General features: G+C 63.7%; 52 protein-coding genes, 7 tRNA genes and 1 other RNA gene (3 of these 60 only partly in view). 47 read left to right on the top strand and 13 right to left on the bottom strand.

Features of this window, described 5'->3' with window-relative positions; all coding sequences use genetic code 11:
* The 6 genes in view from VGG89_03695 to hppD are tightly spaced (at most 45 nt apart) and all read right to left on the bottom strand, a layout consistent with a single transcriptional unit that may run on beyond the window.
* A protein-coding gene (locus VGG89_03695) for an NADP-dependent isocitrate dehydrogenase (protein ID HEY1975625.1) crosses the window boundary here: on the bottom strand, positions 1 to 254 show its 5' end (the start). Its footprint begins 1,219 nt before the window's first position; the window shows 254 of its 1,473 coding nt (coding positions 1-254); its start codon is at positions 252 to 254; its stop codon lies beyond the left edge, outside the window.
* Between the two features lie 26 nt (positions 255 to 280).
* Positions 281 to 1,891: a peptide ABC transporter substrate-binding protein gene (locus VGG89_03690; GenBank protein HEY1975624.1), complete on the bottom strand. Its 1,611-nt coding sequence runs from the start codon at positions 1,889 to 1,891 to the stop codon at positions 281 to 283.
* A gap of 32 nt (positions 1,892 to 1,923) precedes the next feature.
* Positions 1,924 to 3,276, bottom strand: a complete 1,353-nt coding sequence (locus VGG89_03685; protein HEY1975623.1) for an alkaline phosphatase family protein — start codon at positions 3,274 to 3,276, stop codon at positions 1,924 to 1,926.
* A 45-nt stretch (positions 3,277 to 3,321) separates the two neighbouring features.
* Complete coding sequence (locus VGG89_03680; GenBank protein HEY1975622.1) at positions 3,322 to 4,578, bottom strand: SUMF1/EgtB/PvdO family nonheme iron enzyme; 1,257 nt, start codon at positions 4,576 to 4,578, stop codon at positions 3,322 to 3,324.
* Positions 4,575 to 7,061 (bottom strand): EAL domain-containing protein, encoded by a 2,487-nt coding sequence (locus VGG89_03675; GenBank protein ID HEY1975621.1) that lies wholly within the window; start codon positions 7,059 to 7,061, stop codon positions 4,575 to 4,577. Before VGG89_03675 ends, VGG89_03680 begins: the two co-directional genes overlap by 4 nt.
* A 5-nt stretch (positions 7,062 to 7,066) precedes the next feature.
* A complete protein-coding gene (gene hppD, locus VGG89_03670) occupies positions 7,067 to 8,182 on the bottom strand; it encodes a 4-hydroxyphenylpyruvate dioxygenase (protein ID HEY1975620.1) in 1,116 nt (371 codons plus the stop codon).
* 58 nt (positions 8,183 to 8,240) lie between these two features.
* Between hppD and VGG89_03665 the strand changes: the two genes are divergently transcribed.
* Both VGG89_03665 and fahA read left to right on the top strand, forming a co-directional pair.
* Entirely contained in the window at positions 8,241 to 9,167 is a 927-nt protein-coding gene (locus tag VGG89_03665) for a hypothetical protein (GenBank protein ID HEY1975619.1), read from the top strand.
* Positions 9,164 to 10,462, top strand: a complete 1,299-nt coding sequence (gene fahA / locus VGG89_03660; GenBank protein HEY1975618.1) for a fumarylacetoacetase — start codon at positions 9,164 to 9,166, stop codon at positions 10,460 to 10,462. The genes VGG89_03665 and fahA overlap by 4 nt, the downstream gene beginning before the upstream one ends.
* On the opposite strand, the gene VGG89_03655 is transcribed toward fahA, so the two are convergent.
* Genes VGG89_03655 through VGG89_03645 form a run of 3 tightly spaced genes read right to left on the bottom strand, consistent with a single transcriptional unit; the run spans position 10,459 to position 13,101 of the window.
* A complete protein-coding gene (locus VGG89_03655; protein HEY1975617.1) occupies positions 10,459 to 11,664 on the bottom strand; it encodes a flagellin in 1,206 nt (401 codons plus the stop codon). The two genes, fahA and VGG89_03655, sit on opposite strands and share 4 nt — an antisense overlap.
* Before the next feature lie 35 nt (positions 11,665 to 11,699).
* Positions 11,700 to 12,869 carry a homogentisate 1,2-dioxygenase gene (locus VGG89_03650; protein HEY1975616.1) on the bottom strand — a complete coding sequence of 390 codons (1,170 nt, stop codon included), beginning with the start codon at positions 12,867 to 12,869 and terminating at the stop codon, positions 11,700 to 11,702.
* Position 12,870: 1 nt separating this feature from the next.
* Positions 12,871 to 13,101, bottom strand: coding sequence for a CDGSH iron-sulfur domain-containing protein (locus VGG89_03645; protein HEY1975615.1), 231 nt, complete (start codon positions 13,099 to 13,101; stop codon positions 12,871 to 12,873).
* 74 nt (positions 13,102 to 13,175) lie between these two features.
* Here VGG89_03645 and VGG89_03640 point away from each other — a divergent pair, with 74 nt between their 5' ends.
* Entirely contained in the window at positions 13,176 to 14,114 is a 939-nt protein-coding gene (locus VGG89_03640) for a hypothetical protein (protein HEY1975614.1), read from the top strand.
* A 4-nt stretch (positions 14,115 to 14,118) separates the two neighbouring features.
* Here VGG89_03640 and VGG89_03635 read toward each other — a convergent pair whose 3' ends face one another.
* Complete coding sequence (locus VGG89_03635; GenBank protein ID HEY1975613.1) at positions 14,119 to 14,607, bottom strand: YbhB/YbcL family Raf kinase inhibitor-like protein; 489 nt, start codon at positions 14,605 to 14,607, stop codon at positions 14,119 to 14,121.
* Positions 14,607 to 16,274: a M3 family metallopeptidase gene (locus tag VGG89_03630; GenBank protein HEY1975612.1), complete on the bottom strand. Its 1,668-nt coding sequence runs from the start codon at positions 16,272 to 16,274 to the stop codon at positions 14,607 to 14,609. The genes VGG89_03635 and VGG89_03630 overlap by 1 nt, the downstream gene beginning before the upstream one ends.
* A gap of 88 nt (positions 16,275 to 16,362) precedes the next feature.
* On the opposite strand from VGG89_03630, the gene ffs reads away from it, so the two are divergent.
* From ffs to VGG89_03415, 43 genes are all read left to right on the top strand, one after another.
* Positions 16,363 to 16,461: signal recognition particle sRNA small type (ffs, locus tag VGG89_03625), an RNA gene on the top strand.
* Between the two features lie 19 nt (positions 16,462 to 16,480).
* A complete protein-coding gene (locus VGG89_03620; GenBank protein HEY1975611.1) occupies positions 16,481 to 16,984 on the top strand; it encodes a DUF4446 family protein in 504 nt (167 codons plus the stop codon).
* Positions 16,981 to 17,910 carry a M23 family metallopeptidase gene (locus VGG89_03615; GenBank protein ID HEY1975610.1) on the top strand — a complete coding sequence of 310 codons (930 nt, stop codon included), beginning with the start codon at positions 16,981 to 16,983 and terminating at the stop codon, positions 17,908 to 17,910. The genes VGG89_03620 and VGG89_03615 overlap by 4 nt, the downstream gene beginning before the upstream one ends.
* Before the next feature lie 13 nt (positions 17,911 to 17,923).
* Positions 17,924 to 18,211 (top strand): YggT family protein, encoded by a 288-nt coding sequence (locus VGG89_03610; protein ID HEY1975609.1) that lies wholly within the window; start codon positions 17,924 to 17,926, stop codon positions 18,209 to 18,211.
* A 10-nt stretch (positions 18,212 to 18,221) separates the two neighbouring features.
* Positions 18,222 to 20,045: a translation elongation factor 4 gene (lepA, locus tag VGG89_03605; protein ID HEY1975608.1), complete on the top strand. Its 1,824-nt coding sequence runs from the start codon at positions 18,222 to 18,224 to the stop codon at positions 20,043 to 20,045.
* A gap of 17 nt (positions 20,046 to 20,062) precedes the next feature.
* Entirely contained in the window at positions 20,063 to 20,647 is a 585-nt protein-coding gene (rdgB, locus tag VGG89_03600; GenBank protein ID HEY1975607.1) for an RdgB/HAM1 family non-canonical purine NTP pyrophosphatase, read from the top strand.
* Entirely contained in the window at positions 20,640 to 21,488 is an 849-nt protein-coding gene (locus tag VGG89_03595) for a GNAT family N-acetyltransferase (GenBank protein HEY1975606.1), read from the top strand. Before rdgB ends, VGG89_03595 begins: the two co-directional genes overlap by 8 nt.
* Before the next feature lie 493 nt (positions 21,489 to 21,981).
* Positions 21,982 to 22,060, top strand: a tRNA-Pro gene (locus VGG89_03590).
* A 49-nt stretch (positions 22,061 to 22,109) separates the two neighbouring features.
* A tRNA-Arg gene (locus tag VGG89_03585) sits at positions 22,110 to 22,183 on the top strand.
* Between the two features lie 26 nt (positions 22,184 to 22,209).
* A tRNA-His gene (locus VGG89_03580) sits at positions 22,210 to 22,286 on the top strand.
* 64 nt (positions 22,287 to 22,350) lie between these two features.
* Entirely contained in the window at positions 22,351 to 25,149 is a 2,799-nt protein-coding gene (locus VGG89_03575) for an EAL domain-containing protein (protein ID HEY1975605.1), read from the top strand.
* Between the two features lie 36 nt (positions 25,150 to 25,185).
* Positions 25,186 to 25,258 (top strand) — tRNA-Lys (locus VGG89_03570).
* A 7-nt stretch (positions 25,259 to 25,265) separates the two neighbouring features.
* A tRNA-Lys gene (locus tag VGG89_03565) sits at positions 25,266 to 25,337 on the top strand.
* Between the two features lie 96 nt (positions 25,338 to 25,433).
* Positions 25,434 to 25,515 (top strand) — tRNA-Leu (locus VGG89_03560).
* Positions 25,516 to 25,544: 29 nt separating this feature from the next.
* A tRNA-Gly gene (locus VGG89_03555) sits at positions 25,545 to 25,616 on the top strand.
* A 1-nt stretch (position 25,617) separates the two neighbouring features.
* Positions 25,618 to 26,958 carry a trigger factor gene (gene tig, locus VGG89_03550; protein ID HEY1975604.1) on the top strand — a complete coding sequence of 447 codons (1,341 nt, stop codon included), beginning with the start codon at positions 25,618 to 25,620 and terminating at the stop codon, positions 26,956 to 26,958.
* A gap of 151 nt (positions 26,959 to 27,109) precedes the next feature.
* A complete protein-coding gene (locus VGG89_03545; protein ID HEY1975603.1) occupies positions 27,110 to 27,718 on the top strand; it encodes an ATP-dependent Clp protease proteolytic subunit in 609 nt (202 codons plus the stop codon).
* A 27-nt stretch (positions 27,719 to 27,745) separates the two neighbouring features.
* Positions 27,746 to 29,005, top strand: a complete 1,260-nt coding sequence (gene clpX, locus VGG89_03540) for an ATP-dependent Clp protease ATP-binding subunit ClpX (protein HEY1975602.1) — start codon at positions 27,746 to 27,748, stop codon at positions 29,003 to 29,005.
* Between the two features lie 246 nt (positions 29,006 to 29,251).
* A complete protein-coding gene (locus tag VGG89_03535; GenBank protein ID HEY1975601.1) occupies positions 29,252 to 29,797 on the top strand; it encodes a hypothetical protein in 546 nt (181 codons plus the stop codon).
* The gene (locus tag VGG89_03530) at positions 29,794 to 30,147 is read left to right on the top strand and encodes an STAS domain-containing protein (protein ID HEY1975600.1); all 354 of its coding nucleotides are present in this window, start codon (positions 29,794 to 29,796) and stop codon (positions 30,145 to 30,147) included. The genes VGG89_03535 and VGG89_03530 overlap by 4 nt, the downstream gene beginning before the upstream one ends.
* A 32-nt stretch (positions 30,148 to 30,179) precedes the next feature.
* The gene (locus VGG89_03525) at positions 30,180 to 32,804 is read left to right on the top strand and encodes a valine--tRNA ligase (GenBank protein ID HEY1975599.1); all 2,625 of its coding nucleotides are present in this window, start codon (positions 30,180 to 30,182) and stop codon (positions 32,802 to 32,804) included.
* A complete protein-coding gene (gene pyrR / locus VGG89_03520) occupies positions 32,804 to 33,346 on the top strand; it encodes a bifunctional pyr operon transcriptional regulator/uracil phosphoribosyltransferase PyrR (GenBank protein ID HEY1975598.1) in 543 nt (180 codons plus the stop codon). The genes VGG89_03525 and pyrR overlap by 1 nt, the downstream gene beginning before the upstream one ends.
* A gap of 8 nt (positions 33,347 to 33,354) precedes the next feature.
* Positions 33,355 to 34,260, top strand: coding sequence for an aspartate carbamoyltransferase catalytic subunit (locus tag VGG89_03515; protein ID HEY1975597.1), 906 nt, complete (start codon positions 33,355 to 33,357; stop codon positions 34,258 to 34,260).
* The gene (locus tag VGG89_03510; GenBank protein ID HEY1975596.1) at positions 34,257 to 35,540 is read left to right on the top strand and encodes a dihydroorotase; all 1,284 of its coding nucleotides are present in this window, start codon (positions 34,257 to 34,259) and stop codon (positions 35,538 to 35,540) included. Before VGG89_03515 ends, VGG89_03510 begins: the two co-directional genes overlap by 4 nt.
* Positions 35,533 to 36,624 carry a glutamine-hydrolyzing carbamoyl-phosphate synthase small subunit gene (gene carA / locus VGG89_03505; GenBank protein HEY1975595.1) on the top strand — a complete coding sequence of 364 codons (1,092 nt, stop codon included), beginning with the start codon at positions 35,533 to 35,535 and terminating at the stop codon, positions 36,622 to 36,624. The genes VGG89_03510 and carA overlap by 8 nt, the downstream gene beginning before the upstream one ends.
* Positions 36,625 to 36,638: 14 nt before the next feature.
* Complete coding sequence (locus tag VGG89_03500; GenBank protein ID HEY1975594.1) at positions 36,639 to 37,526, top strand: hypothetical protein; 888 nt, start codon at positions 36,639 to 36,641, stop codon at positions 37,524 to 37,526.
* Positions 37,523 to 38,494 carry an AAA family ATPase gene (locus VGG89_03495; protein HEY1975593.1) on the top strand — a complete coding sequence of 324 codons (972 nt, stop codon included), beginning with the start codon at positions 37,523 to 37,525 and terminating at the stop codon, positions 38,492 to 38,494. The genes VGG89_03500 and VGG89_03495 overlap by 4 nt, the downstream gene beginning before the upstream one ends.
* Before the next feature lie 6 nt (positions 38,495 to 38,500).
* Positions 38,501 to 39,319, top strand: coding sequence for a DUF58 domain-containing protein (locus tag VGG89_03490; protein ID HEY1975592.1), 819 nt, complete (start codon positions 38,501 to 38,503; stop codon positions 39,317 to 39,319).
* Entirely contained in the window at positions 39,316 to 40,236 is a 921-nt protein-coding gene (locus tag VGG89_03485) for a VWA domain-containing protein (GenBank protein ID HEY1975591.1), read from the top strand. The genes VGG89_03490 and VGG89_03485 overlap by 4 nt, the downstream gene beginning before the upstream one ends.
* On the top strand, positions 40,236 to 40,754 hold the full coding sequence (locus VGG89_03480) for a hypothetical protein (GenBank protein ID HEY1975590.1): 519 nt from the start codon (positions 40,236 to 40,238) through the stop codon (positions 40,752 to 40,754). The genes VGG89_03485 and VGG89_03480 overlap by 1 nt, the downstream gene beginning before the upstream one ends.
* Complete coding sequence (gene pdxH, locus VGG89_03475) at positions 40,751 to 41,356, top strand: pyridoxamine 5'-phosphate oxidase (protein ID HEY1975589.1); 606 nt, start codon at positions 40,751 to 40,753, stop codon at positions 41,354 to 41,356. Before VGG89_03480 ends, pdxH begins: the two co-directional genes overlap by 4 nt.
* Before the next feature lie 56 nt (positions 41,357 to 41,412).
* Entirely contained in the window at positions 41,413 to 44,580 is a 3,168-nt protein-coding gene (gene carB / locus VGG89_03470) for a carbamoyl-phosphate synthase large subunit (GenBank protein HEY1975588.1), read from the top strand.
* Positions 44,466 to 45,320, top strand: a complete 855-nt coding sequence (locus tag VGG89_03465; protein ID HEY1975587.1) for a hypothetical protein — start codon at positions 44,466 to 44,468, stop codon at positions 45,318 to 45,320. The genes carB and VGG89_03465 overlap by 115 nt, the downstream gene beginning before the upstream one ends.
* Positions 45,317 to 46,729: a penicillin-binding protein 2 gene (locus tag VGG89_03460; GenBank protein HEY1975586.1), complete on the top strand. Its 1,413-nt coding sequence runs from the start codon at positions 45,317 to 45,319 to the stop codon at positions 46,727 to 46,729. The genes VGG89_03465 and VGG89_03460 overlap by 4 nt, the downstream gene beginning before the upstream one ends.
* Positions 46,726 to 48,816 (top strand): Stk1 family PASTA domain-containing Ser/Thr kinase, encoded by a 2,091-nt coding sequence (gene pknB, locus VGG89_03455; GenBank protein HEY1975585.1) that lies wholly within the window; start codon positions 46,726 to 46,728, stop codon positions 48,814 to 48,816. The genes VGG89_03460 and pknB overlap by 4 nt, the downstream gene beginning before the upstream one ends.
* Before the next feature lies 1 nt (position 48,817).
* Positions 48,818 to 49,297: a crossover junction endodeoxyribonuclease RuvC gene (gene ruvC, locus VGG89_03450; GenBank protein HEY1975584.1), complete on the top strand. Its 480-nt coding sequence runs from the start codon at positions 48,818 to 48,820 to the stop codon at positions 49,295 to 49,297.
* Positions 49,282 to 49,911 carry a Holliday junction branch migration protein RuvA gene (gene ruvA / locus VGG89_03445; GenBank protein HEY1975583.1) on the top strand — a complete coding sequence of 210 codons (630 nt, stop codon included), beginning with the start codon at positions 49,282 to 49,284 and terminating at the stop codon, positions 49,909 to 49,911. Before ruvC ends, ruvA begins: the two co-directional genes overlap by 16 nt.
* Complete coding sequence (ruvB, locus tag VGG89_03440; protein ID HEY1975582.1) at positions 49,908 to 50,978, top strand: Holliday junction branch migration DNA helicase RuvB; 1,071 nt, start codon at positions 49,908 to 49,910, stop codon at positions 50,976 to 50,978. Before ruvA ends, ruvB begins: the two co-directional genes overlap by 4 nt.
* A 2-nt stretch (positions 50,979 to 50,980) precedes the next feature.
* Complete coding sequence (locus VGG89_03435; GenBank protein ID HEY1975581.1) at positions 50,981 to 51,964, top strand: SpoIID/LytB domain-containing protein; 984 nt, start codon at positions 50,981 to 50,983, stop codon at positions 51,962 to 51,964.
* Positions 51,964 to 52,347, top strand: coding sequence for a PilZ domain-containing protein (locus tag VGG89_03430; GenBank protein HEY1975580.1), 384 nt, complete (start codon positions 51,964 to 51,966; stop codon positions 52,345 to 52,347). Before VGG89_03435 ends, VGG89_03430 begins: the two co-directional genes overlap by 1 nt.
* Positions 52,299 to 53,402: a tRNA preQ1(34) S-adenosylmethionine ribosyltransferase-isomerase QueA gene (gene queA / locus VGG89_03425; GenBank protein ID HEY1975579.1), complete on the top strand. Its 1,104-nt coding sequence runs from the start codon at positions 52,299 to 52,301 to the stop codon at positions 53,400 to 53,402. Before VGG89_03430 ends, queA begins: the two co-directional genes overlap by 49 nt.
* Positions 53,399 to 55,177 (top strand): adenylate/guanylate cyclase domain-containing protein, encoded by a 1,779-nt coding sequence (locus tag VGG89_03420; protein HEY1975578.1) that lies wholly within the window; start codon positions 53,399 to 53,401, stop codon positions 55,175 to 55,177. Before queA ends, VGG89_03420 begins: the two co-directional genes overlap by 4 nt.
* Complete coding sequence (locus tag VGG89_03415) at positions 55,174 to 56,154, top strand: NAD(P)H-quinone oxidoreductase (protein ID HEY1975577.1); 981 nt, start codon at positions 55,174 to 55,176, stop codon at positions 56,152 to 56,154. The genes VGG89_03420 and VGG89_03415 overlap by 4 nt, the downstream gene beginning before the upstream one ends.
* A gap of 153 nt (positions 56,155 to 56,307) precedes the next feature.
* Here VGG89_03415 and VGG89_03410 read toward each other — a convergent pair whose 3' ends face one another.
* A complete protein-coding gene (locus tag VGG89_03410) occupies positions 56,308 to 56,841 on the bottom strand; it encodes a urate hydroxylase PuuD (protein ID HEY1975576.1) in 534 nt (177 codons plus the stop codon).
* A gap of 248 nt (positions 56,842 to 57,089) precedes the next feature.
* Between VGG89_03410 and VGG89_03405 the strand changes: the two genes are divergently transcribed.
* Positions 57,090 to 57,671, top strand: the 5' portion of a protein-coding gene (locus tag VGG89_03405; protein HEY1975575.1) for a Fe-Mn family superoxide dismutase. It continues 27 nt past the right edge of the window; the window shows 582 of its 609 coding nt (coding positions 1-582); the start codon lies at positions 57,090 to 57,092; its stop codon lies beyond the right edge, outside the window.
* A protein-coding gene (locus VGG89_03400; protein ID HEY1975574.1) for an NFACT RNA binding domain-containing protein crosses the window boundary here: on the bottom strand, positions 57,655 to 57,671 show its end. The gene runs 1,387 nt beyond the window's last position; only the last 17 of its 1,404 coding nucleotides appear in the window; its start codon lies off the right edge, out of view — the gene reads right to left on this strand; its stop codon occupies positions 57,655 to 57,657. The genes VGG89_03405 and VGG89_03400 overlap by 44 nt on opposite strands.

The raw sequence follows: 57,671 nt of genomic DNA, 5'->3' as shown, positions 1-57,671 counted from the left end.
GTGGTGATCGGCGCCTTTAAGAAGACGCGCGTACGGCGTAACGAGTCCCACGACGAGGGTTCGATACCGTTGGAGATGCCCTTGTTGTAGATCGACTCGCCGATTTCGATCGGCTCGAGTTCGACCCGGGCGCCGCCCTCGGTGATCATGCGCAGGGTCGCCTCCATGATCTCGGGGCCGATGCCGTCGCCGTAGGCGACCGTAACTGGGACCTTCCTTGCGGTAGTAGCGGGGGTCGCGGCCGTGCTAGTCACTGAGGGTTTCTCCTTTGGATGGGGATCTAACGGTTCCACTCTTGGGCGTTCCAGCCTTCGGTAATTCCGTTGGGTGAGAAGTTTTGAAGCTCTGGGACGTGCGCGTAGGGCGTACGCCGGTAATAGATAAACGCGGCCGGCGCGTCGCGCAGGAGCAGCGATTCAATCGTTGCGTACGCTTTCGCACGCGTCGCTCGGTCGAAGGTCGAGAGCGCCAAGCGTTGGGCTGCGTCCATTTCGGGCGAACAGTAACGCGACACGTTGTTACCGGCGGGAGGAATCGCGGCGCACGTCCACTGCGAAGAATTGTCCGGATCGGCACCGGAAATCCAAGGATACAAAGCCAAGTCGAACTTTCCGCTATTGAGGATTCCGCCGGTTTCGGCCGTCGCGTAGAGCGTGGCGTAGTCGTACGTTTTGATCGATACGTCGACCCCGATTGTCTTGTACATCTGCTGCAGTTGCGTCCCGACGACGCGCGAGAGCGAGTTTCCCTGGCCGTAGACGAGCTGCAGGGAGAGCCGCCGTCCGTCCCGGGTCCGGATTCCATCGGTTCCGGTGCGCCATCCCGAGGTGTCGAGCAGCGCCTTTGCTGCAGCCGGGTCGTACGGCGTCGGGCGCAGCGCTTTGTCAAACGCCCAGTAGAAGGGTGCAAGGTCTGCCGTTGCCACGATCGCGGTGCCGTACGAGTCGTCGCGAGTGATTCCGAACCGGTCTAAGCCCATCACCAGCGCGCGCCGTACGCGCACGTCGTCGAGCGGCGGCCGACTCGTATTGAACTCAATCGCGGCAAAGTATGGCGCGTCGGCAAGCTGTCGTACGATGCCGGAATCACTCTGCAAGTCACGATACGCGGTAGACGGAATCTCGATGGTGACGTCCACTTCGTGGGAGCGAAGCTGGGCGACCTCCGTGTTGTCGTCGAGGATGATCGGCAAGATCAGCTGCTTGATCCTCGGAGCGCCTTTAAAGTAGTTGGGATTGGCGGTCAAAACAATGCGATCGCCGCGTTCCCAGCGCGCGAACTTATAGGGACCAGTCCCGACCGGTGCCGAGTTGAACGGAATCTGATTGAGATTGGAATACTTCGCCAGCAAGTGCGCCGGAAGGATGTAGTACGGCGTGTCACTCTCGCCAAAGATCGTATCGATTGCGGGCGCGAAGATTTTCTTCATGTGAAACACGACGGTGTAGTCGTCGGGCGTGTCGACCGACGCCACCTCGTCGTATCCGCGGCGCGACAGGACGTTGTTCGCGGGGTTCATGACGGCTTGCCACGTAAACTTCACGTCCTTGCTGGTGAACGGGGTACCATCGTGCCACTTGACGCCGTGACGAAGACGATACGTCAGCGTGAGACCGTCTTTGCTAATCCCGCCGTTGGCCGTCGTGGGCACGACAGCAGCCAAATCCGGGATTTGATGGTGCTGCGCGTCTTGTGAGACCAACATGTTGAACATCAGCCCATCGACAAACTCTTCGATCGTGTTTTGCTCGAGAATGGGATTGAGCTGGGTGGGATTGATGTTAAGTACGACGCGAAGCGTATCGCTCGGCGCGGACGTCACGCCGGCCTTCGAACACGCGAACAATGCGAACGCAGCCGCCGTAGCGACGGCAAGGCGCAAAAGATTCATGGTGGGGCGCTTCGACCTGCTTGCGAACGTCCCTAGAGATCGGTGTCCGGCGGCCGCCCGGAGGGCTTTTGTAGCAGGAAGGTACTGGGTGGGTATTTTGCCGGGATCGTCGTGAACGGGCGCGGCGCCTGCGTGAAGTCGAAAGCGTTGTCGAGGCTCCTCGCTCGCGCGTCCGTGTATCCCGCGGACTCCGGCCCGATCGTCGGCAGACCGAACGCCTCTTCGGCAAAGCGCAAAATGCTGCCGAACTCGTACTGCGTGTGGTCGACGTAGTGCGGTTTCGCGTACGGCGAAATGATGATGCAGCCGACGCGGATACCGGGCCCACGGAAATCGTGAAGCTTCGGCGGCGGCACGTTATCGTACCAGCCGCCCCAATCGTCCCACACGATGACGATCGCGGTCGACTTCCACTCCGGCCCGTTGCCGATCGCGTTGACGACTGCGGCCACCCACGACGGTCCCAAATCGCTGCCCGACGACGGATGATCCGACCAGGTCCAGTCGGGGATCACCCAGCCGACGTTGGGCAGTTTTCCGTTCTTAGCGTCCGCGAGCACGTTGGTTTGCGGGGAACTCATGTCTGCGCTCCAGTCGGCGCCGTAGCGCACCGCGTGAATCGTGTCGAACGAGGACCACAACACGCCGCCTTTATCCGCGTCAATCGCGGGCGCGTAGTATTTCCACGCGAGCCTCCCGGCATCGAGAACGTCGGCCATCGTGTGAAACTGCGTAAAGCACGGAAACGGGCCGGTTTTGATGACGCGTGCGAGATTGACGGTGAACGTAATCGTTCCCGGTGCCGCGTCGCACCCCCACGGGCCGCCTATTGGATTGTCCGCCAGCGCTTTGGTAGGACTCAAGCTCGTGGTTCCGGCGATCAAAGACAAGTGCCCGGTAAAGCTCGGACCGAACTCGGTCGGAAACATGTGATCGGCAAGCACGTAGTGCTGCGCCAGATCCCAATACGGTAAGATCTCGCTGCGTCGCAGATGCGCGTACGGGTAGTCGTTGGGAAGCCCCGATACGGTGCCGTTAAAGCCGTTCATCTTTCCGTGGTTCCAGGCGCGCACCGCCGGTTGGAAGTCGTGATCGAGGTTAACCAGCGGTATGAAGTCGACGGTTTGCAGCGGTATTCTGCGATGCTTGAGGTCGTAACCGAACATCGGGGCATCGGCTCCGGGAAAGCCTGCGAACAGATTATCGAAACTGCGGTTCTCTTGGACGATGATGATGACGTGCTTGATGTAGTTCCCGACCACGGGTGACGAAGCCGGGTTGGTCGCGGGCGCGGGTACCAGCCGCAGCGACGGCTGCGATCCGCCCGTGCAGCTAGCCAAAGCAAGCGTAGCGACGATGCTCAAAAATAAAAAAACGCGCGGCACCGCGATAGCATTCGCTGCGGTGGCGTGCGAACTCATGCCCTGCGCTTAAAAGTTAACGCAGCGGAACTTTGCATACATGTACGGATAATCGTCGTAGAACCAGTTCCGAAAGCTTCTGCGCACGAGCTCGCGGGCAGTGACCGGCGAGGCGCCCTTCATGACGTAATGCTTTGCGTCGAAGAAGTCGGCGGAATACTGCGGATACGACGCCATCGCTTCGAAACCGTCGAACGGCGCGAACGGCGTCGACGTCCATTCCCACCCGTTTCCAATGAGATCGCGGACTCCCCAGGCGCTCGCTCCGGCCGGGTGAGCGTCGACGGGTTCGGGGTCGAATCGCTGGAAATCGAAGTTGCCGTGCTGCGGCTCCGGCCGCTCTTCGCCCCAGGGAAACGCTCGTTCGCCACCGCCCGGTAGGGCGTATGCGGCACGGTGGAACTCCGCCTCGGTAGGAAGCCGCGTGCCGGTCCACGTCGCGTACGCTCGCGCTTGCCGGTGCGTGACGTACACCGGCCACGAGCGCGGCAGCGGAATCTCCTCGTAGAAGGTTCTGAGATACCATTGACCGCTGCGTTCGACCCAGAAATGCGGGCGCGAGCCGCCCTGCTCGACAAAACGCAGCCAATCGGCGTTGGTCACCGGATACCGTGCGATCGTAAACGCGGCAACGTCGACGGTGTGTTCGGGAAGCTCGTTATCCCACGCAAACGCAACGTCGTCCAGGGTCGTTCCGAGCGTGGCCGTGCCGGCTTCGACGTCGCAAAATGCGGGCGCCGGCGCGGCGCGATCGACGTGATGCTGTTCGATGCTGCGGCGGCGCGACGGGTCGAGCTGGTGAATGATATACGTTAGCGTCTCGTGATGCATCTGTTCGTGTTCGAGAATGGTGTACGCCGCTTGTGCGCGTACGAGCATCGGACGATCGTTCCGGTCGATGTCGGCCGTGGCGAGCGCACGCTCGACGCGCGCGTCGCACTCCGCCGCGAAACGGTGAACCTCGTCGACCGCCGGCCAATCCACGCGCTCGTGACGCCTGGCGTCGGTCGCGCTCCCGGGATCGATACCGCGCTCGAACAGGCGCTGAAGCTCGGGATCGACCGGCGGTTCCTGCAGCCCGCGTCCGCATAAGGTATTGAAGCTGAACGCCGGCAAGTGTCCGTCGTAAAACACGAACGGATGCCGCAGCGGAATCGGCCGGTCGTGATATGCCTCCTCGCGCACCAAATCAAAGAGCTGAGCCGAGCGCCGGCGATTGCGGCGGTACCAGCTCACGAGCCTCTCGCGATCCAGCGTGGCGATCATGCCGAGCTCTGCTGCTGGCGGCGTGCGGTGATGAAGTTCTCGAACTCGGTTGCGGGCAACGCCGGAGCGATCACGTAGCCTTGTACGGCATCGCAGCCGCGCGCCACGAGAAACGCCAGCTGCTCGCGCGTTTCGACGCCCTCTGCAATAACCTCCAGATCGAGACTGTGGGCCATGCCGATGACCGTGTTGACGATCGTCTCGTCGCCGGTGGAGCGTCCGATGCCCCGAACGAACGAGCCGTCGACCTTCAGTACGTCGATATCGAAGCTGCGCAGATACGACAGCGACGAATAGCCCGTCCCGAAGTCGTCGAGCGCGACGCGGATACCGCTCTCGGAAAGGTCGCGAACGATGTCGGCCGTCTGCGCCGCATCCGCCATGGCGACGCTCTCGGTGATCTCGACCTCGAAGAGTTCGCCGGGCAGATCCGCCTCGGCAAGAATCTCGGTGATATGCCGGCGGAGGTCGCGATCGTGGAACTGGCGCGCCGACAGATTCGCCGCAAGCCTGATGGGGCCGAGTTTCGGCTGCCATGCACGCACCTGTCGTGCCGCCGTCGCCAGGACCCAGTTGCCGAGCTGCACGATGAGTCCGGAGATCTCGGCGCTGGGAATGAAGTGCGACGGCGCGATCAAGCCGGTTTTGGGATGGTTCCACCGGACCAGCGCCTCGACGCTCACAATCCGGTCGTTACGCAGATCCAGCTGCGGCTGATAGAAGACCACGAACTCTTGTAAGTCCAGCGCGCGGCGAAGCAGCTTCTCTTGCGAGAGCCGCATGTGAATCGGCGCTTCGAGCGTTGGGTTATAGAAGAAGAGTCCGTTTCGACCTCGATCCTTGGCCCGCGACATCGCGATATCGGCGTTCTTGATGAGCGCTTGGTCGTCGCGGGCGTCGTCTGGGTAGAGCGCGATCCCGACGCTGGCCGAGATGAAGTGTTCGTACTCGTCCAAACCGAACGGCTCGCCGACGCTCGCGATGATCTGCTCGGCCAGATCGCGCACTTCGTCGGACGAGTCGCATTCGGGCAGAAGCACGACGAATTCGTCGCCGCCCATGCGTGCCGTCACGCCGCGATCGGCGACGATGCTCGATATTCGCTGCGCGACCAGCTGCAGCAAACGATCTCCGCGCGCGTGTCCGAGCGTGTCGTTGACGTCTTTGAAGCCGTCGAGGTCGAGATAAAGAAGTGCCGCTCGCGAGAGCCGCGTCTGCGATACTTCGATGGCGTCGCGCACCTTCTCCGTGAGGAAGGCGCGGTTGGGCAACCCAGTGAGCGTGTCGAAGTACGCCAGCGAACGCAGCTGCGCGCGCGAGCGATCGCTTTCAATCGAGCCGCCGATAAGCGTCGAGATTAATCCAAGAAGATCGGCGTCGGTCTCGGAGAACTCGGTCGGCGCGCCGCTTGGCGATGCAAACACCAGAACGCCGTAACGCTCCCCGGCGACGTTGACGAGCGTTGCGACGCCGTGCAAGGTGACGACGGGCGTGCCGGGCAGCGCGGTTTGCTCCGCGTTGATCGCTGCGGCCAAGAGACGATCGTCGCTGACGGCCGCCGCGCCCGGCGAGCGATAGACCTCGGCGATCTCCGGCGGTCCCAACGTCGTGCACACGACGGCGCCCGCGGGTAGGCCGAACGCGCGCACGCCCATTTCCAGCGACGCGCGTATGCGCGATTCCGGATTGCCGCCGCTAGCCGCGATATAATAGAGATTGCGCATGCGATCTTGCTGCATCTGCGCTTGATGCTCGGCCGCGCGGCGCTCCGTCTTGTCCTGAAAGACCGCGTAGATTCCGACCACCTGACCCGCAGAATACTGCGGTATGATCGTTCCCTGCACGTCGAGGTTGCGGCCCTCGGCGCCGACGATGCCCAAGGCAAGCGAGGCGGGCGTACCCGCGGCGGCTTGAGCGAAGGCTTTTTCCACTTTGCCGCGCCCGGCCCGCGGAAGGAACGTCGTGTAGTGCCGCCCCAGAAGCTCTTTGCGCGCGGTTCCCGAAACGCGCGTCGCCGCATCGTTGCAATCCGAGATGGTGCCGTCGAGCGCGAGCGCCAAGACCGGATCGGGATTGTAGGAAAATAGCGATCGCAGCCGCGCCTCGTTCTGGAGCTGTTCGGTGATGTCTTCACCCAGCGAGACCAGCCAGTACGACGGATCTTCTTGAACCGCGACGGTCGTCCATCGAAACGTTCGCAGTTCGCCGTCCTTACGAGTGGCGCGGCTGACCAGACCCAGCGTCGACAAACGCTCGCTGCGCACGCGTCCCGGAAAATCCAGGACCGAACTCAAATCCTCGGGATAGATCCACTGCATCTCGCTGGGGTGCTTTCCGAGGACCTCTTCTTTGGAGTATCCGAACAGCTCCCCGGCCCGATCGGACCAATAGCTCAAGCGAAAGTCGCGGCTCATCGCGACCAACGCGAGTGGCGAATGAGAGAGCACCTCGTCGAGCTGCTTGAGCGCCCGTTCGCCGATCATCGCAGTTACAACGTTCCGCGCTTCTCTTGCTCGCGCTCGATCGAGACGAAGAGCGCTTTGAAATTCCCTTTTCCAAACGAAAGGCTGCCCTTGCGTTGGATGATCTCGAAGAAGACCGTCGGGCGATCCTGCAGCGGCTTCGTGAAGATCTGGAGCATATATCCCTGATCGTCGCGGTCGACGAGAATCCGCAGCGCGCGCAGCATCTCGATGGCCTCGTCGATATGGCCTACCCGCTCTTCGAGCATATCGTAGTAACTATCGGGCGTGTCCAAGAACTCGACGCCGTTGGCGCGCAGCGCGCGAATCGTCTCGGCGATGTCGTCGGTGCGAATAGCAATGTGCTGCACGCCCGATCCGTGGTAGAAGTCGAGGTACTCCTCGATCTGCGATTTCTTCTTGCCTTGAGCCGGCTCGTTGATGGGAAACTTCACGCGATGGCGTGGATCGGTCATCACCTTCGAGCGCAGCGCGGTGTACTCGGTCGAAATGTCCTTGTCGTCGAACGACACCAGCTGCGAGAAGCCAAAAACGCGCGCGTAGAAGTCGCCCCAGAGGTCCATCTCACCCCACCCGACGTTGCCGACGCAGTGATCGATGAACAGCAGTTCGGGACGCCTTGCCGCTGGTATGCTGCGGCGTGCTTCGACGAATCCCGGCATGAACGCACCTCGATACGCGTCGCGCTGAACGAACGAATGGACGGTATCGCCGTACGTCGCGATCGCCGCCTTGACGATGCGGCCGCTGTCGTCTTCGGAGACTGCCGGTTCGAGCACCGTCTTTGCGCCGCCTCGCACCGCCGCGCCGTACGCCGCGCGAACATCGTCGACGAGAATCGCGACGTCTTTGACGCCGTCGCCGTGTTGAGCGACGTGACGAGCTATCTCGTCATCGGGGAGTAGGCTCGCCGTGAGCAAAAAGCGCACCTTGTTCTGTTCGAGCAGGTAGCTCACGCGATCGCGAACTCCGGTTTCGGGCCCCGCGTACGCGATTTGCTCGAACCCGAAAGCGGACATGTAATAGTGGGCCGCCTGCTTGGCGTTGCCGACGTAGAACTCGACGTAATCCCAATCGATTTGGGCGAGAGGGTTGGCGCTGGCTTCGGTGGAGGTACTCATTACCGCACCTTTGCGACCTCCCCGAGGTGCCCCTGTGCCCTGCGAGAACAGAGCGCAGGTGAGTACTTCGCTTGCGCTGCGCCGCTCCGCACATGCCGCGTTCAAGAGCCTTGTCGACTATGCCGGCCTTTTTCCGCCGGCGGCGCTCGGCATGAACGAGGCCCTCGCGGAGTACGCCGCCGCTCGCGAAGGCGCGCACGCCTGGATGCTCGGACGGTTCATCGTTCCGATTTCGCGCATCGAGGAAATGGGCGACGCGTGCCGCGAGTTTCCGCTCTCCGTCCTCGTCAACGTCGCGCTGCCTCCCGACGCCGATACCGGCCGTTGGCTCGAGGTCGCGGGCGAAAGTCTTACGGCGATCGCGCGGCAGCGCGCGGCGGGTGCGCGCGTCGAAGCCATCGAGGTGTCGATTCCGCCGCCGCGCTGGCAACGCGAAACGGTCGACGCGCCGCTGGGACAGCTCGGTGCGCTGCTCGAGCGCGAAGCGCTGCGCGATCTACCGGCATACGCGGAGCTCCCGCGCGCAGCGCTGCCCAGCGCGGCCGCGAAACGCGCGCGGCTAGGCGTGAAATTGCGCTGCGGCGGTCTCGACACCGCGGCATTTCCGAGCGTCGAAACGGTGGCTGCGTTTATTGCGGCAGCCGAAGAAGAGGAACTGCCGTTTAAGGCAACCGCAGGGCTGCACCACCCCGTGCGCCACCTCGACGCCGCGACCGGTTTCACGATGCACGGATTTTTGAATCTCTTAGCGGCCGCCGCATTCGCGTCGCGATGCGATGAATCGACGTTGCGCGCGATCGTCGCGGAAGAAGATCCTTCGACGTTTGCTTTCGAGGACGACGCGTTTGCCTGGCGGGACCTTCGCTGTGATATCGATCGTCTGCGCGCCGTGCGGAAGTCGTCGTTCGTCGGCTACGGGAGCTGCAGCTTCAAAGAGCCGGTCGACGATCTTACCGCGCTCGCCCTCATTCCCCCGCTCGCATGACCTATGCCGGCGACACTAACGATCCGGCGCTGACGTCGTGGCTGCCGGTCGACGACGCGAGCGACTTTCCGATTCAAAACCTTCCGCTCGGCGTCTTCGCGCGGGCGAACGGTACGCCGCGCATCGGCGCGGCCATCGGCGATAGCGTTCTCGACGTTCGCGGGCTCGCCGAAGCGGGGCTGCTCGACGACGCGGGCGATCGCGCGGCGTTTTGCGCGACCGAACTGAACGCACTTTTTGCGGCCGGCCGCGCCGCCGCCGGATCGCTGCGCCGCCGGCTGTCGTCGCTATTGCGAACCGGCGGCGACCCCGCATTGCGGGAAAGCAACACCGGCGAGTTTGTGAGCAACGTGCGCGACGTGCGCATGTTGCTGCCCGCATCGATCGGCGATTACGTGGACTTTTATTCTTCGATCGAACACGCGACGAATCTCGGCAAGCTGTTTCGTCCCGACGCCGAGCCGCTATTGCCGAACTGGCGCTGGATTCCCATAGGCTATCACGGACGGTCGGCGACTATCGTCGTGAGCGGTACGCAGGTCGTGCGGCCGAACGGTCAGCGCAAGCCGCCGTCGGAGCCGCATCCCGCGTTCGGTGCCACCCGGATGCTCGACGTGGAGCTGGAGCTTGGATTTTTTACCGGTGCGGGCAATGCGCTCGGCGTGCCGATTCCCGTCGACGGCGCGCTCGAACACGTTGCCGGTTTCGTCTTAGTCAACGACTGGAGCGCGCGCGACATTCAAGCGTGGGAGTATCAGCCCCTCGGACCATTTTTGGGCAAGTCGTTTACAACCACGGTCTCGCCGTGGGTCGTATCGCTCGACGCGCTGGAGCCCTTTGTCGTGCCGCCGGCACACCAGGATCCGCCGCCGCTGCCGTATCTGGCAGCGAAAAACGCCGCGGCCTACGATATCCGCCTTTCCGTCGAACTGGAAACCGAATCGATGCGCCGCCGGAACGTCGCGCCGCACGTCATCTCGCGGACGTCGTCGGCCAGTCTGTATTGGAACGTCGCGCAGCAGCTGGCGCACGCCACCTCAAACGGCGCCCTCACGCGCCCCGGCGACCTCTTTGCATCCGGAACGATCTCGGGCACGACGCCCGACAGTTACGGCAGCCTGATCGAGCTGACGTGGCGCGGGGAGCGTCCGATCGCGCTTCCGGACGGAGAGACGCGTACGTTCTTGCAGGACGGCGATGCCGTCGTCATGCGCGGGTGGTGCGAACGCCCCGGGGCGCGGCGTATCGGGTTCGGCAGCGCGCGCGGCGAGATCGTCGCGGCGGCGAAAGCTTAACGGCCGAAGAGCGTCAGCACTGCGGCGGACTGCGTGTTACGCTGCGCCAACACGGCGAGCGTCAATTGCTGCTGCAGTGAAGAGAGCGTCGCGTTCGTGTTCTCGACACCGATATTTGCGTCGGCGAGATTCGATTCGGCGGTCTGCAGGTTGTTGGCCGTGGCGTCGTTGGCCTGGACCTGATACTGCAGTGCCGCTTGCTGCGAGCCCAACGCCGTTTGCGTCTGTCCGAGCTGCGCGATTGCGTGATCGAGCTGTCCGATCGCATTGGTCGCGTTGGCGCTCGTCGACAAATTAACGTCGGCAATTTGCAGCGCCGCAGCCGACGCGTTGCCGTAGGTGACGTTCGTGACGTTGCCTTCGCTCGCGCCCGATTGCACTTGAAGCGCCGAGTTCTGCGTGTTCGCCGGAACCGCTTGCTGAACTTGAATCGTCGCGACTTGACCGATATCGCCGCTCGTGAAATCGCCGAGCTTGATGTTGACGTTCTCGAGTCCGCTGACCGTTGCGCCCGGATTGAACTGTCCCGGGAGCGTGATTTGCTGGCCGGTCGCGCTGTCGACGGCGGTAACCGTTGCAACGGCTTGGCCGTTGGGACCGGCGACGATCTGAATCTGGATCGTCGAGTTCTGCGTTGAGACGCCGCCGAAGCCTTGCGCGGGACCGTTGGGATTTTGGAAGTTCGCGTTGGCCGCGGATATCTGCGCGACGAGCTGTCCGCCTTGCCCCAGCGGCGCGTTCGTCACCGCGTTCGCTTGCGCGGCCGATCCGGCATTGGGTCCGGCGAACTGCCCGCTGAGCAGCGGCGCACCGTTGAAGTTGGTCGTCTGTGCGATGGTATTGGCTTGCGCGACCAGCTGATTGGCTTGCGTCTGCAGCGCGGCGCGATCCGTCGGCGAGAGAAAGTCGTTGACGCCGGCGACGGCGAGGGTACGTAACTGCGACAGAATCGACGTCGTCTGATCGAGCGCTTGCGTCGCGACGTCGGTGGCGTTGAACGCGGTCTGGACGTTCTGGCTGGCAGCGTTAAACGCTGCGACCTGGGTCTGCAGCGACGTGGCGATAGCGTACTGGGACGGTCCATCGATGGCCGAGTTCAGGCGCTTGCCCGTCGACTCGCGCGTGAGGGCGGTCTGGAGGGCTTGCTGCGACTGGGTCAGCGCCGTCAGGGCATGATCGGGCGTGACCTTCGAGATGGCCATAACCCGGTTAGTATACCAGGGTTACTTGCCCAGGACTACGCTTTGGCGGGCGCTTCTATCCAACTACGGTAGTACTCGGGATCCTCGCAAGCCAGGGCGGCCTCGCCCAGGAGCAGCGGCTTGAAGGTATCGACCATCACGGCGATCTCGTCGGTCGAGGTCTTGCCCAAGCTGGACTCGACGGCGCCGGGCTGTGGCCCGTGGGGCGCCCCGGCGGCGTGCAGCGTGATCGAGCCTTCCTCGACCCCGCGCCGGCTCATGAAGTTTCCACTGACGTAGTACAGCACTTCGTCGCAATCGACGCTTGAGTGATTGTACGGCACCGGAATCGCCAGCGGGTGATAGTCGAACAAACGCGGGACGAACGCGCAGAATGCCGCCCCGGGTGCCTCGAACGTCGCGTGCGCGGGCGGCGGCTGGTGAAGCTTACCCGTGATCGGCGCGAACTCTTCGAGGTTGAACGCGTACGGATAGCAGTATCCGTCCCAACCGATGACGTCGCAGGGATGATTCTGCACGGTGTAGAGCGCGTGGCGTCCGCGATTGGTCACGCGCACTTCGTATTCGCCTTGGCCTTCGACCGGCGCACCGAGCACGGGCGCGCGGAAGTCGCGCTCGTAGTAGGGCGCGTGTTCTTCGAGTTGCCCGAACTCGTTGCGATAGCGGCGTGGGATTTTGACGTTACCGGACGATTCGTGCACGAGCATTCGTGTCGGCGACGACGGAAGCACGCGATACGTCGTTCCGGTCGGCAGGATCACGTAATCGTGCGGCCGGTACGCAAGCTCGCCGAATTGCGTCTGAATCGTTCCGCTGCCCTCGTGAATGAAGAGCAGCTCGTCGCCGCCGGTGTTGCGGTAAAAGTACTCCATCGGCCGTTGGGCGAGCGCGATCGAAACGAGGATGTCGTCGTTGCCCAAAAGGAGCGAGCGCGACTCAATCGCGTCGGTTGCGGGCGCGGTCAGATGATGTGTTTTAAAGTGCCGGTTGCGGAGCGGCTCGTTGGCGAGCAGACGCACTTCGGGCCGTTGCCACGGACGTACGTCGAGCGTCGCCGTGGGCGGGCGAAGATGATAGAGCAGCGAGTAGACGCTCTCGAACCCCTTCGTCGAGAAGAGCTCCTCAGCGTAAAGTCCGCCGTCCGGCTTTCGAAATTGGATGTGGCGCTTGTGCGGGACCGCGCCGCAGCGAACGTATGACGGCATGCTAGGCGTCCTCCGAAACGGTTGCCGCGCCGGCCGCGCGTTCAGTGGCGCAGAATCCGTTCTCGCGGTGCGAGCCGTCGCAGAACGGTTTCGTGCTCGACCCGCCGCAGCGGCAAAGGGCGACGTTCTCGCCCGAAAGTTCGTACGTCGTTCCGTCGGCGTCGATCAACGTGAACGGACCGGTAATACGATAGGGGCCGCTCTCGCGAACCTTGATAACGACTTCTGACATGTCGCGCAAGGCGTTCGACGCCCCTGCGGCGCACTCCGGTAGTGCTTTCACGGAGCTACTTGGAGGACGCTAGAATGAAGCGAGCAGTCTCGGTCGTCGCGGCTCTGGTTTTCGCCGCGTTCGTCACGCCCATCGGCCGCACGCACGGTGCCGTCGCCGCCGCCGCAACGCCGACGCCGGCAGCGCTGCAATACGACGAGATCAATCGGATGGCACTTCCACCTGCAACCGCACCGCCGCCGGGAAGCTTCCCGGTCGACTATCAGGCGGTTTTATCTGCCGGCAGCGGTGGTGGAGACGACGAGGCCGGGATACCCGATGCGGCCCGCAAGATGATGCAGCGTATGAAGGTCGGACAGTTGAGCCGCTATGCCTATTATAAAGGTTGGATTCGCACCGACGATCCGGTAGCGCAAACCGCGGTCATAGAAAAGTGTCAGGAGCATCAGTACATCAATCTCGACCTCGCGAAGAAAACGTATACCGTAACGACGACCCAGCCGCCCTGTCCGTCGGCGATGCCCGCGATGAACGCAAACATGATGGGCGCCCCGGCGGAACAGCCCGGAACGGTTGACATGACGATGAGCGGCACCTCGAAGAATCTCGGCCCGCTGTCCATCGACGGTATCGCGACGATCGGCGCCGACAACAACATGACGATGACGATGGCCAACGCTACCGGATCGTGCCAGAACGGCAATATGAACATGGCGATGACGAAGTACGTCTCTCAAATCCACGTGCCTCGCCCGTTCTGCCCGCTGCCGCGAACGATGACCGCGGGCGGCATGGCGCAGCGCAGCGGCGGCTGCCAGCCGCACATGCACTTCACGGGCACGGGCAACGCGATGTCCGACGGCGATCGCCTGGTCATGTACTCGCTGATGAACACGAACATGGGCGCGCGCGGCTCGGCGGCCATCGTGATCGAACGCGGCAACGTCAAGTGGTTCAGCGGCGCGGATGCCGATGCGCTGTTTTCGATCCCGCCGGATTTTACGAAACAGTAACGCTTTAGTGTGAGGCGATGCCGTGGAGCGTCGCTTCCGCCAACGCGTGATTGCCGATACGCTGCACGAGCTGGGCTGCCGTTAGCGGCGTATCGGCCGTTATGCCCGCAACGTCGAGCGCGTAGAGCGTGAAGACGTAGTGATGCGCCGGTCCCGGCGGGGGACACGGGCCGTAATACGCCGCTTTTCCGGTCGAGGCCATTCCCGTTTTCGTGCCCGCGGGCAGCGCGTTGGGATCGAGCTGTCGCGTCTTGGCCGCAATGTCGTAGAGCACCCAGTGATCGAAGCCGCCCGGCACCCGGGCGTCCGGATCGCGAACGATTAACGCAAACGATTTCGTCTCAGGGGGCACGCCGCTCCACTGCAGTTCCGGAGTAAAGTTTCCGCCGCCGCAGTCGGTGGACATGTCGGTACGTGGAATCGTCCCGCCGGGAGTGAAGTCGCCGCTTTGGAGGGTCATCGTGACGGCGGCGAGGACGATGCCGGCAATCATCACGGCATCACCGCGTGCGCGTCGCGTCCTAAGAAGTCACGCATTTCGTCCTCGAATCTCCGGCTCGCGGCCGGCGCTAAAACGGTGCGGCGAAAACGCTCGGCTGCACTAGAATCAACGCGTCCGCCGGGAGCAAGAACGGCGTATAGGTCCGCGGCATACGTTTGGCTCCACGGCCGCAGCGCGAGTACCCCGGCGTCGCCGGCGACGAACTCGTCGCAGGCTGCTTGCGGATACGTTCCCGCATCGTAGAGCGGCGCAAACGTCGCCATAGCAATGCGCTGCCAAACGGCGCTCGTGTCGACGTGCGAACCGCTCGAGCTATACGCCAGATCGATCTGCGCGATCGCCGTCTGCTCGAGCATAACGCGCGCCGGCGGCCCGTCGGGCCGTGCGAAGCGCTCGAAGACGGCGGCGACGGTGTCCTGGCTTTCGGGCGAAACGCGTGCGAGCGATTCGTACGGCACCGCCGGCAACGCAAGCGCGATGGCGCGACCCATCAGGCGGTAGAAATCGACGAGCCGGTCCCCCGTAACGGTTCCGGGTTTGCCCGGCCAGCTTGCGACGATCGCGACGACACCCGGACGCGCGCCGCGCGGAGAAAGAATCGCATACGCGCCTTGCGCGGTTTGCTTGCCGGGCCGGCGCACGAGATCCACGTAGATCGTTCCGAGCAACCGCTGCGTCGACTCGTCATTGACGTCGTAACGTGCGACTCCGGCTGCCCAGACGTTTTCGGCGTTGCGCGTAAAGCGCAGACCGAACGCCGTGCCGACCGGATCGAGCGCGTCGTCGATCGTTCGCGCGGGCGGCACCGGCGCGTCGTCGTCGTGCGCGAGATCCCACGGCAAAACCCCGTCGGGCGGCCGTCCCGATGCGTATGCCGTTGCGGCCGAGGCAAGGAACTGCTGGGCTTGCGCGTAGCCGCCGAGCGCCGTCGACCTTAAGCGGTATTCCGCCCAACTCTCCACGCCCAGCGCGTGCGCCATTCGATCGCGCAGCGAGATCGCGCGCTCGAGTAACGGAACGTTCGCGTCGGCCGCGCGCCGGTAGTACGCCTTATAAAACGCTTCGCGCGCGTCGGCGTCGCGCTCGGTGCGCAGAAACTCGTAGGTGCCGTTATCGACTTCGATCGTGCGGCGCCCGGCGCGGATCGTCGTTCGATCGTGCGCGAGATTGCGCCAAAAGCTGTCCTGGACGCGTGCCAGGTCGTGAGCGTAGCCCGCGTACCGGTCATGGCGCGCCGCATCGGCGGCCGCACCACCGCGTTTGAGACGATCCACCCACATCAACGTCAACGCGCGATCGAACGCATCGTGCGGCGGATGGGCGGCGACGCGCGTCAACGCCGCGTAGAGCCGGCGGTTATCCCAGACGTCGATCATCGTCTGCCCGAACAGCAATCTGCAGTCGCGCGACGCACCGGCGAGAACGCCGTCTTGCGCGACGGCCCACATGAATCGCTCCGCCGACACGCGATCGCGAGCGTCGGCAACCGCATTCTCCAACGGGAGCACCGTATTGGAAAACGTGTAACCGCGATTTCGCGCAGCGACCGTATCGACGCTCGTCTTGAGCTGCGTGGCGGCGTTCGCGCAGGCGCCGGAAACCGATGCCGGGTCGCGGGGCCAGATCAGGGCGATGAGGAGTGCAAGGACGGGCGTCACGGGGCTCTCTCATTGGCGAGCGGAGTGGGTGTGACTTCCCAAGTTGCCCCATGGGAGCCATGTGGTATCATGGCGGGGCCATGATGGGGGTTGGGCTTCACGCGGCGTAACCCCGTGAACCCCGCCAGGTCCGGAAGGAAGCAACGGTAAGCGGGCCCTTACGGGTGCCGTGAACCACCTGGCCCTCGTCCTGGCTTCCAGCCTTTATGATGCCGAACACGACCATCTATGCGGCCCTAGCCGCTTTTTTGGGCGCCTTGGCGGCGCTCTTCATCTACCATATGGCGGCGGTCAGGCCGAGTTTGACCGCGCTTTCGCGCATGGCGGCGGAACACGAGGACCTCATCGGCGGGAGCGGCGGGGCGGCCTCGGAGCGGCTGAAAGGCCTTGAGAGCAGCCTAGCAGCGGGTCAAACGGCTATGGAGAGGGTGAGCGGCCGGCTCGACGAACTCGAAGGCCTGGCCGCGAGCGATGTCTCGTGCGTCGGGTTCGTTCGCTATAACGCGTTCGAAGACACGGGTTCGGATCTTTCGTACGCCTTAGCCCTACTCAATCGCGCCGGCGACGGCGTCGTCATCAGCAGTATCTATTCGCGGACCGACACTCGTACGTACGGGCAGTCCGTGAAATCGTTTAAACCCGCAGCCAACGCGTCGGAAGAAGAACTGCGAGCGATCGAGCTCGCTAGAACTTCCTCATCGAAGGCATGAAGATAAACGATCGCTTTTACGTGAAGATCGTCCCGCAGCGGGGCGACACGATTCACCGGTTCTGGGTGCGGCGGCGTCATATCGCAGCCGTCTGTTGTGCTTTGGCAATCGTCGTCCTGGGCTCGCTGGCGTTTGCGGGAGCCCAAGTGATACGCGCCCGGGCCCAGGTCGCCAACCTGCGCGGGCAGACCGATGCGCAGCAGAAGGCGCTGAGCGCGATCGACCAGCAGACCGATGCGCTTCGTAAAGAGCTGCAGCACGTTCAGCATCAGAATCAGGAGATTCGGCAGCTCATCGGCGCGCCGGCACCCACGCACTCGCCCTCGTCCGGCCTGCAGCGCACCTCGTGGGTCCGCCCCGGACCCGCGCTCGAGGACGTCGCCGCCAGCGTGAACGCGCTGCGCACCGCATCGTCGCAAACGGCGAGCGAATCGGATCGCATCAAGACGCTGGCGCTGCGCGTGCTCAACCTCGAACACATTCACGCGCTCCAGCGCGCGGCGATGATCGCCGCTATTCCCTCGATCGATCCGGTCGACGGCGCGGACGTGATCGGCTGCTTCTGCTACCGTTCCTATCCCGACTCGGAGTTTCACGAAGGCGTCGACTTGGGCGCCGATTATGGCGATAACGTTCGTGCGGCCGCCGCCGGGACCGTGGTTGCCAATGGCTACGACGGCGCCTACGGCATCAAGGTCGACATCGACCACGGCAACGGCTATCACACCTGGTACGCGCATTTGTCGCGCGCCGACGTCTCGGTCGGAGCGCATGTCTATAAAGGGCAGTCCATCGGCGCCGTCGGCGCGACCGGCTTTGCGACCGGCCCGCATTTGCACTACCAGCTGATGTACCAAGGGCAGCCGATCGACCCCACGCCGTTCCTGCACGGCGTGCCTTCGAATGTCTTAGCATCGCTGCCATAGAACGCGACTCGGCGTGAACGGATTGTTTTGCACCGGGGCGCAGGTCCTAATGTGGATCGTCAACCTCTACACGCTATTGCTGTTCGCGTATGCGATCCTATCGTGGATCCCGGACCTGCGCGGCCGCTGGACGTACTATCTTGCGGCGGTCATCGAACCCGTGCTCGTACCGATTCGCAGAATCATTCCGCCCATCGGCGGATTCGATATCGCCTTTCTCGTGCTGTTCGCGGTCTTGCAGTTCCTGATCCGGCCCGCGCTGGCGCACGCCGCGTTTAGTGCCTGCTATCCCGTTTTCTAGCAGCGACGACGTGACCGTGCGGCAAGACCCTCACAAGCTCGAGATCGCGAGCGGCGTTCGAAACTTCTGTATTATCGCCCACATCGATCACGGCAAGACGACCCTTTCGGACCGTCTGCTGGAGATTACGCGCACCATCGAGTCGCGCAACCTCGAGGAGCAGGCGCTCGACGCCATGGACCTCGAGCGCGAGCGCGGGATCACGATCCGCATGCACCCGGTAACGCTCAGCTATCGCGCGCGCGACGGCGAACGGTACCGGCTCAATCTGATCGACACGCCCGGTCACGTCGACTTTTCGTACGAGGTATCGCGCTCGCTGGCAGCCTGCGAAGGCGCGATTTTGATCATCGACGCCGCGCAAGGCATCGAAGCGCAGACGCTGGCCAACTATCATCTCGCGGTCGAGCACGGCCTCACGATTATTCCGGTCATCAATAAGATCGATCTGCCGGCCGCCGATCCCGAGCGCGTGATGGGTGAAGTCGAGGAGCTGCTCATCATGGAGAAGAGCGAATGCATCCTCGCGAGCGCCAAAAACGGCGTCGGGATCGAGGACATCCTCGAAGCGATCGTCACGCGCATTCCGCCGCCCAAGGGGCATCGCGATCATCTGCGTGCGCTCGTCTTCAACGCACAGTTCGATCCGTATCGCGGCGTCGTCAGCTACCTGCGCGTCGTCGACGGCGAGCTTACAGCCGGAACGCGCTTCATGTCGATGGCCCACCAGCGCATCTTCGAGTGCACCGAGGTGGGCGTGTTCGGACCGGAGATGCGCCCGACGGACAAGCTCGATCTCGGGAACGTCGGCTACGTGATTGGGAACATCAAGTCGCTCGGCGAGATCGACGTTGGCGACACCGTGACGTCGGCGAACAATCCGGCACACGTGCCGCTTGTGGGCTACCGCAAGGCCGTGCCCATGGTGTACTGCGGTCTCTACCCGAACGAAGGCGTGGAGTACGACGAGCTGCGCGACGCGCTCGAGAAACTCAAGCTCAACGACGCCGCGCTCGTGTACGAGCCTGAAACGTCGGTCGCGCTGGGCTTTGGATTCCGCTGCGGCTTCTTGGGCTTGCTGCACATGGAGATCGTTCAGGAGCGCCTCGAGCGAGATTATAACCTCGACCTCATCGCGACGTCGCCCTCGGTCGTCTTCCGGGTCACCAAGACCGACGGGAACGTCGAGATGATCGACAACCCTTCGAAACTGCCGGTCATGAACCTGATCCGTTCGATCGAAGAACCCTACGTCAAATCGACGATCATCGCGCCGCCGGATTACGTCGGCACGATCATGGACATCGCGCAGAGCCGCCGCGGAACACTCGCCAATATGGAATACCTCCACGACGGCCGCGTGATCATGACCTACGAGATGCCGCTCATCGAGGTCATCGTGGATTTTTTCGACATGCTGAAATCGCGCACGAAGGGCTACGCGTCGCTCGATTACGACGTCATCGGGTACCGCGAGGGTGACTTGGTCAAGCTCGAGATCGTGCTCAACGGCGAGCCGGTCGACGCGCTCTCGTTCATCGTGGCTCGCGACCGCGCCGCGACGCGCGGGCGGGCACTAGCGGAGAAGCTCAAGGAACTGATCCCGCGCCAAATGTTCGACGTTCCGATTCAGGCGGCAATCGGCGGAAAAATCGTCGCGCGCGAAACCGTCAACGCAATGCGCAAGAACGTGCTCGCCAAATGCTACGGCGGCGACATCACGCGCAAGCGAAAGCTGCTGGAGAAGCAGAAGGCCGGCAAGGAGCGCATGAAACGCGTCGGCAAAGTGGAGCTCCCGCAAGAAGCCTTTATGGCCGTCTTACGGTTGGAGTAGTTGCCCTGAAGACGTATGTGGCGTCGAAGAATGCCGGCAAGCTTCGCGAGCTGCGCGAGCTTTTTGCCGGGTCCCGATTGGATCTCGATACGTATGCCGACTACGCGGACGTTTCCGAAGACGCCACCAGCTACGTCGGCAACGCGATGCTTAAGGCACGCGCGCTCGACCGGCAAATCCGCAATGCCGGGATCGAAGCGGCCGTGCTCGCCGATGACAGCGGGCTCGAGGTCGACGCGCTCGAGGGACGGCCTGGCGTATTTTCCGCGCGGTACGCGGGCGTAGAAAGTCCGTGGACGCAGCGGCGCGGAGCACTGCTGGAGGAGATGCGTGACGTTCCCGAAGCCGGGCGAACCGCGCGGTTCGTGTGCGTCATGGCGCTGATCGCTCCCAACGGCAAGCCGAACGTTGCGCTCGGTACGGTCGAGGGCACGATAACGACGCGCGAAATCGGCGAAGGCGGCTTCGGTTACGACCCGATCTTTTTCTATCCGCCCCACAATCGCACGTTCGCCGAACTGACCCCCGAAGACAAGAACGCGGTGAGCCATCGGCGCCACGCGGCGGACGCGCTTTTGAGGTCGCTGCAATCGGATGACTGAGATACGCGTCGAGCTCGCCTCGGTCGACGACGTGCGCGCGATTCAAGCGCGCCGGCACGTCGACGAGCTGACGATGCGCCTTTCGCTCGTCTCCGCCGACGGCGGCACCGCATGGGTCGCTCGCGACGACGGCGAGGTCGTTGGTCTCGCGGCCTGCGACTCGATGGAAGAAGAGCGCTACTTGGGCGATGTCTACGTGACGCCGAGTTTCCGCGGGCACGGCATCGGCACGCGTTTGGTCGAGGCGGCGTTCGAGGACAGCGGGGAAGCGACGCGCGCAGTCGCGATCAACCTCGCCGATCCGTCGGGCGTCGCGCTCGCGCTGCAGTTCGGCTTACCCCATCACGACGTCATCCTCTCACTGTCGGGCGCTATTCCTAAGGAAGACGCGCTCGCCTCGATGGCGGCCGGCGATTACCGCTTCGAAGTGAGCGCGCTCGATCCGCTGGGACACTCGTTTGCACTCAACACGCTCGATCGCGAAACGCGCGGCGCCGTGCGTCCGGAGGCTCATCGCATCTGGAACTCCGCCGCGACGGGACAGTCGTTCTTCAATCAGGGGGAGCTCGTCGGTTACGCGTACGTCTGGCCCGACGGCCGCATCGGTCCGTGCGCCGTTGCGTCGGGTGCGTACGCGCGCCAGATCTTCGCGTTCTGCATGCTGACCCTACAGCGCGCCTACGGCGCCTCGTGGTGCACGCTGGTGGTACCGGCTTCGAACCTTCGCGTCACGCGGGCGGCGTTACGCGCCGGAATGCGAATTGACGAAACGTTCGCCGTCGCGCGCGACGCGCGCTCGGAACTCGATCGGTACGTCGGCTTTCACAAACTCGCGTTCTAAACTATTTTCTGCGACAGGGATTTTCAAAGTGCAATACTGGTGGCACACCGGTCTGCGACGATTGCTTAATGAAACAATGTCGCAGATGCAAGATGGAGCTACCCTTAGAATCTTTTCCTCCCCGCCGCGGTCATCCGCATGCGGGAAGTTACTGCCACGCCTGCGGCCGACTCTACTGTCGCGAGTATTATGACCGAAATGTGGCGACTATTCTTGGGAGGACAAAACGAAACTTCGCGTATTACCGCCGAAGGAACCGCGCCGTCGTAGCTCGCTATCTCATGAGCCACCCGTGCGTCGATTGCGGTGAAAATGATCCCCGCGTCTTGGAGTTCGACCACGTTCGTGGCAAGAAGGTAAACAACATCAGTGACCTCGTTAGAGGAGCGGGGTCGCTACGAAGGTTAGAAGCGGAGATCGCGAAATGCGACGTCCGTTGCGCGAACTGCCATAGAAGGCGTACGATAGCGCAGTTCGGCTGGTTTAGGTCGATCGGGGCGTAGCTCAGCTTGGTTAGAGCGCCCGCTTTGGGAGCGGGAGGTCCGCACGTTCGAATCGTGTCGCCCCGACCACTTGCGGGGGCATGGTATCCTAGCGGGGGTACCTCGCCCCCGAAATCTTGCGCCCGTGGTCTAACAGGATAAGGCACGAGTCTTCTAAACTCGAAGATGGGGGTTCGAGTCCCTCCGGGCGCGAAAATCCGGCGCCCAAAAGCAGCGCGGTGACTGTAGCTCAGTTGGTTAGAGCGTTCGGCTGTGACCCGAAAGGCCGCGGGTTCAAGTCCCGTCAGTCACCCCACTCAACCTCATTCCTTACCTAGTCCTAAAGATGTAGTGCCTGAGAGAGGCGCGAAGATTGGTCGATGGTCCGCCGGGCTGCCACGCTTCGGGCTTTGACGCAGTGGTCGGGTATTATCGTCACTGTCGTTTCGGCTGTGCTTCTCGGCGTCGTCTTCTGGCAGATTTCGCGGCTCGACGCGCTTGGCGGCCTAAGCCCCACCGCGCTCGATAAGGACCGTCTCGCACTGCGATCGGCTGCAGACCTTACGGCAACGTGGGACGCGATCTCCGACTTTCGCTATTCGTTGGTACTCGGCGATACGCCGATGCGCACGAACGCGCTGCGCAGCGTCATCGACGCGCGGATGCGCGCGATCGACGTGCTTTTCGGAAAGACCGGCCCAGCGGCCGAGTTCGATCCCAACGGTGACTGGGCGGCTTCACAGCGCGCTTGGGACGACCTTCGCAAGGCGCCGCCGGGAGCGAGCGCGGTACAACTCTTTAGCCGATTGTCGCGCCACATCGACGCGCTGATTTACGATCTCGACAACGGCAGCGGACTCAACTACGACAATCAGCAGACGCAGAACGTCGCGCAAATCGTCTTTAGCCTTGCCCCCGAAGGTGCCGACTTTCTGCGGAGTTCGGTCGTTCGGGCCATCCTCGCCGTACGCAACGGCGGGATGACCTTGCGCGAGCGTTTGGCTTTTTCGAACGCCATTGGAACGGTTCAGGGCGACTACGATCTGTCCGGAAACGATATCCCTGGTGTCGTGAAGATGTTCAAGACGCTCGTGCCGGCGCAGGCGAAGCAGTTCGACGCGATCCCGCCGCTCGTCAAGCGATACGAAGCGGCCGGAAGAGACGTCTACAAGCTCCTTTCGAGCCAGGTGCTCTACAAGGATCGCCCCACCGTCGATCCAAACGGCATCGAGGCCGCAGCCGCGCCCGCACTAGCGGCGTCGCGCGAACTCCTGTACCAGCTCTCACGCGGCATGGACGCGATGGTGAGCGAACGCGCCCGCATCTATAACGAGAAGCGCACCTACTTTTACATCGCGCTGCTCCTTGGCGCGCTGCTCGTCGTCGGGCTCATGCTGCTCATCGCGCAAGTCGTCGCGTTCCGCAGCAGCCAGGCTCTGGCGCGCGCACAGCAAGAATCCGAACGGCTCGCCGTCGAGCTCGCTCGCCAGAAGGCCGAGGAAGCGTTACGCTTGACCGAAGCGCAGTTCCGCGCGGTCTTCGAGGGCGCCGCGCTCGGTATCGCGGTGCTCGACCGCGGCGGGCACGTCGTCGACGCGAACGGAGTCTTTCGCGCGCTGTTCGGCGACAGCGTGGCCGCGGCGCTCGACGGACACGAACAGGAACTCGCCGAGCTGCTCGCCGGCGAGCGCGAGACGTTCGAATACGAGCAGCATCTCCGAACGGCCCTCGGACAAGAGGTTTGGACCGACGCGACGATCTCGGTCGTACACGAACACGACGGCAAACCGCTCTTTGCGATTTGCATGTTTCGCGACAAGACGGCGCTCAAACACAGCGAGCGCCGCATTCTGCACGACAAGACGCACGACTCGCTCACCGGATTGCCCAACCGCTGGCTTTTCGAGGAACAGCTCCGGCGGCGGTTCGAGGAAGCCACCGCGCTGCTCGACTCGTTCTTTGCCGTCCTGTTCATCGATCTCGAGCACTTCCGCGACATTAACGAAAGCCTCGGGCACGGTGCCGGCGACAGCGTCCTCACGCAAGTGGCGCAGCGCCTCCGCTCGTCGGTCGACGCGCGCGACGTGGTCGCGCGGCTCGGAAGCGACGAGTTCGCGATTCTGCTGCAGTCGCTCGGCGACATCTTGCACGTCGAATCGGTGGCGCGCCGGATCCTCAACAATCTTTCTAAGATGATCAACATCAACGGCAGGTCGATCTACCTCGGCGGAAGCGTCGGCATCGCCATCGGCTCGGCGAGTTACGAACACGCCGAAGACGTGATGCGCGACGCCGAGATCGCCATGCAGCACGCGAAGATCGGCGGCGGGACGCGCTACGCGCTGTTCGACTCCAAGATGCACGACCGGGCGCAGAAGCGGCTGCAGCTCACCAGCGATATCCGCCAGGCGCTGGAACGCAGCGAATTCCGTCTGCTGTATCAGCCGATCGTCAGCATCGTCGACGGCACGCCGGTCGGCTGCGAAGCGTTGCTGCGCTGGGATCACCCCAGCGAAGGCGTCATGGGCCCGATGGAGTTCATGCCCATTGCCGAGACGACGGGCCTGGCTACTCCGATCGGACGGTTCGTCGTCAACACCGCCTGCGAGCAGCTCTCGCAATGGCGGCGCAATCGTAACGGCCGCATGGACTTCACCATGCACGTCAACGTGTCGGCCGCCGAGTTGGTCGATACGGATTTCGAGCGCGCGCTCGTGCAAGCCATCGAGCATCACGGCCTGTCGCCCGAAGATCTCACGGTCGAGATCACCGAAAGCGTCGTACTCGACAGCGGAACCCGCGCCAACGTGATGCTCGAGCGCATTCGCGATCGCGGCTTCAAGATATGCATCGACGATTTCGGCACGGGCTACTCGTCGCTGCGCTATCTGCAGCAGTTCAAAGTCGATGCGATCAAGATCGACCGCGGATTCGTCTCGGGCAACGATGGCGAGCTCGCGAGCGAACCGATCGTACGCACGCTGATGACTTTAGCGGAGGCGTTCGACGTAAAAGTCGTCGCCGAAGGCGTCGAAACGGTGCGTCAGCGCGAGATCTTGCGCAATGCCGGCTGCCGCCTCGCGCAAGGTTTCTTGTACGCGCGTCCGATCTCGGCCGCCGAGATGGTTACGCTGTATCCCGAAGTCCTGGGTCGCGCACCGCGGACTGCATCGGCTTGACGAACCGCGCTATACTTTCTTGGGCAGGAAAAGCGAGCGCCTTTAGCTCAGTCGGTAGAGCAGCGGACTTTTAATCCGTTGGTCCCGGGTTCGAGTCCCGGAGGGCGCACGTCCATGCACCGCTAGCTCAATGGTAGAGCAGTTGACTCTTAATCAATTGGTTCGGGGTTCGAGTCCCTGGCGGTGCAAAAACCTTTCGGCCCCTGCAGGCGTCGCCGCAGGGGCCGCTTCGTTCCCGCACGGCAGGAGAAGGCCCCAAGGCGTTCTATTTATCCGGGTCGCCCGGGCAAGTGGCGGAACTGGCAGACGCGCTGGATTTAGGTTCCAGTGGGGCAACCCGTCAGAGTTCGAGTCTCTGCTTGCCCAAATTGCCCGGCGCCAAGCCGTACCAACGCGCGGAAGTAGCTCAGTGGTAGAGCATCGCCTTGCCAAGGCGAGGGTCGCGAGTTCGAATCTCGTCTTCCGCTAATTTTTCTTCAGTTCGCAGCAGAGAAGCACATCCTGAGCACGTCAACACTGAACCGGCTCGCACCGACGCAGGTCGAGCTCGAGATTCCCATCACCAGCGACCAGCTCGCGGCAGCCGAAGAGCGCGCGTTCAAGCGCCTCGTGAAGAAGGCGCGCCTTCCCGGATTCCGCCCGGGGAAGATCCCGCGCAAGGTCTTCGAGCAAGCCTACGGCGCCGACGCGATCACGAGTCAGGCGATGGAGGAAGTGCTTCCCGACGCTTACGCCGCCGCCGTCCGCGAGCACGACCTCGACCCGGTCGACCGGCCTCGCATGGAAGTCGTCGAGGAGACGGAGGGCCGCCCCACGCGCCTCAAGGCGACGGTCGAAGTAAGGCCGCAGATCGAGCTCAAGGATTACAAGGGTCTAGCCGTGTCCCGGCCGGCCGTGACGGTCACCGACGACGACGTCGAGCGCAGCCTCCAGGCCCTGGCCAAGGATCGCGCCACCCTGGTGCCGGTGGAGCGTCCCGCCCAGTTGGGCGACGTCGTTACGATCGACTACGAGGGCCGAATCGACGGCGAGCTCTTCGACGGCGGTACCGCGCAGAACCAAGTCACCGAGCTCAGCGGCGACCGCTTCATTCCCGGTTTCGTCGACGGAATCGCGGGCATGTCCACCGGGCAAGCCAAGGACGTCGAGGCGCAATTCCCCGACGACTACTCCGTCGAACGCCTAGCCGGTAAAACCGCTACGTTCGGTATCACGCTGCACGACGTGAAGCAGCTGGAAATTCCGGCGATCGACGACGAGTTCGCTAAGAGCGTCTCCAAGAACGAAACGCTCGAAGAGCTGCGCGACGACGTGCGTAAGCGCCTCGGAGCGATTGCCGAATCGCGCGGCCGCCGCATCGTCGGTAACGCAATCGTCGAAAAGCTGTCGGCATCGCACGATTTTCCGCTTCCGCCCAGCCTCGTCGACGCGGAAGTCGATCACTTGATGAGCGACGTGGCCGGTAACGCGTCGCGCTCCGGGAAGACGCTCGAAGAGTATCTCACCGAGAGCGGAAAGACCGAAGAACAGTTGCGCGCCGAGCTGCGCACGGAAGCCGAAAGCCGCGTAAAAACGACGCTTCTCATCGAGCAGATCGCAAAGATCGAGCATATCGCCGCAACCCCGGCCGACGTGACGCAAGAATTAGAAGCCCTTTCCCGGCAATACGGCCAACCCGTCGCGCGGATTCGGAAGGCGCTGGGGAATAGCTTGCTCTCCTTGATGGACGGAATCGTGCGTAACAAGACGCTCGACTTCCTTATCGACAACGCCGCCGTCACCGAAGAAACCCAAAGCCCCGCGTCGTAGTTAGAGATACAAGAAGATATAAAGTAAGCTAAAGAAGTTGGGGGCCCCGCGGGCTCTGCCCGAGGGGGGCGCGCAGGCGCGTAGCGCCGGAGTGCCTGTAAAGAGATTCGGGGTCCCCAAAATGTGTTTGCAAATTTTGGGGAGGTATGTCTTGGGACATCTGGTTCCGATGGTTGTGGAGCAGTCGGCGCGCGGGGAGCGCGCGTACGACATCTACTCGCGTCTGCTCAAAGACCGCATCGTGTTCGTCGGGGGACCAATCGACGATCACCTGGCAAACCTGGTGATCGCGCAGCTGCTCTTTCTCGAGAAAGAAGACCCCGATAAGGACATCGACATGTACCTCAACTCGCCGGGCGGCAGCGTCACGGCCGGGTTGGCGATGTTCGATGCCATGCGGTTCATCAAGCCGGACGTCGCCACCATTTGCATGGGCATGGCCGCGTCCATGGGGTCGATTCTCCTAACCGGCGGCGCACAAGGCAAGCGCTACGCGCTCCCGCACGCCAAAATCCTGATTCACCAGCCCTGGGTCTCCCAGATCGGCGGTCAAGCAACCGACGTCGAGATCGCGGCCCGCGACCTGATCGCTACCCGCCAAACGGTCGCGAGAATCTATGAAGAAACGACCAAGAAACCCATCGACCAGGTTCTCCGGGACATCGATAGGGACTATTATATGACTGCCGAGGAGGCGAAGGACTACGGGATAATCGATACCATCATCGAAGATCGCACGAGCCTGCCGCTACCGGCTTAAGTCGAGAGAGGACGACCGGGAACCACGATGTTCCGCTTTGGAGACGAGAAGGGTCAACTCAAGTGCAGCTTCTGCGGAAAGTCGCAGGAGCAGGTGCGCAAGTTGATCGCTGGTCCCGGCGTCTACATCTGCGACGAGTGTATCGAGCTCTGCAACGAGATCATCGAAGAAGAGCTCTACAAGAACGTCGACGAGAATTTGCGGCTGCGGAACATTCCCAAGCCCAAAGAGATCAATCACATCCTCAACCAGTACGTGATCGGTCAGGAGCGCGCGAAGAAGTCGCTCGCCGTCGCCGTCTACAATCACTACAAGCGCATCAACGCCGGCGGCACCGCCGACGACGTCGAGCTGCAGAAGTCCAACATCTTGCTGGTCGGACCGACGGGTTCCGGGAAGACGTATCTCGCGCAGACGCTCGCCAAAATTCTCGACGTGCCGCTGGCCATGGCCGACGCCACCTCGCTGACCGAGGCCGGATACGTCGGCGAAGACGTCGAGAACATTTTGCTCAAACTCATTCAAGCGGCCGACTACGACGTCAAGCGCGCAGAGAAGGGCATCGTCTACATCGACGAGATCGACAAGATCGCGCGCAAGAGCGAGAACCCGTCGATCACGCGAGACGTCTCCGGTGAGGGCGTTCAGCAGGCGCTTCTGAAGATTCTCGAAGGGACCACTGCCAACGTGCCGCCGCAGGGCGGCCGCAAGCACCCGCACCAAGAGTTCATCCAGATCGACACGACCAACGTGTTGTTCATCTGCGGCGGTGCTTTCGACGGTCTCGAGCGGATCATCGAGTCGCGCGTCGCCGCGAACAACATGGGATTCCGCGCGCAGCCCGAGGGCAAAAAAGAACTTCGCGTCGGCAAGCTGCTGCAGCAACTGATGCCCGAAGATCTCCTGAAGTTTGGCCTGATTCCCGAGTTCATCGGGCGTCTGCCGATAGTGGTCACCCTCGACGCGCTCGACGAGCTTGCCCTGCGCCGGATCCTCACCGAACCGCGCAACGCGCTGGTTCGTCAGTTCCAAAAGATCATGAACATGGACGGCGTCGACTTGCAGTTCACCAAAGACGCGCTCGTCGCGATTGCGACCAGAGCGCAGAGCCGTAAGACGGGCGCTCGCGGACTGCGGTCGATCCTCGAAGAGACGATGCTCGAAGTAATGTACGATCTGCCGTCGCTCCAAGGCGTCAAGAAGTGCATCATCAATAAAGACGTCATCGAGAAGAAAGAACAGCCGACCCTCATCTACCAAGAACAAAAGAAAGACATGCCGGCTTAGGGCGGATATTCGCCCTCCGGCGTCGTCGCCAAAGGGCTTATGTACCTTAGTACATTACGCCCGTTTGGCTCCTAATCAGAGAACGAATCTCCACCGTAATCCACATTCTTGAGCGCTGACGAGCGCTTTTTTGCTTTTTGGTCCCAGTTTGGCGCCTGCCGCGCGGCGGTAAAGTCCTGGCTCCGATTTTCTGGAGCAACTGGGCATAGGCCGGAACGAGGCATCTTCATAATGACCGCACGAGCAGTGAACGAATCTGGTGATCGCGAGGAGTGTCATCCGCTCGCGCCCATTCCGGCGTGGTGGTCCGCGTTTCTCTTTCAAATCCTCAATCCGCGTCAAGTCTGCATGTACGCGTATCTGGCAATGCTGTGCAGCCGGAACGAGAAGTGCCACCCGACGACGGATCAGATTCGCGGTGACCTAGGTCTTTATAGCACCTCGATGGTGTTCGAAGCCCTAGCGGTGCTCGAGGAGCTCTGCTTCATCGAGCGCGAGCGCCAGACGTTCCCCGGAACGCGCCCGCGGCGCAACGTCTATCGCTTGCAGCCGTGCGAAGCTACGCTGCTGCGGCTGCTGGATGCCGATTTGATCGACGGCCTTCTTCGTCCGGTCACGCGCGACGGCAGCAACGGCGGACCGTCGCCCGAATCCGAACGCCTCATCAAGGACGGTTTGGAAGCGATGCTCGGCGAGGAGTTCCCCCTCTACGCCGCCGCGCCGGCCGAGCAGAAGCGTCAGATTCTCCTCGATAGCCTAACGAAAACGCTCGCCGAGAAGGGGACCAATTGACCGAGGACGTTTTCGGTGAGTTCACGCTGAGAACGATCGACGATACCCCTGTGCTCACGCTCAGCGGGGAGGTTGACATCTCCAATGTCACCGACTTCCAACGCGCTCTTGCAGCGATGCCTTCGGCAGACATGATCGTCATCGACATGAGCGCCGTTGAGTTTTTGGATTCGACGGCGTTGTCCGCGCTAGTGCGATACCGTAACGTCACGGCCGCTCGCGGCGGCTCCGTCACGCTCGTGATCGCCAGCACGCTCGTGCAGCGAATCTTCGACATCACGAACTTCGACCGCGAGTTCAAGATCGTCAAGCGCCTCGAGGACGTCCCCGGACTCTTCCCCAAGGCCTAGCCCACCCGTGGCGCCAAAAGAGGCGCGAATCCATGGAGCTTCCCAAGCAATATGATCCCCGCGCGGTCGAGCCCAGGCTCTACCGCCGCTGGGAAGAGCACGGCTATTTCCACGAGGAGCCCGACCCGGCTCGGCCCGCGTTCATTATCTGCATGCCGCCGCCCAACGTTACGGGCCGGGCTCACCTCGGCCACGGCTCGACCTACACGCCGATGGACGTACTCACACGCTTCCATCGTATGCTCGGCAACAACGCGGACTGGCTGCCCGGGCTCGATCATGCGGCGATCGCCACCGAAGCCGTCATCGTCCGCGAGATGGCCAAGGAAGGGCTGACGCGCGAAGACCTCGGCCGTGAGGCGTTCGTCGAGCGCGCGTGGGAGTGGTCGCGCACGTACGGCGGCGAGATCGACGCACAGTTTCGCGTTCTGGGTTTTGGTCCCGACTGGAAACGGTCGCGGTTTACGATGGACGACGGCTTATCGGCCGCCGTGCGCAAGGTGTTCGTGCAGCTCTACCGCGAGGGATTGATCTACCGCGGTAAGCGGCTGATCAACTGGGACCCTAAGGGAAAGACGACCGTCTCGGATGCCGAGGTCGACCACGTCGAACGCGACGCCACCTTATGGTACGTGCGCTATCCGCTCGACGGTGACGCCGCCCAAGGCATTACGGTGGCTACCACGCGTCCCGAGACGATGCTCGGCGACGTTGCGATTGCCGTGCATCCCGAGGACGAACGGTACCGCGCGCTCGTCGGGAAGTTCGTGCTGTTGCCGCCGATGCTCGAACGCGCGATTCCCGTCGTTGCCGACGCAAACGTCGATCCGGAGTTCGGCACCGGTGCCGTCAAGGTCACGCCGGCGCACGACCCGACCGACTATGAGATCGGATTGCGCCACGATCTGCCGATGCCGTCGATCATGGATTTGCGCGCGCGGATTACCGGTCGCGACGTGCCGGTCGGCGACTACGACGGACTCGACCGGTTCGAAGCGCGCGCGCGCATCGTCGCCGCGCTGCGCGACAAAGGACTGCTCGTCAAAGAAGAAGCGTACCGCCACGCGATCTCGATTAGCGAGCGGACCGGCGACGTCATCGAGCCGCTTCTATCGCTGCAGTGGTTCGTAAAGATGGAAACGCTCGCGGCGCCGGCGTTGCAAGCTTATCGCGACGGCCGTTTGCGGTTTTTTCCTGAAGCCCGCGGCCGCATATACGAACAGTGGCTGGAGAACATTCGCGATTGGAACATCTCACGGCAGATTTGGTGGGGCCACAGACTGCCCGTCTGGTACACGCCCGATGAGGCTCCCATCGTTGCAGAGACAAAAGAAGAAGCCGAAGAGATCGCACGGCGCGATCATCATACGCCGCCGGAACTGCTCGTACAGGACCCGGACACGCTCGATACGTGGTTTTCCAGTGGGTTGTGGCCGTTCTCGATCTTGGGATGGCCGGAGAAAACGAACGAACTTCAGTGCTGGTATCCCTCACAAGTGCTGGTCACGGCGCAGGAAATTATTTTTCTGTGGGTCGCGCGCATGGTTATGCTGGGCATTCACTTCATGGGCGATGTGCCGTTCCGCGACGTGATGATTACTCCGCTGGTGTTCGACGCTCAAGGCCGCAAGATGTCCAAATCGTTGGGTAACGCGATCGACCCGATGGACCTCGCAGCTCAGTACGGCGCCGACGCATTCCGCCTTTCTATCCTACGCCAGATGCGTTTGGAATCGCAGGACATGCGATACTCCGAGTCCCGCGCGGAAGAAGCTCGCAACTTCAACAACAAGATTTGGAACGCGACGCGCTACATGCTCGCACTGCCCGAGCCGATGCCCGGCGCGCTCACCTTACCCAAGCACGCGACGCTAACGCTCGCCGACCGTTGGATCCTCGCGCGCCTGCACGACACGATCGAGCGCGTAACCCAGGCGTTCACGGGTTACGACTTCGGCAGCGCGGCGGAGACGCTTTGGCGATTCGTGTGGTACGAGTTCTGCGACTGGTACCTCGAAGCGACGAAGCTTCCGGAAAACGCCGCGACGCGGGCCGGGGTGCTCTCCTTCGTTTGGAATAACGCCATGCGGCTGCTGCATCCGATCGAGCCCTTCATTACCGAGGAAGTGTGGCTGTCGCTTCCACACGACGGGGAGACGATCATGACGGCCACGTGGCCCGATGCCCTCGAGGTCCCGGTCGACCGCGACGCGGCAACGCTCTTCGAGCTCGTGCGCGAGGCGACGGAACGCATTCGCAACCTGCGCGCCGACATCGGCTTGCAGCCGAAGGAGCGCGTCGTACTCGACGTCCCCGCGAACGTTGATGCCGGCGTCGCGGCACTCCTGGCGCACCTCTGCGCCGGCACCGTGCGTCAAAGCCCGCCGGCCGGGGATACGCTCGCTCAAGCGCTGGCCGGCGTGCGGCCCGAGGCGCCCAAAGCCTTGCTCGAAGATCGCTATCGCAAGGACATCGCGCGTCTTCACGGCGAGGTCGAACGGTTGGAACGAAAGCTCGGCAACGGGCAGTTCGTCGCCAAGGCCGCCCCAGACGTGGTTGCGAAGGAGCGCTCGAAGCTGGAAGGATATCGTCAGGAGCTCGTTCACGCGGAATCCGCCCTGACCGAGTTGACGAGCGAGGGAGATTCGAAACCGTGATGACGCCTACCGAAAAGCGCCGCCTGCTGGTTCGCGCCGACGAAATCGCTCGCATCGTCGCGCGTCTCGCGCACCAGATTCTCGAGCCGGAGGAAGCTCAGAAGGGCGTCGTCCTGCTCGGCATTCGCCGCGGCGGCGAAGCCCTCGCGACGCGTTTGGCAAACGAGATCGCGCGCGTCTCGGGACACGCACCGGCGCTCGGATTTCTCAACATCAATCTCTATCGCGACGACCGCGTAACCCACGAGATGCCCGAGTCGGAAATTCCGGCTGACGTCTCCGGGCAAACCGTCGTCGTGGTCGACGACGTCCTCTACACCGGGCGGACGATTCGCGCAGCGCTCGACGCCGTGACGGATCTGGGACGCCCGGCCGCAATCCGTCTATGCGTGCTCGTCGACCGCGGCCTGCGCGAGTTGCCCATCCAGCCGGATTACGTCGGCCGCTTCGTGCCGACGAGCCGCCGCGAACGCATCAGCGTTACGCTTTCCTCCGAGCCCTCGCCGACCGATGAGGTCGAGGTCCTCGAGGGCGCCGACTAGGCAACTCGATGCGAATTCGCAGAAGCCTCATCGATCTCGACGACCTCAACGCCGACGAACTGACCTACATCTTCGAGCGCACGGCGCATTTCGAACAGAGCAAGGCCGAACAAACGCTGACCGGTCACGCTTGCGCGAACATGTTCTTCGAGCAGAGCACGCGCACGTTTGCGTCGTTCAACTTGGCCGAACTTCGCCTCGGAGGCGACGTCGTCAACCTTTCACCTAAAGATCTCAGCCTGGCGACCAAAGGCGAAACGCTCGAGGATACCGCGATCACCCTCGGCGCCATGGGATTTTCGGTTCTGGTCGTGCGGCATTCCGAAGCCGGGTTTCCTCAGCGCGTCGCGATGTCGTTCGACGGGCACGTCGTCAATGCGGGTGACGGCGCGCACGCCCATCCGACGCAGGCGCTGCTCGACATCTACACCTTGCGCGAGGAGTTCGGCGAGCTCGAGGGACGCACCGTCGCGATCGTCGGTGACGTCCTGCACAGCCGCGTCGCGCACTCGACGATTCGCGGTTTGCGCCGCCTCAAAGCCAAGGTGATGCTGGTCGGACCGGACGCGTTTCTGCCCGCGACGTACGGTCGAGACGGTATCAGTATCGAGCGCGATTTCGACGCCATTCTGCCCGAAGTCGACGCCGTGATGCTGTTGCGCATTCAGCGCGAACGTTTCGACTCGATGCCCATCACCGACGAGGAATACGTCGCCGCTTACCGCCTCGATCGCAAGCGGCTCGAGAAGGTTCGGGAGAACGCCGTCATCATGCATCCGGGACCGTACAACCGCGGGATGGAGCTCGACGAGTCGGTCCTCGAGTTCGCCGGCTGGCGCTACGCCAAGCAGGTGCTTCACGGCGTCGGCGTGCGGATGGCCGTGCTCGACTTTCTCGTTAACGGCACCTCGTGAAGCGCGCACTGCTGATTCGCGGCGGACGGGTCGTCGATCCGTCGATTCCACTCGACGCCATACGCGACGTGCGCGTCTCCGACGGAATCGTTGCCGAGATCGGCGTCGATTTGCCGCTCGCCGGTGACGAAGACGTTTTCGACGCGAACAATGCGATCGTCGCTCCCGGGTTCATCGACATGCACGTGCACCTGCGCGAGCCGGGCTATTCCGAAAAGGAGACCGTTTCCACGGGAACCGACGCGGCATTGCACGGCGGTTTTACCGCCGTGGCGTGTATGCCCAACACCAATCCCGCGCTCGACGCGCCCGACGTGCTCGAACGTTTGGCGGCCGAAATCGCGCGCTCGGCCCGCTGTCGAGTCTATCCCATAGCCGCGATCACACGCGCGCGCCAAGGACGCGAACTTTGCGACTTTGCGGCGTTGTCGCGCGCCGGCGCGGTCGCGTTCTCCGACGACGGCAACACGATCGGCAACGCTCGCGTCCTACGCGACGCCGCGCGGGTAGCCAGCGGCGTGCGAGGGCCTTTCATCTCGCATTGCGAGGACGAGGCGATCAAAGGCAACGCCGTGATGAACGACGGCATCGTCTCGCACGCGCTCGGCGTTGCCGGAGCGCCGGCGGTCGCCGAAGACGTCATCGTCGCGCGCGATCTCTTGATCGCGGCCGATACTCGCAAGGCGTGGCACATCGCGCATCTCACCACTCGCGGCGGCTTGGAGCTGATTCGGTACACGCGCGTCCACGGCTCGCAAGCCACGTGCGAAGTCACGCCGCACCACCTGACGTTCACCGACGACGCGGTTCGCCAGCTCGGACCGGCGGCAAAGGTCAACCCGCCGCTGCGCACCAGCTACGACGTGCGCGCGCTGCGCGACGCCGTGCGAGACGGAACGATTGACGTCTTCGCAACCGATCACGCGCCGCACACGGCCGCCGAAAAAAGCGGCGATCTGACGCATGCGGCGGTTGGTTTCTCCGGATTAGAAGTCGCGATCGGCGCGTATGCGGCCGCGCTTCCGGACCTTCCGCTGCTGCGCTTCGTCGAACTGCTCTCTACGAACCCGTCGCGGATCTTACGGATTGCCGGCGGCACGCTCGCTCCGGGAAGCGTTGCCGACGTAACGATCTTCGCGGACCGGCCGTGGCGCGTGCAACCCGAGCGGTTCGTCTCCAAAGGAAAGAGCACGCCGTTCGCGGGGCACATCTTGCCGCGCCGCTGCATCGGCACGATCGTCGGCGGCGAGGTTTTCTATCGAGCCCCCGACAATGGCTAGTCCCGACATGCCCGCACCCCGCGCCGCGCTCTTTCTCGCCGACGGAAGCCGATTCGACGGACGCGGTCTTGGATTCGAAGGCACCGCGTTGGGCGAAGCCGTGTTCTATACCGGAATGACGGGCTACGAAGAAGCGTTGACCGATCCGTCGTACGCCGGGCAGATTCTCACGTTTACCTATCCGATGATCGGCAACTACGGCGTGTCGGGGACGGCGGCGCAATACTCGCGCGCGTGCGTCGCCGGCGCAGTGATCAAGCAAATCGCCTATCATCCCTCGCACCATCTCGCCAAGCGCGATCTGCCGTCGTGGCTCGACGAACAAAAGGTCCCGACGCTGGTGGGAGCCGACACGCGTGCAATCACCATCGCGCTGCGCGAGCACGGAACGATCTGGGCGGCGTTAGCGGTGGGCGAAGCCGCGCTCGAACGGGCCGAGCGGACGCTGGCGGATTTCGTTCGCACGGCCAGCACTAAGGAGCTCGTTCCGAGCGTTGCTACGCAGCGCCCGTTTTGCGAAGGTTCGAGCAGCGGCGCACGCATCGCACTCGTGGACTGCGGCGTCAAGCGCGCGATCCTCCGCGAGCTCGAAGCACTCGGCGCGCAAGTCACCGTGCTGCCGTACAATGCCACCGAAGAAGAGATCCTCGCGTTGGAACCCGACGCCGTGTTCATCTCGCCCGGTCCCGGCGATCCGACCGACCTTCCGCAGACCATCGGTACCTTGCGCGGTCTCATCGGACGCAAGCCGCTCTACGGCATCTGTCTGGGTCACCAACTGCTGGCACTGGCGTGCGGCGCGCAGACGTACAAGCTGCCGTACGGACATCGCGGTGGTAACCAGCCGGTGAAAGATCTCGTCGCCGGCGACGTCATCATCACCGCGCACAACCACGGCTATGCCGTTGACGCCCGATCGCTCCCGTCCGAGCTCGAACCGACGATGACCAACTTGAACGACGGAACGAACGAAGGCTTTCGCCATCGCTCGCTGCCGATCGCAGCCGTCCAGTTCCATCCCGAAGCGTCGCCCGGACCGTACGATGCCCGCCGCCTCTTCGCGCAATGGCTAGGGGATCTGTAATTAGCGGGGGACGAATGTCACGAGCGCTCCTGGCGGCGCTCGCACTCTCGAGCGTCGCGGCCTTTTCCGGGAACGTTGCGGCGCAAGCGTTGCAAAAACTCACGGTGCAGTCGTTCGAGCTTTCCAGCGATACCAGCAATCCCAAACTCGAAGTACCGTTCAACCTCATCGTGCGCGTGCACGTGCGCGAACGCGTCGCCTCGATCGATAATCTCGTCCTGCCGATCCTCGCGGAACTCGAGCTGGGCGGCGACGTACGGCGGCTGCAAACGTCGCCCTCGGGCACCGACTACACGGAAACCATCTCCGTCATCGCGCATCACACGGGCAAGATTGAAATCTCGCCGGCAACTTTGCAAGCCGTCGACGCGCGCGACGGGCGCCCGAAGCAGTATTCGAGCAACTCCTTGACGATCGACGTCGGGGGCGGTTCGCTCGACCCGTTGGCCGGAATGAAGCGTTTTGTGAAGGCCGCGCTGCACTGGCTCGTCACTGCCGCGCTATGGGCCGGCGGTATCGTCTGCGTTATCGCGCTCGCCGTTCTCTTGTTCGCGCACCGGCCCGCCAAGATGCCGGCGCCCACGCCTGCTACCGTCGTCCCGGCACCGCCCGCGCCGCCGATGCCGCCGCGCAGCCGCCGCGATCAGTTCTCCGACGCGCTGACCGTTTTACGCGCCGAACGAAATCGGGGCGCCGCGGTTCGCGTACGCGCTGCGGTGTGGCGGATGATCGGTGCGTCGGACGGCGAAACGCTCGGCGACGTGCTCCAACGTCCCGATGCAGCCGACGCACGAACTCGCGCCTTGCTGCGTTCACTAGAACGTGCCGCCTTTACCTACGACGCCGATCTCGCCCCGGCCGTCGACGATGCCTGTGCCAACCTGGAAGCGATGCTCGCATGAGTGAACGCAAACCGTCGGAGCTCGTCGACGCGCTCGCGCAGACCATCGTCGGCCAACGCGAAGTCCTCGACGCGCTGCTGCTGGCACTGCTCTGCAACGGACACGTGTTGCTGGAGGGCCCCCCGGGGCTCGCCAAGACGCTGGCGTGCCGGTCGCTCGCCGCTGCCCTCGAGGGCGAGTTCAAGCGCATTCAGTTCACCCCGGATCTGCTGCCCAGCGACATCGTCGGCACGCGAGTCTTCAATCAAAACGAAGCCGCTTTTACAACCGTAATCGGGCCGATCTTCGCCAACGTCGTTCTGGCCGACGAAATCAACCGCGCCCCCGCGAAAGTCCAGTCGGCGCTGCTCGAAGCGATGCAAGAGCGCCAAGTGACGATCGGACCGCAGACGCATCCCCTACCGGATCCGTTCGTCGTCATGGCGACGATGAACCCGCTCGACTCCGAAGGGACCTACGCGCTGCCGGTCGCGCAGATGGACCGCTTTCTGATGAAAGTGAACGTCGGCTATCCATCGACGACCGAAGAACTGCAAATCCTCGACCGCTTTGCCGTGGCCGATACGCAGCCCGTGCGCGCGGTGGCGTCACTCGACGATGTCAAGCGCTGGCGAATGCAGGCGCACGCGGTGCACCTCGACGAGAAACTCAAGCGTTACATCGTCGACCTCGTCGCAAAGACGCGTCTCGCACGTGGTGTCTCGCTGCGCTCGGACCGCGCTCACTCCGTGGACGCCGGCGATCTCATCGACTATGGCGCGAGCCCCCGCGCAACCCTCGCCCTGGCCAATTTGGCGCGTGCCCGTGCTTTCATGGATGCCCGCGATTTCGCGCTTCCCGACGACGTGCGCGCGATTGCGCCGCATGCCTTGCGCCATCGAATTGGGTTCAACTATCGCCTGACGACCGAAGCGGTCAGCGCCGAACGCGTTATCGAAGCGCTCGTCGCCGAGGTCGCCGCGCCTTAGGGCCGCATGACTCTCCGTGGGGCCTTGCTGCGCGGCCGGCGCCGCCCGCGCAATCTGGGAGCCGGATCGCCGACGGTGTATCGCGGCGACGGATACGAGTTTGTAGAGCTGCGGGCCTACGTTCCCGGCGACGACGTACGCCGCATCGACTGGGCTGCGACCGCTCGCTCCAACGAACTTCAGACGCGGGTCGTGCTCGAAGACGTCGCCCTGACGTTGGCAGCAGTCGTGGATTGCTCGCGTTCCATGCAAGTCGGCCGCCGCCGGCGGCTCTCCGAGTCGGCGCAAGAAGCGCTCGAGTCGTGGTTCGGCGCGGCGCGTGCCGACGACCGCTGCGTGCGCGTAGGCACGCGGGGCATCACGCCGGCGCCGCTTCAGCGCAGCGCTCGCGCAGCGGCACTCGCGCCGGTCGACGATGCCGAGGCCGCGTTCGACGCGCAAAGCGTCCTCCGTACTGCGCGCGCCGCGCTCACGCGCGGGACGGCATTGCTGGCGATTAGCGACTGGTATGAGTTGAAGCAAGAGCACGATTCACTGCTCGGCGAACTGGGCGCGCGTTTCGACTGCACCGCACTCATCGCGCGCGATCCGTGGTTCGACGGCCTGCCGCTGCGGGGTATGGTGCGGCTTCGCGGCGCCGAAGGCGGTCAGGTGCGCACCTACGTCGGCCGGCGCGAACGCGCCGCATACGCCCGGGCGGTGCGCGAACGAGAGACCGCGCTTAGCGAGCGATTCACGCGCGCGGGCTGGAGAACCGGGATCTTGCACGAAAGCGACGGTTCCGCGTCGCTTGCGGCCGCGTTTGGAATCGGGCGCGTACAATGAGTCTCGACCGGCCCGTGTGGCTCGTAGTGGGAATCCTCGCCGCGGCCTTGCTCGCGATCGTCTATCGCGCGCTCGCGCGGCGGCGAACCGAAACCGACCTCGAATACTCCAACATTCCGTTCTTCCTCGAAGCCGTGAAATCGCGCGAGTGGATCGTTCGTCTCCTCGAAGGAATGTGGGTTGTCGCCTTAGCGTGCGTCGTGCTCGCTGCCGCCGGCCCGCACCTCACGATTCCGGTCCCGATCAAGGATGGCTCGGTGTTCATCTGCATCGATACGTCAGGCTCGATGCGATCCGGCGATGTCATCCCGACGCGCGCTGCGGCCGCAAAGGCAGCCGCGCGCGCGTTCATCTCCGAAACGCCGGGCGGCACGAGGATCGGCATCATCGCGTTCTCGGGATCCGCGTCCATCGTTGCGCCGCTGAGCGCGGACCACCAGCTCGTCTCCGACTCGCTCGACAATCTCCCGCAGCCCGACGGTCCGACGGCCATCGGTGACGCGCTGCAGTTGGCCGCACAGAACTTGCCGGATCGCGGTCACCGCGTCGTGATCTTGATTACCGACGGCGTCAATAACAGCGGCAGCGATCCCAGCGCCGCCGCCGAGTGGCTCGGCGAACACAGCATTCCCGTCTACACGATCGGCATCGGCACGCCCATGGGTGGGCTGATTCCGGGGACCAACGAAGAAGCAACCATCGACGAACAAGCGTTGCGAAGCTACGCGGATCAAAGCGGCGGCGCGTACGCCCGCGTGGAGAATGCAACGCAGCTGCACGACGCGCTGGCGCAGCTCGGTCGCATCACGACGATGGAGCGCAAGCCCGTCGATGCGTCGCTCGGTTTCGCGCTCGGCGGCGCCGCCGCAATGGTGATCGCGTTCTTGGCCGGATTCGGCCTGGGGAGGTATCCGTAATGTTGAAGATCCTCGCGCTGCTCGTCGCCGTCGCGGCCGCATCGACCACGGTCGTGAAGTACTCGCCGCACGACATGAAAACGCAGAAGATCGCCGACGGAAACTGCTGGACGTCGTCCATCGCATCGACCCGATCGGATGCCTACCGCTGCATGACGGGCAACGAAATCTACGATCCGTGTTTCGTTATCGATCCCAAATCGGTCGGCTGCCCGTCAGACCTCGCTGCCGACGCCGGCGTCGTGCTCAACCTGACCAAAGCGCTCCCGCCGCCCGAATCGCCCGGGCCCGTGCCGCAAGCGTTCGCGATGGTGCTGCAATCCGGAGCAACGTGCAATCGCGCCACCGGTACCGTGGTCGCCGATTTCCCGTACTATTGCTCGGGCGAGAGCGGCGTCTGCCAAGGACCCGACCTCGCCAAACCACAGCCGGCGTACTTCGTGAAATGCGGGACGCCGAAGGACGCACTGCACGTGACCGGGGTGAGTTCGTTCCTCGTGAAAACCGTCTACGAATGAATCTCGCGCTGTCCGAAACTTCGCTCGATCCCAACCCGATCGCGCAGCTGAAGCGCTGGATGGCCGACGCGGCGCAAAGCGCCAATCCCGAACCCAACGCGATGGCGCTGGCGACCGCGACGGTCGACGGCAAGCCCGCGGTGCGGTACGTGCTGCTGCGCGGTCTCGACGAACGCGGTCTGCGATTCTACACCTCGTACTTCAGCCGTAAAGGAAGACAGCTGGAAGCCAATCCGTTTGCGGCCGCGGCCTTGCACTGGCCGGAGCTGCAACGTCAAGTGCTCGTCGAAGGCGCCGTCCACGTGCTCTCCGAGGACGAGTCGGACGCCTACTTTGCCTCACGGCCGCGCGGCCACCAACTGGGAGCGTGGGCGTCGGAACAAAGCGAACCGATTGGATCGCGGGACGTACTCGAGGAACGATACGTGCATTTCGACCAGCGTTTCGCAGGTGAAGAGGTCCCGCGGCCGCACTCTTGGGGCGGCTACGCGATCGCACCCGAGCGCTTGGAGTTCTGGCAGGGGCAAGCCAACCGGCTGCACGACCGTTTTGAATACCGGCGCGCGACCGGAGGGTGGACGATCCGGCGCCTTCAGCCGTAGCGGCGGCCCGCACTAAAGGTGCGTCGGTACGGGCGGGCCAATGAAACCGCCCCAGCATGCCCCGCCGGAACGTGATGGTCATCGGCTCGGGACCGATCGTCATCGGTCAGGCCGCAGAGTTCGATTATGCCGGCGTGCAAGCGTGCCGCGCGCTTCGCGAGGAAGGCCACCGGGTCGTCCTCGTCAACTCCAATCCCGCCACGATTATGACCGATCCCGAGGTAGCCGACGCGGTCTACCTCGAGCCCCTCACGCTCGGATCGATCGAGCAAATTCTCGCGCGCGAACGGCCCGACGCGCTGCTGCCGACGCTCGGCGGTCAGACGGGCCTCAATCTCGCGGTCGAACTCGACGACGCCGGTCTGCTCGAACGGTACGAGGTCGAGTTGCTGGGCACGCCCGTCGAAACGATTAAGCTCGCCGAAGATCGCGAGCGGTTCAAACGTAAGATGCTCGAGATCGGCGAGCCGGTGGCTTCCAGCGTCATCGTCACCGAGGTCGAAGCGGGCGTCGCGTTTGCCGCGCGCAGCGGCTATCCGCTCGTCGTGCGCCCGGCGTACACCCTCGGCGGAACCGGCGGCGGCATCGTGTACGACGAGGAGCAGCTGCGTCAGACGCTCGACGCCGGCCTCAATGCCAGCTTGATCCACCAGGCGCTCGTCGAAACGTCGCTGTTGGGCTGGAAAGAGATCGAGTACGAAGTCCTGCGGGATCGCGCCGGCAACTGCATCATCGTCTGCAACATGGAGAATATCGATCCCGTCGGCGTGCATACCGGCGATTCGATCGTCGTCGCGCCGTCGCAGACACTCTCCGACCGCGAATATCAGATGCTGCGCAGCGCCAGCGTCAACGTCATTCGCGCGCTGGAGGTGCAAGGCGGCTGTAACATTCAGTTCGCGCTTCATCCCGACCGCAGCGAATACGCGATCATCGAAGTCAATCCGCGCGTCTCGCGCAGCTCGGCGCTCGCGTCGAAAGCCACCGGCTATCCGATTGCCAAGATCGCCACGCGCATCGCGTTGGGACAAACGCTCGACGAAATTCCCAACCCGGTCACGGGCGTCACGAAGGCCGCCTACGAGCCGACCCTCGACTACACGGTGGTCAAGATTCCGCGCTGGCCGTTCGACAAGTTCCCCATCGCCGACACGCACCTCGGCACGCAGATGAAATCGACCGGCGAAGCGATGGGAATCGGCCGTACGTTTCGCGCCGCGCTGCTCAAGGCGGTGCGCGGACTCGATCTCAAACGCGAGACGCTCACCGGCGGCTTCGAAGAGTGGAGTGATGCCGAACTCGAAGGCATCGTTGCGCGCCCCACGCACGAGAGGCTCTTCGCCGTCGCTGAGTTGCTTCGAAGAACCCCTTCCGCTCGAGAATCGACCATCGAAAGAATCCACGAACTCTCGACGATAGATCGATTTTGGCTCAACGAATTTGCAGACCTCGTCGAGCTGGAAGTTCGGTTGCAAAAGAGTCCGAGTCACGACGATATCGTCGAGGCTTTGGAGTACGGCTACGCGACGCAAACGACGCGATCCAACGGAGCGGTACCGGCGGCGTTTCGCATGGTCGATACGGCAGCGGGCGAGTTTCCCGCAAAGTCGCCGTACTACTACCTCTCGCGCGGCGAGCTGGACGAGATGCGCCCGACTCCGCACGAGGCGGTGGTCGTCGTCGGAAGCGGACCGATCCGCATCGGACAAGGCATCGAGTTCGATTACAGCTGCGTGCATGCCGCGTGGGCCTTGCGCAACGCCGGACGTTCCGCGGTGATCGTCAATAATAATCCCGAGACCGTCTCGACCGATTTCGACGTTTCCGACGTCCTCGTCTTCGAGCCGCCGGGTGCCGACGAAGTGGAGGCCGCATATCGCGCGACCAACGCGCGCGGCGTCATGCTGGCTTTCGGGGGTCAAACCGCCATCAACTTAGCCGGCGAGCTGCAGCGGCGCGGCGTTCCGCTCGTCGGGAGCGACCGCGCTTCGCTCGACATGGCGGAGGACCGCGAGCAGTTCGACGCGGCGCTTTCGCGGCTCGGCGTCGCCCGGCCTGAAGGAAAAGCGGCGCGCAGTTTCCGCGAGGCGCGTGCCATCGCCCGCGAGCTCGGCTTTCCGGTGCTCGTGCGCCCGTCGTTCGTTCTGGGCGGCCGAGCGATGGAAATCGTCTACAACGAAGGTCAGCTCGCGTCGTACGCGGAGTCGGCTCCCCCGATTCTTCCCGACGCGCCGCTGCTGGTCGACAAGTACCTGCGCGGTTTAGAGATCGAAGTCGACGCAGTCTGCGACGGCGACGACATCATGATCCCGGGAATCTTCGAGCACATCGAGCGCGCGGGCATTCATTCCGGCGACTCGATCAGCGTCTACCCGACGCAGACGATCGACGAAGCCATGGAGCGCCACATCGCCGACGTCACTTTAGCCATCGCACGCGAGCTGCGCATTCGGGGGCTCATCAATATCCAGTTCGTGATCCACGAGAGCGCGCTCTACATCATCGAGGCCAATCCGCGCGCCAGCCGCACCGTACCGATCATTCAAAAGGCGACGGGGATCAATATGGTCGCCGCGGCGACCCGGATCGCGCTCGGCGAAAAACTGCGCGACATGGAATACGGCGTCGGCTTACATCCGCGCGTGCCGTACGTCGTCGTCAAAGTCCCGGTGTTCTCGTTCTCGAAGATGCGCGGCGTCGAGACGATCTTGGGTCCGGAGATGAAATCCACCGGCGAGGTTCTCGGGATCGACGAAACGTTCGCGGGGGCGTTAGCCAAGGGATTTCTGGCCGCCGGCGTGCGTCTGCCCGGAGACGGCGGACGCATTCTCGTGTCGATCGCCGACGAGGAGAAGGCGGAGGCCGTTCCCGTGCTGCGGCGGTACGCCGAGCTCGGGCACACGCTGGTTGCGACGCCCGGCACGCGTGCAGTGCTCGAGGCGGCCGGCATTCGATGCGAAAGCATCAACAAGATCGCGCAGGGTTCGCCGCACGTACTCGATCTCATCACGTCGCGCGGCGTCGACCTCGTGATCAACGACGCCAAGGGGCCGCGCGAAATTTCCGACAACTACAAAATCCGTCGCGCTGCGGTGGAAGCGAGTATTGCGTGTTTGACAAGTCTGGATACGGCTCGGGCGCTCGCGGAGGCCCTCGCAAGCACGGCGGGTCCGCCGCGGAGCTTGCAAGAGTATCGCAACGCAGCGCTGACGATCGAATCCTAGAAATCCACGAAGAGCCCCGCGTCTTCATCCTGGGCGGCAATCTGAGCACGCTCGCGGTGGTCAACAGCTTCCTTCCCGAGGGCGGCGCGATTACCGCGCGCCTCGTGCCGCTGGCATGGACGCCGATCGGCGTCGTGACCGGGGACGCGTGGCAGAACGTCGGCATCGCCCTCAGCGGGCTCTACGACTGGACGGATCGCACGTTTCCGCCGGAAGACGACCGCGCGTTCATCGCCCCGCTGCGCGACGTCGACCTGCTCGCGCGCATCGGCTGGCACGCGCCGTTGCCCGAAAAGCTCGACGACGAAACGGTGCTCAACATCGAAGACGTTCCCGAAGACATTGCCGACGGATTGGCGCATCCGGCCGCGGCAATCGTTCAATGTGCTGCGTGTCGGCGCTTATGCGTCCGCGACGAGTTCGTCTGGAAAGAGAAGCAGCTGTGCGCGTGGGACTATCACGGCCAGGTGTTCGGGCGCCGCGGGCCGTGGCGAAACGGTCCGTACGAAGAACGGCACTTCGAAACGCTCCCGGCGTGCGCGTACGTGGCGCCGCCGCTGTTAGGCGAGCTCCAGGTCGAAGCGATCCTTACGATCGGCGCGGTTGACGAAGCAATCGCGCGGGCAATGGTCAATGTGCTGCTCGACGCCGATCGCGAACGCCCGCATCTCGCCGTTCGCACCGAAAGCGGCTTCACGGTCTTGCGCGAAAGCGCGCCGGAGACGCCCGCGAGCCCGTGACCAATCGCGCGATCGGCCGGCTCTCGTTTCTCTTCGTGCTGCTCTTTGCGGCGTTGGCGATTCGGCAAATCGTCATCGCCGTCGTCGAAGGCCCGTCCATCGCGTCGCGTCCCAATAACCCGCGTCACGCGCTGCTCGATATCCACCGCGGCCGCATCCTGGCGACCGACGGTACCGTGCTCGCCGAGACGCAGAACGGTAAACGCGTGTATCCGTTGGGTGCTGCGTTTGCGCAGCCGCTCGGCTATCTCTCGGCGCGTTACGGCACGGCGGGTCTCGAAGACGCCTTCGATCGCGCCTTGACGCCGCCCGACACCACCGGCGATCCGACGGCGCAGCTCGACGAGATCCGCGCCGCCATACGCGGAGAGTCCGTCATCTCGCGCGGCGCCGACGTCGTGACGACAATCGTCCCCTCCGTGCAGCAGCGTTTGTACGAACTGCTCGCACAGTATCCGAAAGCGGCCGGCGTCGCGCTGGACCCGCGCACGGGAGCGGTGCTGGCGATGGCCAGCGTTCCCAGCTACGATCCCAACGACTTCGACACATTATTTCCCTCGCTCGAGCGCGACCCGAGCAGCCCGCTGCTGGATCGCGCGCTCGACGGACTCTATCCGCCCGGCTCGACGTTCAAAGTTTTCACCGCGGCGGCGGCGCTCGACAGCGGAACCATCGCGATGGATTCCCGCTTCGACGATCCGGGATACCTCGTCATCGGGAACTTCACGCTGCACGACAACGAAAGCGAAGCGACCGGTTACGGCGACGTCACGCGCGCGTTCGCGCTGTCGAGCAACGTCGACTTCGCGCAGATCGCGCTCAAGATGGGTGTCAATACGTTTTACGACTATCTGTCGCGTTGGGGTATCGGCGCCTCGCTGGACTTTCAGCTTCCGGCCGCCCACGCCGGGGTGCCTCCGAAGGATACGATCGTTCCCGGCGAGCTCGCCCAGATGGGCTTCGGTCAGGGCGCCCTCTTGATGTCGCCGCTGCAGATGGCGCTCATCGATGCCACCATTGCCAACGCCGGCGCGGAGCCGCGCCCCTACATCGTCCGGCAGATCGTACGCGACGGCGCGGTAGCGAGCGTCTACTCCTCGAGCACGCTTGGAAACCCGGTATCGCCCGACTCCGCCGCGAACGTTACCAAGATGATGATCGCCGTCGTGCAGCGCGGAACCGGCACCCCGGCACAGATACCCCACGTGACGGTGGCCGGCAAGACCGGGACCGCGACCAATCCGGCGGGCCGTTCGCACGCGTGGTTCGTCGCTTTCGCTCCCGCCGAGCATCCGCGCGTCGCCGTGGCGGTCGTCGTCGAGAACGTCGGCTACGGCGCCACCTATGCGGCCCCAATAGCACGCGACGTCATGGCAACTGCGCTCGCCGAGGTTACGCCGAGCCCGTGATCGACGAGAAAGTCTTCAACAATCGCTACAAGCTCGATCGCAAGCTGGGCGAAGGCGGTATGGCGATCGTCTACTGCGGAACCGACATCGTCCTGCGCCGCCGCGTCGCTGTGAAAGTGCTGCGCGCGCAATACGCGGCAGATGAAGAGTTCGTCCGGCGGTTCTACCAAGAAGCCGAATCCGCGGCGCGGTTGTCGCATCCCAACATCGTCAACACCTACGACGTCGGCCGCGAGAACGACACGTACTTCATCGTCATGGAACTCGTCGACGGCCCGTCGCTCGCCGAGATCATTTCGGCCGACGGCAAGCTGCCCGAACCGGTGGCGATCGACTACGCGACGCAAATCGCCAGCGGGCTCGCGTACGCGCACCGCGTCGGCTTGCTGCACCGCGACATCAAGCCGGCCAACGTTCTGGTCACCAAGGACGATGTGGTCAAACTCTCCGATTTCGGCATCGCGCGCGCCGTCTCGCAGCAGACGATGACGCTCACCAAGCCGGGTCTGGTGATGGGCAGCGTCTATTACATGCCGCCCGAACAAGCGCTCGGGACCGAGCTGCACGAGGCGTCCGATCTGTACAGTCTCGGCATCGTGCTCTATCAGATGCTGACCGGAAAGCTGCCGTTCTCGGGCGAGTCACCGGTGAGCGTCGCACTCAAACACGTGCACGATCCCGTTCCCAATATCGACCCCAAGACGTCCGGCGTGAGCCCCGCGCTTGCGGCGATCGTTAACCGTCTGCTGCAGAAGAAGCCCGAGAATCGCTTTCAATCGGCGAGCGAGCTGGCGACGGCGCTGCGCGAAGCGCGCGAGCGCCCCAGCGTTCCCGCGTACCGGATCAACGACGACGCCGCGACGATGGTGATGCCGTCGGCTGGTTCGCTGCCGATGCGGCGGTCGCCGTTGCCGGACCGCTCGTACACGTCGATGCGCGACGATGAGGAGGAACGCTCGCGCCGCTCGCCCTGGATGGTGCTGACCTTGATCGCGCTGCTGCTCCTGGCCACCGGCGTCGGCTACGCGCTCTTCGGCCGGCCAATGCCCGATCTCGGCGCGAACATCGCGGTCGCGGATTATTCCAATATGACCGACGCGCAAGCGCAGGCCGCCATCGTCAACGCCGGACTGCGCGTTCGAACGGTCAAGAGCTCGAGCGATACGGTCGCGACCAATCACGTCATCCGCCAGAATCCCGAGCCGGGTGTCAGGGTCGATCGCAACGCGCTCGTCGAGCTCGTCATCAGCAATGGGAAGCCGATGGTCGGACTACAAGACGTTCGAGGGTTCACGGCCACCGACGCACAGCGTCTGCTGCAGGTGCAAGGCTTCGCGGTGAAGATCGATCGCAAGTTCGACAACTCCGCCAAGGATAACGTCGTCGATATGCAGCCGAAACCCGGAACGCAGGTACGGCCGAACAGTCACATCACGCTGGTCGTTTCCAACGGCCCCGAACCCGTTGAGGTACCGAACTTCGTCGGGATGTCGGTCGACAACGCGCGCGCGCAGGCAACGCGCCTGGGCATCGCGCTCGATACGTCGCAGTCAGCCGCCGTCAACGGCGTTCCCGCGGACACGATCGCGCTGCAAGATCTCACCCCCGGTGCGAAGATCGACAAGAACACGATCGTGCATGCGACGGTAAGCACGGGCGTGCAGCCCGCCAGCGGCACCAACAACGGCACGACAACGGTCGCTGTGCCTGGGGTCACCAGCCAACAGTATCAGGCGGCCATTAACGCACTGGTAGGTGCGGGCTTCACGGCCGCCGTGCACTACCAAATACAAACGACGCTCAACGGGGACATCGTCTCCCAGGAGCCGGGAGCCGGCTCGCAAGCACCGTCGGGATCGACCGTGAACGTGACCCTTTCGGTCTCCGGAGAAGTCCCCGACACCAACGGGATGAGCGTCCCCGATGCGACGGCGACGTTAGCATCCGACGGTTACGCCATCGCGCGCACCGTGTACACGGTTACCGCGGGCGCCGGCGGGCGGGTCGTCGGCACCGATCCGCAAGTCGGAACGAACCTGCCGCCGGGGCAGCCCGTGACGCTCGTCGTCAACGGCACACCGCCGTAGCTTGCGAATACTCGGTGTCGATCCCGCTTTGCGAACGACCGGCTACGGCGTGATCGAGCGCTCCTCCCGGCGCGTGCGTTTGGTCGAAGCCGGCGTCGTCACGCCGCGCAACGGGGGGACGCTCGAGGAGCGGCTTCGGGAGCTGCACGCTGCGATCGTCGAAGTGATCGAACAGACGCATCCCTCGGTCGTCGTCATCGAAGAACTCTACACGACCTACAAAAATCCCCGCACCGCCATTCTCATGGGTCATGCGCGCGGCGTGCTCTGTCTTGCCAGCGCACAAGCCGGCATCGCGGTGCACACGCTCGGACACGCGCACGTCAAACGCGCCCTCGTCGGATCGGGTGCTGCGCGTAAAGAGCAGGTCGGCGCCATGGTTGCGCAGCTGCTCGGACTTCGCGCGCTTCCCAAACCGCACGACGTGTCCGATGCACTCGCGCTCGCGCTGGCGTTCGATAACATATGTTCTCACGCATAAACGGCGCGCTCGTCGAGCGTACGTTCGACGGCGCCGTCGTCGAAGCCGGCGGTTTAGCCTACGAGGTCACGTTACCACCGTGCGTTGCCGAAAAAGTGACGACCGTTGCGGGCGAGCCGGTAGCGCTCGAGATCTACGCGGTGCTGAACATGGACGGCAACAGCGGGCGTTTCACTTTTTACGGTTTCACCAACGCGATCGAACGCGATTTCTTTGAAGCGCTGCTCACCGTCGCATCGATCGGTCCACGTTCGGCGGCGCGAGCATTTTCGCAGCCGATGTCCGCGATTGCGGGCGCGATCGATCGCGGCGATCACGCGTTCCTGAAGAGCCTTCCGGGCGTCGGCCAGCAGAAAGCGCGCGACATCGTCGCCAAGCTGCAGGGGAAGGTGACGAAGTTTCTCTTGATTCAAGACGCGCCGCCGATTGCGCCCGCACCAATGCCGGACTTTGCCGGCGAAGCCCTAGCCGTGCTTCTGCAGCTGGAATATAAACGCGGGGAAGCCGAAGCGATGGTGCGCGAAACCCTTGAGTCAGACGGCAAGATCGGCGACGCCGAAACGCTGCTCGCGCAGATATACCGCCGCCGCGCGGCGAAGAAGAGCGGCACGTGAACGACAGCAACGCGCGCAAGAAGCTCTTGGGGCCCGACGACGTCGCGGTGCCCGAGCGCGTCGTCGATCCGACCGACTCCCTCGAAGACGAGGTCTACGGTGCGAGTTTGCGCCCACACTCGTTCGAAGATTACGTCGGACAAGAGCGCGTCGTCGAAAACCTGCGCATCGCTATCGACGCCGCCAAGCGGCGCGGCGAGCCGCTCGAGCACGTGCTGTTTTACGGGCCGCCGGGACTGGGCAAAACGACGCTCGCGGGATTGATCGCGCGCGCGGTTGGTGCGAACTTTCGACCCACGAGCGGCCCGACGCTGGAAAAGCCCAAAGATCTCGTCGGCGTTCTCACCGCGCTCGAAGAAGGCGACGTGTTTTTCGTCGATGAGATCCATCGCCTCGGACGTGTGGTCGAAGAATTTCTCTATCCGGCGATGGAGGATTTTCAAATCGATTTCGTCGTCGATCGGGGGGCCTACGCTAAGACGCTGAAGCTGCCGCTCAAACGATTCACGCTCGTCGGCGCAACCACGCGCGCCGGTATGTTGACCGCACCGCTGCGCGAGCGCTTCGGCATCATCCATCACCTCGACTTTTACTCAGTCGAAGAGCTCGAGCGGATCGTGCACCGCTCGGCCGGCGTCCTCGGCGTCCCGATCGACAACGAGGGCTGTCAGACGATCGCCGCGCGCAGTCGCGGAACGCCGCGGATCGCCAATCGTTTGCTGCGCCGCGTGCGCGACTATGCCGAAGTTCGCGCCGAAGGCCATATCACGCAAGCCGTCGCCGACGAGGCGCTCGAGCGCGAAGGCGTCGATACGCTCGGTCTCGATCGCCTCGATCGCGCCTTCTTGCGCACCTTGGTCGAAACGTACGGAGGCGGCCCGGCCGGCATCGGCGCGATCGCCGCGTCGCTCACCGAAGACGCCGAAACACTCGAAGACGTCGTCGAGCCGTATCTGCTCAAAGAAGGCTTCGTCGTTCGCACGGCAAGCGGAAGAAAGGCGACCCCCCTGGCGTACCGTCATCTCGGGGTTTCCGGCGGCACGCCGGTACAAGAGCGGTTTTTGTAGCCGTGCAGCGCAAGGCGTTTCTTGCTTTGACGACCGGTGCGGCGTTTGCGCCTGTGACGGCGCTGGCGCAAAGTGACGCGGATCCCGCGATCACCTCGACGTCGCCCGCGTTACGCGTGTTGTTGGGACCCGGTGACGTCCAACCCGGCCCGCAAGGCAGCTTTACCTTCAACGGCAACCTCTATCGGGGCGATTTTCAACACACGCCCGGCGGTATCGTCAACCTCGTCGACATCGAGCAGTACCTTTATTCGGTCGTGCCGCGAGAAATGTCGCCGGGCTGGCCGGCGGCCGCGCTGCAAGCGCAGGCCGTTTGCGCGCGCACGTACGTCTTGCAGCGCAGCAATCCGCGGCGTGCGTACGATCTCGTCCCTTCCGAGCTCGATCAGGTGTATCGGGGAATGGCGGGTGAGTCGCCCGGCGGTAGAGATGCCGTCGACGCCACCGCCGGTCAAGTATTGCATTACGACAACGTCTACGCATCGGTTGCGTATTCGTCGTGCTGCGGCGGCCACACCGAAGCGTCGTCCGACGCGTGGGGAAGCGTCCCCGTGCCGTATCTCGGCGGCGTGCCCTGCACGTACTGCAGCGCGTCGCCGAACTACCGCTGGACGTCGCAACTGTTCTTGAACGACGTCGGCGATCGCTTCGGCAATCAGCTCGCGCCGTTCGGCGCGCTGCGCGACGTTCGTATCGCCGCGACGGATCCGAGCGGCCGCGCGCGCGCCTTCGAGTTGCTCGCCGAACGAGGAAGCATTAACGTCAAAGGCAGCACGTTCCGCATCGCGGTGGGTCCGCGCGTCCTGCGCAGCCTCCTGATCGGCACGTTCCGCCTCGACGGACCGTCCGAAACGTTGGCCGTGGAAGGTGCCGGTCTCGGACACGGGGTAGGCTTGTGTCAATGGGGCGCCCGCGGAATGGCGCTCGCCGGTCGTTCGGCGCGCGAAATTCTTGCGTTATATTTCCCAGGAACGCAAGTGAGCTGATGACTGACCGATCCGGAAAATCCGCCCCGAGCTCCAAAAAAGACGAAGGCGACGATAAGCGTTACAACCTTCGCTTGCGCAAGTACATCGACGTCGTCGTCGAGGATCCGCTTTCGGCAATGCTCTTCCGCGGAGCCGTCGCGGACATCTCGCCGACCGGCATGCGCGTGATCGCCGACCAGTATCTCCCGGTCGGCTCGAAGTACACCTTCACGATGAAGCGCAATCCGTTCTTACGGTTGCGCGGGCAAGTGCGCTGGATACGCGCGTTTACCGGTGAGACGTATCAAGTCGGCGTGCTCATCGTCGAAGCCACCGAAGACGACCGCAAGCGATTGACGAACTTTCTCGAACTCGAGCGCCAGCGACTGTCGAGCGGATAGACTCACTCACCAGCGCGTACGACTTCGAGCTCGATCCCGAACTCGTCGCACAGAGTCCGCCGCAACGCCGCGACGCGAGCCGCCTGATGGTGCTCCCTCGCAGCGGCGCCATCGAACACCGCCATTTTTCCGACTTGCCCGCGTATCTGCGCGAGGGCGACGTGCTCGTGCTCAACGAGACGCGCGTTATCGCCGCCCGATTGCACGGGCGGCGCGCCCTCACCGGCGGAAGCGTCGAGCTGTTGCTGCTGCATCCCGCGGAGTCGATGCGCTACGATCCGCACGCGCTACGCTGGGTCGCGCTGGCGCGCCCGGCGCGACGGCTGCGTCGTGGCGAACGGATCGTCTTCGACCCGTTCGGTTCGGCCGAGATCGTCGGCGAGCTCCCGGACGGAGCGCGCGAGGTCGCCTTCGAGCTCGACGTCCCGTTCGAACGGTTCCTCGAGCGGGCCGGCACGTTGCCGCTGCCGCCCTACATCCATAACGAAAGTGCCGAAGCGCAGCAGCGCTATCAAACCGTCTTCGCGCTTGTGCCCGGCAGCGTCGCCGCCCCGACGGCGTCGCTCCACTTCACCCGCGAACTGCTCGAACGTATCGCGTCGGCCGGCGTTGAGATCGTGCGGATCGTGCTCGACGTCGGCTTGGGTACGTTCAGACCGATCGCCACCGATCGCATCGACGAGCACGCGATGCACGCCGAGGCCTACACGATCCCCGCACAGGCCGCCACGGCGATCGAACGGGCTCGCGCGGAGGGCCGGCGGATCGTCGCGGCGGGCACGACGGTGGTCCGCGCGCTGGAAGGCAACATCCAAACGCACGGCCGAATCGTTCCAGGAGATGGTGTTACGGAACTCTTCATCAGTCCCGGCTTCGCATTTGCCGCCGTCGACGTCATGATTACCAACTTTCATTTGCCGCGGTCGAGCCTGCTGGTGCTGGTCAGCGCCTTCGCGGGCCGCGAACGCGTTCTGTCGGCATATCGCGGAGCGGTCGAGCGCCGTTACCGGTTTTTTTCGTTCGGCGACGCTATGCTGGTGGAACGCGCGAGATGAGTTACGCAGCGCGCTGGACGTGGGAGTTCGATGCCCCGCGCGAGCGACTCTGGGAGTATCTCGCCGACACGGACTGGGTAAACGAGCACGCAGGGCTGCCGCGTATCGTGCCGCGCTTCGAGCCGCTCCCCGAAGGCGGAACGCGCAAGTTCGGCGCGTTCCGGCGCGGTCCGATCTACGTCGAGTGGGAGGAGATGCCGACGATCTGGCGCGTGCCCGAGTATTACAGTGTCGAACGTCGCTACACGCACGGCCCGCTGCGCCGCTTTTTGAACGCGGCGTCGTTCGAAGCATTGTCTCCTTCGCGCACCCGGGTCGTCGTCGACCTCGAGCTCGAAGCGGCGTCGCCGATTATCGAACCACTGCTGCCGCTGATCGCCGCGCAAGGCAGACGCGGCGCCGATCGCGCGTTTCGCTTAGGCGCGCGCTTGGCGGCGCACCACGACGAAGCGGTCGCCCAAACGCCGGCGACGGGCGGCGTCTTCGCACCCCTGCTCGACGCCGGTATCGCCCCCGCCGTCGTCGCGGCGCTCGAAACGTTCGTCGCAGCGGCCGAAGACCGCGATCTGTTACGAATGCGCCCGTACGAGCTCGCGGATCGATGGAGCCTTGCGCGCCGGGAAGTGCTGCGCGCGTTCCTCGCGGCAACGCGCGCCGGAAGCTTCAACCTGCGTTGGAACGTCATTTGCCCAGGCTGCCGCGGCCCGCAGCCGGGCATCGATTCGCTCGGCTCGCTCAAAGACGGTTATCATTGCCCTAGCTGCAACGTTCCCTTCGACGCCGTCTTCGATCGCACGGTCGAAGTGACGTTCAACGCGCGTCCGCTTGGACGCGGCGGCGAAGAAGGCTTGTTCTGTCTGGCCAGTCCGCAGCGCAGTGCGCACGTCTACGCGCAAGCGGCGATCGGCAACGGTTCGTCGGAGACGATTGACGTAACGCTGCCCGCGGGCGCCTACGATTTCAACGCCGTCGGGATCGGGCAAGCGCCGTTCGTCGCCGAAGTGGGCGCGCCGGACCGCGCGGCGCGCGTGCGAATCGGCCCATCGGAGGTGACCGTGCCGCACGCCTTAGGGAACGGCTCGATCCGGTTCTCGATGGACAACGAAGCGGGACGCGACGTCGTCGTGCGCGTGGAGGACGGCCGCTGGCCCGACACCCTGGTAACGGCGGCGCACGTGACCGCGCTGCAGGAGTTTCGGGATCTCTTTTCCTCGGAAGTACTGGCGCCGGGCTTGGAGCTGGGCATCGAAACGCTCGCCGTCCTCTTCACCGATCTGGTTGGTTCGACCGCGATGTACTCGCGTACGGGCGACGCGCCGGCGTTCCGCATCGTCACCGATCATTTCGACGCACTGCGCGAGATTATCGCGCGCCACGACGGGACGATCGTCAAGACCATCGGCGACGCGGTCATGGCCGCGTTTACCGATCCGGCGAACTGCTTCGCCGCGGCGATCGAGCTCGACAACGTCGTCATGGGGATCCAGTGCGAGGGCACGCCGCTGCGGCTGCGCGTCGGATTTCATAGCGGGCCGTGCATCGCGATGCGCGCGAACGATCGTATCGACTACTTCGGAACCAACGTGAACCTCGCGGCGCGTTTGGAATCGCTGGCTCGAGCGGGCGAGGTAACGATGGCGGCGTCGGACGCCGCCATACCAAAAATCGCGCAACGGCTCGCCGAGTTGAGCGCCGCCGTCACACGCGAGTCGGTCTCCGTCAAGGGCTTCGCGCAGCCGGCCGAGATCGTGCGCGTTGCGAACGTGTCATCGTGAAGTACGTAGCCTACGACTCGCCCGGCGAACCCGGAGTGCTGCACGTCGCGCAAGGCCCCGCGCCCGAGCCTAAAGCCGGCGAAGTAACGATCGCGGTCGAAGCTGCAGGCGTTTCGCGTGCGGACGCTCTGCAGCGTCGCGGGCTCTATCCGCCGCCGCCCGGCGCGTCGCCGATTCTGGGTCTCGAAGTGGCCGGCACGATCGCGCGTACCGGCGAAGGCGTCACGCAGTGGCTCCGCGGCGATCGCGTATGCGCGCTGGTCAACGGCGGCGGATACGCGGAGGTCGTGGCCGTCTCGGCGGGCCAGGTGCTGCCGATTCCCGACAAGTGGACTACCGTTGAAGCCGCGACGCTTCCCGAAAACGCATTTACCGTGTACGACAATCTCTTCACGCGCGGACGTTTGCACGAAGGTGAAACGGTGCTCGTGCACGGCGGATCGAGCGGTATTGGGACCACCGCCATCATGTTCGCCCGCGCGTTCGGCGCGCGGGTTATCACGACCGTCGGAAACGCCGAGAAATGCGCGGTCTGCGTGCGCATTGGCGCCGAGCACGCCATCGACTATAAGACGTCGGATTTCGTCGAAGAGGTGCGCAGACTCACGCAGGGCCGCGGCGTCCACGTCGTGCTCGACATCGTCGGCGGCGACTGCGTCAACCGCGACCTCAATGCACTCGCGCTCGACGGCCGAGTCGTCTGCATCGCGACGCAGCGCGGGCGCGAAGCGACGATCGATCTCGGACTGCTCCTCATGAAACGCGCGACGATCCTAGGATCCAGCCTGCGACCCCGCACGGCCGAACAGAAGGCCGCGATCGCCGACGAGCTGCGCAAAAACGTGTGGCCGCTCTTACCCAACCGCGATCCAATCGCTCCCCTCGTCGATTCCGTGTTTACGTTTGAAAACGCGGCCGGCGCGCACGCTCGTCTCGAATCAAGCGCCCACGCCGGCAAAATCGTCTTAGTGCCATGAGCTGACGTAGTCCCGGAAAACATTGGCCCACGGCGATACGGTAGTTTGGGGCGCCCCACGGGACTCTCCAGCCAGCCAAACCGCTTAAGCGCCCCATGCCCGGGGGCCCCGCGCGAAGCGTGGGGGGCGCGGAGCCGGAGGCGAAGCGCCTTATCAGTGATAAATTCCCTGACCGAGCGTTGTCGGGCCGGTCACCATGAAGAAGAGCATTGGGATCGACAGCATCGTGTTCACGCGTGACGCTAAGAATGCGACGCGGCGAGCCTTGGCTTTCTCTTCGTCGGTTGCCGCAACCATTCCGAGAAGCTTCTTTTGATTGCGCCAGATGGGGCCCCACACGTTGACGAGCATGATCGTGCCCAGCCACGCACCGATGCCGATTGGCGCCATCGCGCCTTGATCGGGAAGCAGTCCCAAGGTAAACGCTGCTACGAAACCGTTGACGCCGTTGTGGGTTAACGCGGGTTGCGACAGCAGCCCGGCGCCAAAAATCCACGTAACGACCGCCGCATACCGGAAGAACGCGAGGGCGCGCGGCATGATGTATTTCGAGATCGGTCCGGCCTCGCCGGACGCAGTCGCCTCTTTGACCGATTCAGCGTTGACGAAGTTGAAGAAATAGAGCAGCCCGATCCACATCACTCCGGCCAGGACGTGGAACCAGCGCATAATAGGATCGCCCCACATTATGAAGCCGCTCCGGTATGCGTTGCGACGATCCAGCGCGCGACGAAATAAAGGATGCCGGTCAATATAAAACCGCAAACGACCGTGCCCCAGCGCGAATCCAGTGGGTTCTTCACAAACACCTCCACGAAAAAGGGAGTCCTTGCCTGCTGTTGTGCCAAGCGGATGCAGGACCCTTCAGCCGTGTTGCGTAGCGTTTGAGGCCGCTACCCCGGGGGTAGCCGAAAGATGGAGGAACTCAAAAACTCATGCAAGTCTCTCTTGCCCAGAAACCGATTGCTGCGAAGAAGTGGGACGCACTCCGAGGGCTGCAAGGCATCTCCGACGCGACCTTGGAGATGCACTTCGGCCTGTACGAAGGCTACGTCAAGAACACGAATCTGCTCTTCGAGCGCCTTGCCGAACTGCGCGAAAAGGGCGAAGCCAAAGGCCCGAATCCCCAATACGCGGAGCTCGTACGACGGCTGGGATTCGAACAGAACGGCGTCCGCCTTCACGAACTCTACTTCGACAACATGACGGCGAAGCCGGGCGAAATGAAATCCGGCCGCTTGTACGACACCCTCGGTGAGGCATTCGGAAGTTTCGAACAGTGGAAGAACGACTTTGCTGCCGTCGGCGGCATGCGCGGCATCGGGTGGGCTATCGCCTACTACGACGTCGATAACCGCACGATTCGCAACTACTGGATCGACGACCACCAGAACGGCCACATCGCCGGCTTCGTACCGATCGTCGTGATGGATATTTGGGAACACGCCTTCATCAAAGACTACAAACCGGCCGAGAAGGCGAAATATATCGAGGCGTTCCTTACGAACGTCGACTGG

The organism is Candidatus Baltobacteraceae bacterium, assembly GCA_036488875.1.
Lineage (GTDB): Bacteria > Vulcanimicrobiota > Vulcanimicrobiia > Vulcanimicrobiales > Vulcanimicrobiaceae > JAFAHZ01.
Note: the sequence above shows the minus strand (reverse complement) of the source record. Positions and strands in the feature narration are given on the sequence as shown.

What these genes read in the sequence shown, in the direction of transcription:
- pyrR (HEY1975598.1), top strand. Translation starts at nt 32,804, where the DNA reads ATGACGCCTACCGAAAAGCGCCGCCTGCTGGTTCGCGCCGACGAAATC.
- pdxH (HEY1975589.1), top strand. Translation starts at nt 40,751, where the DNA reads ATGAATCTCGCGCTGTCCGAAACTTCGCTCGATCCCAACCCGATCGCG.
- hppD (HEY1975620.1), bottom strand. Translation starts at nt 8,182, where the DNA reads ATGAGTACCTCCACCGAAGCCAGCGCCAACCCTCTCGCCCAAATCGAT.
- VGG89_03480 (HEY1975590.1), top strand. Translation starts at nt 40,236, where the DNA reads ATGTTGAAGATCCTCGCGCTGCTCGTCGCCGTCGCGGCCGCATCGACC.
- fahA (HEY1975618.1), top strand. Translation starts at nt 9,164, where the DNA reads ATGACCTATGCCGGCGACACTAACGATCCGGCGCTGACGTCGTGGCTG.
- VGG89_03515 (HEY1975597.1), top strand. Translation starts at nt 33,355, where the DNA reads ATGCGAATTCGCAGAAGCCTCATCGATCTCGACGACCTCAACGCCGAC.
- VGG89_03525 (HEY1975599.1), top strand. Translation starts at nt 30,180, where the DNA reads ATGGAGCTTCCCAAGCAATATGATCCCCGCGCGGTCGAGCCCAGGCTC.
- VGG89_03635 (HEY1975613.1), bottom strand. Translation starts at nt 14,607, where the DNA reads ATGATTGCCGGCATCGTCCTCGCCGCCGTCACGATGACCCTCCAAAGC.
- VGG89_03575 (HEY1975605.1), top strand. Translation starts at nt 22,351, where the DNA reads ATGGTCCGCCGGGCTGCCACGCTTCGGGCTTTGACGCAGTGGTCGGGT.
- VGG89_03645 (HEY1975615.1), bottom strand. Translation starts at nt 13,101, where the DNA reads ATGTCAGAAGTCGTTATCAAGGTTCGCGAGAGCGGCCCCTATCGTATT.
- VGG89_03595 (HEY1975606.1), top strand. Translation starts at nt 20,640, where the DNA reads ATGACTGAGATACGCGTCGAGCTCGCCTCGGTCGACGACGTGCGCGCG.
- VGG89_03420 (HEY1975578.1), top strand. Translation starts at nt 53,399, where the DNA reads ATGAGTTACGCAGCGCGCTGGACGTGGGAGTTCGATGCCCCGCGCGAG.
- carA (HEY1975595.1), top strand. Translation starts at nt 35,533, where the DNA reads ATGGCTAGTCCCGACATGCCCGCACCCCGCGCCGCGCTCTTTCTCGCC.
- VGG89_03500 (HEY1975594.1), top strand. Translation starts at nt 36,639, where the DNA reads ATGTCACGAGCGCTCCTGGCGGCGCTCGCACTCTCGAGCGTCGCGGCC.
- VGG89_03690 (HEY1975624.1), bottom strand. Translation starts at nt 1,891, where the DNA reads ATGAATCTTTTGCGCCTTGCCGTCGCTACGGCGGCTGCGTTCGCATTG.
- VGG89_03650 (HEY1975616.1), bottom strand. Translation starts at nt 12,869, where the DNA reads ATGCCGTCATACGTTCGCTGCGGCGCGGTCCCGCACAAGCGCCACATC.
- VGG89_03640 (HEY1975614.1), top strand. Translation starts at nt 13,176, where the DNA reads ATGAAGCGAGCAGTCTCGGTCGTCGCGGCTCTGGTTTTCGCCGCGTTC.
- VGG89_03430 (HEY1975580.1), top strand. Translation starts at nt 51,964, where the DNA reads ATGACTGACCGATCCGGAAAATCCGCCCCGAGCTCCAAAAAAGACGAA.
- VGG89_03490 (HEY1975592.1), top strand. Translation starts at nt 38,501, where the DNA reads ATGACTCTCCGTGGGGCCTTGCTGCGCGGCCGGCGCCGCCCGCGCAAT.
- VGG89_03410 (HEY1975576.1), bottom strand. Translation starts at nt 56,841, where the DNA reads ATGTGGGGCGATCCTATTATGCGCTGGTTCCACGTCCTGGCCGGAGTG.
- VGG89_03485 (HEY1975591.1), top strand. Translation starts at nt 39,316, where the DNA reads ATGAGTCTCGACCGGCCCGTGTGGCTCGTAGTGGGAATCCTCGCCGCG.
- VGG89_03620 (HEY1975611.1), top strand. Translation starts at nt 16,481, where the DNA reads ATGATGCCGAACACGACCATCTATGCGGCCCTAGCCGCTTTTTTGGGC.
- VGG89_03680 (HEY1975622.1), bottom strand. Translation starts at nt 4,578, where the DNA reads ATGATCGCCACGCTGGATCGCGAGAGGCTCGTGAGCTGGTACCGCCGC.
- VGG89_03495 (HEY1975593.1), top strand. Translation starts at nt 37,523, where the DNA reads ATGAGTGAACGCAAACCGTCGGAGCTCGTCGACGCGCTCGCGCAGACC.
- VGG89_03675 (HEY1975621.1), bottom strand. Translation starts at nt 7,061, where the DNA reads ATGATCGGCGAACGGGCGCTCAAGCAGCTCGACGAGGTGCTCTCTCAT.
- VGG89_03655 (HEY1975617.1), bottom strand. Translation starts at nt 11,664, where the DNA reads ATGGCCATCTCGAAGGTCACGCCCGATCATGCCCTGACGGCGCTGACC.
- clpX (HEY1975602.1), top strand. Translation starts at nt 27,746, where the DNA reads ATGTTCCGCTTTGGAGACGAGAAGGGTCAACTCAAGTGCAGCTTCTGC.
- ruvA (HEY1975583.1), top strand. Translation starts at nt 49,282, where the DNA reads ATGTTCTCACGCATAAACGGCGCGCTCGTCGAGCGTACGTTCGACGGC.
- VGG89_03615 (HEY1975610.1), top strand. Translation starts at nt 16,981, where the DNA reads ATGAAGATAAACGATCGCTTTTACGTGAAGATCGTCCCGCAGCGGGGC.
- carB (HEY1975588.1), top strand. Translation starts at nt 41,413, where the DNA reads ATGCCCCGCCGGAACGTGATGGTCATCGGCTCGGGACCGATCGTCATC.